Annotated in this window: 57 protein-coding genes (2 of these 57 only partly in view); 23 read left to right on the top strand and 34 right to left on the bottom strand. The window is 47.2% G+C overall.

Annotated features, from left to right (window positions below):
- The 6 genes from ACM64D_RS08935 to greB all read right to left on the bottom strand — a co-directional run.
- Positions 1-1,218: the 5' portion of a LysM peptidoglycan-binding domain-containing protein gene (locus tag ACM64D_RS08935; protein WP_415062860.1), read on the bottom strand. 354 nt of this gene lie to the left of the window's left edge; 1,218 of the gene's 1,572 nt are visible here — the first part of the coding sequence; its start codon is at positions 1,216-1,218; its stop codon lies beyond the left edge, outside the window.
- Between the two features lie 67 nt (positions 1,219-1,285).
- Positions 1,286-3,514, bottom strand: a complete 2,229-nt coding sequence (locus ACM64D_RS08930; protein WP_415062859.1) for a transglycosylase SLT domain-containing protein — start codon at positions 3,512-3,514, stop codon at positions 1,286-1,288.
- Between the two features lie 5 nt (positions 3,515-3,519).
- A complete protein-coding gene (locus tag ACM64D_RS08925; RefSeq protein WP_415062858.1) occupies positions 3,520-5,031 on the bottom strand; it encodes a flippase activity-associated protein Agl23 in 1,512 nt (503 codons plus the stop codon).
- 33 nt (positions 5,032-5,064) lie between these two features.
- Entirely contained in the window at positions 5,065-6,048 is a 984-nt protein-coding gene (locus tag ACM64D_RS08920; protein ID WP_415062857.1) for a YheT family hydrolase, read from the bottom strand.
- The gene (locus tag ACM64D_RS08915; RefSeq protein WP_415062856.1) at positions 6,030-6,521 is read right to left on the bottom strand and encodes a DUF3465 domain-containing protein; all 492 of its coding nucleotides are present in this window, start codon (positions 6,519-6,521) and stop codon (positions 6,030-6,032) included. Before ACM64D_RS08915 ends, ACM64D_RS08920 begins: the two co-directional genes overlap by 19 nt.
- A 128-nt stretch (positions 6,522-6,649) precedes the next feature.
- Complete coding sequence (greB, locus tag ACM64D_RS08910) at positions 6,650-7,126, bottom strand: transcription elongation factor GreB (RefSeq protein WP_415062855.1); 477 nt, start codon at positions 7,124-7,126, stop codon at positions 6,650-6,652.
- Between the two features lie 147 nt (positions 7,127-7,273).
- Here greB and ACM64D_RS08905 point away from each other — a divergent pair, with 147 nt between their 5' ends.
- Genes ACM64D_RS08905 through ACM64D_RS08895 form a run of 3 tightly spaced genes read left to right on the top strand, consistent with a single transcriptional unit; the run spans position 7,274 to position 12,539 of the window.
- On the top strand, positions 7,274-9,091 hold the full coding sequence (locus tag ACM64D_RS08905) for a hypothetical protein (RefSeq protein ID WP_415062854.1): 1,818 nt from the start codon (positions 7,274-7,276) through the stop codon (positions 9,089-9,091).
- Entirely contained in the window at positions 9,091-10,698 is a 1,608-nt protein-coding gene (locus tag ACM64D_RS08900; protein WP_415062853.1) for a hypothetical protein, read from the top strand. The genes ACM64D_RS08905 and ACM64D_RS08900 overlap by 1 nt, the downstream gene beginning before the upstream one ends.
- Before the next feature lie 14 nt (positions 10,699-10,712).
- Positions 10,713-12,539, top strand: a complete 1,827-nt coding sequence (locus ACM64D_RS08895; RefSeq protein WP_415062852.1) for an adenylate/guanylate cyclase domain-containing protein — start codon at positions 10,713-10,715, stop codon at positions 12,537-12,539.
- 31 nt (positions 12,540-12,570) lie between these two features.
- Here the strand turns inward: ACM64D_RS08895 and ACM64D_RS08890 are convergent, their stop codons facing one another.
- From ACM64D_RS08890 to ACM64D_RS08870, 5 genes are all read right to left on the bottom strand, one after another.
- Complete coding sequence (locus ACM64D_RS08890; protein WP_415062851.1) at positions 12,571-13,059, bottom strand: VOC family protein; 489 nt, start codon at positions 13,057-13,059, stop codon at positions 12,571-12,573.
- Positions 13,060-13,140: 81 nt separating this feature from the next.
- Entirely contained in the window at positions 13,141-14,406 is a 1,266-nt protein-coding gene (locus ACM64D_RS08885) for an ABC transporter permease (protein ID WP_415062850.1), read from the bottom strand.
- Complete coding sequence (locus ACM64D_RS08880) at positions 14,406-15,098, bottom strand: ABC transporter ATP-binding protein (RefSeq protein ID WP_415062849.1); 693 nt, start codon at positions 15,096-15,098, stop codon at positions 14,406-14,408. Before ACM64D_RS08880 ends, ACM64D_RS08885 begins: the two co-directional genes overlap by 1 nt.
- Complete coding sequence (locus ACM64D_RS08875) at positions 15,085-15,567, bottom strand: ZrgA family zinc uptake protein (RefSeq protein WP_415062848.1); 483 nt, start codon at positions 15,565-15,567, stop codon at positions 15,085-15,087. The genes ACM64D_RS08880 and ACM64D_RS08875 overlap by 14 nt, the downstream gene beginning before the upstream one ends.
- A gap of 18 nt (positions 15,568-15,585) precedes the next feature.
- Entirely contained in the window at positions 15,586-16,038 is a 453-nt protein-coding gene (locus tag ACM64D_RS08870) for a DUF3299 domain-containing protein (protein ID WP_415062847.1), read from the bottom strand.
- Positions 16,039-16,176: 138 nt separating this feature from the next.
- On the opposite strand from ACM64D_RS08870, the gene hisS reads away from it, so the two are divergent.
- Positions 16,177-17,427: a histidine--tRNA ligase gene (hisS, locus tag ACM64D_RS08865; protein ID WP_415062846.1), complete on the top strand. Its 1,251-nt coding sequence runs from the start codon at positions 16,177-16,179 to the stop codon at positions 17,425-17,427.
- 47 nt (positions 17,428-17,474) lie between these two features.
- On the opposite strand, the gene ACM64D_RS08860 is transcribed toward hisS, so the two are convergent.
- From ACM64D_RS08860 to lgt, 3 genes are all read right to left on the bottom strand, one after another.
- Positions 17,475-17,912: a hypothetical protein gene (locus ACM64D_RS08860; protein WP_415062845.1), complete on the bottom strand. Its 438-nt coding sequence runs from the start codon at positions 17,910-17,912 to the stop codon at positions 17,475-17,477.
- A 95-nt stretch (positions 17,913-18,007) separates the two neighbouring features.
- Positions 18,008-18,709: a hypothetical protein gene (locus ACM64D_RS08855; protein WP_415062844.1), complete on the bottom strand. Its 702-nt coding sequence runs from the start codon at positions 18,707-18,709 to the stop codon at positions 18,008-18,010.
- A 162-nt stretch (positions 18,710-18,871) separates the two neighbouring features.
- Positions 18,872-19,930: a prolipoprotein diacylglyceryl transferase gene (gene lgt, locus ACM64D_RS08850; RefSeq protein WP_415062843.1), complete on the bottom strand. Its 1,059-nt coding sequence runs from the start codon at positions 19,928-19,930 to the stop codon at positions 18,872-18,874.
- A gap of 83 nt (positions 19,931-20,013) precedes the next feature.
- Here lgt and ACM64D_RS08845 point away from each other — a divergent pair, with 83 nt between their 5' ends.
- Positions 20,014-20,772, top strand: a complete 759-nt coding sequence (locus ACM64D_RS08845) for a hypothetical protein (RefSeq protein WP_415062842.1) — start codon at positions 20,014-20,016, stop codon at positions 20,770-20,772.
- A gap of 16 nt (positions 20,773-20,788) precedes the next feature.
- Here ACM64D_RS08845 and ACM64D_RS08840 read toward each other — a convergent pair whose 3' ends face one another.
- From ACM64D_RS08840 to ACM64D_RS08825, 4 genes are all read right to left on the bottom strand, one after another.
- Positions 20,789-21,520, bottom strand: a complete 732-nt coding sequence (locus ACM64D_RS08840) for a hypothetical protein (protein ID WP_415062841.1) — start codon at positions 21,518-21,520, stop codon at positions 20,789-20,791.
- Positions 21,521-21,621: 101 nt separating this feature from the next.
- Entirely contained in the window at positions 21,622-22,167 is a 546-nt protein-coding gene (locus ACM64D_RS08835; RefSeq protein WP_415062840.1) for a hypothetical protein, read from the bottom strand.
- 57 nt (positions 22,168-22,224) lie between these two features.
- A complete protein-coding gene (locus ACM64D_RS08830) occupies positions 22,225-23,412 on the bottom strand; it encodes an RsmB/NOP family class I SAM-dependent RNA methyltransferase (protein ID WP_415062839.1) in 1,188 nt (395 codons plus the stop codon).
- Positions 23,409-24,032 carry a hypothetical protein gene (locus ACM64D_RS08825; protein WP_415062838.1) on the bottom strand — a complete coding sequence of 208 codons (624 nt, stop codon included), beginning with the start codon at positions 24,030-24,032 and terminating at the stop codon, positions 23,409-23,411. The genes ACM64D_RS08830 and ACM64D_RS08825 overlap by 4 nt, the downstream gene beginning before the upstream one ends.
- A 149-nt stretch (positions 24,033-24,181) precedes the next feature.
- Between ACM64D_RS08825 and nrdR the strand changes: the two genes are divergently transcribed.
- The 5 genes from nrdR to ACM64D_RS08800 are packed head-to-tail and all read left to right on the top strand — an operon-like array spanning position 24,182 to position 27,014.
- Positions 24,182-24,766 carry a transcriptional regulator NrdR gene (gene nrdR, locus ACM64D_RS08820; RefSeq protein ID WP_415062837.1) on the top strand — a complete coding sequence of 195 codons (585 nt, stop codon included), beginning with the start codon at positions 24,182-24,184 and terminating at the stop codon, positions 24,764-24,766.
- Positions 24,705-25,112, top strand: coding sequence for a transcription antitermination factor NusB (gene nusB, locus ACM64D_RS08815; protein ID WP_415062836.1), 408 nt, complete (start codon positions 24,705-24,707; stop codon positions 25,110-25,112). The genes nrdR and nusB overlap by 62 nt, the downstream gene beginning before the upstream one ends.
- Complete coding sequence (locus tag ACM64D_RS08810; RefSeq protein ID WP_415062835.1) at positions 25,112-25,564, top strand: hypothetical protein; 453 nt, start codon at positions 25,112-25,114, stop codon at positions 25,562-25,564. Before nusB ends, ACM64D_RS08810 begins: the two co-directional genes overlap by 1 nt.
- 44 nt (positions 25,565-25,608) lie before the next feature.
- The gene (locus ACM64D_RS08805; RefSeq protein WP_415062834.1) at positions 25,609-26,166 is read left to right on the top strand and encodes a GTP cyclohydrolase; all 558 of its coding nucleotides are present in this window, start codon (positions 25,609-25,611) and stop codon (positions 26,164-26,166) included.
- Positions 26,166-27,014 carry a pyruvate, water dikinase regulatory protein gene (locus ACM64D_RS08800; RefSeq protein WP_415062833.1) on the top strand — a complete coding sequence of 283 codons (849 nt, stop codon included), beginning with the start codon at positions 26,166-26,168 and terminating at the stop codon, positions 27,012-27,014. Before ACM64D_RS08805 ends, ACM64D_RS08800 begins: the two co-directional genes overlap by 1 nt.
- On the opposite strand, the gene ACM64D_RS08795 is transcribed toward ACM64D_RS08800, so the two are convergent.
- Both ACM64D_RS08795 and ACM64D_RS08790 read right to left on the bottom strand, forming a co-directional pair.
- On the bottom strand, positions 27,011-28,912 hold the full coding sequence (locus tag ACM64D_RS08795; RefSeq protein WP_415062832.1) for a methyl-accepting chemotaxis protein: 1,902 nt from the start codon (positions 28,910-28,912) through the stop codon (positions 27,011-27,013). The two genes, ACM64D_RS08800 and ACM64D_RS08795, sit on opposite strands and share 4 nt — an antisense overlap.
- 81 nt (positions 28,913-28,993) lie before the next feature.
- A complete protein-coding gene (locus ACM64D_RS08790; RefSeq protein WP_415062831.1) occupies positions 28,994-29,899 on the bottom strand; it encodes a LysR family transcriptional regulator in 906 nt (301 codons plus the stop codon).
- 107 nt (positions 29,900-30,006) lie between these two features.
- On the opposite strand from ACM64D_RS08790, the gene ACM64D_RS08785 reads away from it, so the two are divergent.
- Positions 30,007-30,729, top strand: a complete 723-nt coding sequence (locus ACM64D_RS08785) for a hypothetical protein (RefSeq protein WP_415062830.1) — start codon at positions 30,007-30,009, stop codon at positions 30,727-30,729.
- Between the two features lie 76 nt (positions 30,730-30,805).
- Here the strand turns inward: ACM64D_RS08785 and ACM64D_RS08780 are convergent, their stop codons facing one another.
- The 3 genes from ACM64D_RS08780 to fliL form a co-directional block, all read right to left on the bottom strand.
- On the bottom strand, positions 30,806-32,224 hold the full coding sequence (locus tag ACM64D_RS08780; RefSeq protein WP_415062829.1) for a M16 family metallopeptidase: 1,419 nt from the start codon (positions 32,222-32,224) through the stop codon (positions 30,806-30,808).
- 3 nt (positions 32,225-32,227) lie between these two features.
- Complete coding sequence (locus tag ACM64D_RS08775) at positions 32,228-33,625, bottom strand: M16 family metallopeptidase (RefSeq protein WP_415062828.1); 1,398 nt, start codon at positions 33,623-33,625, stop codon at positions 32,228-32,230.
- Positions 33,626-33,726: 101 nt separating this feature from the next.
- Positions 33,727-34,236, bottom strand: coding sequence for a flagellar basal body-associated protein FliL (fliL, locus tag ACM64D_RS08770; RefSeq protein ID WP_415062827.1), 510 nt, complete (start codon positions 34,234-34,236; stop codon positions 33,727-33,729).
- Positions 34,237-34,397: 161 nt separating this feature from the next.
- On the opposite strand from fliL, the gene ACM64D_RS08765 reads away from it, so the two are divergent.
- Positions 34,398-35,402 (top strand): L,D-transpeptidase family protein, encoded by a 1,005-nt coding sequence (locus tag ACM64D_RS08765; protein ID WP_415062826.1) that lies wholly within the window; start codon positions 34,398-34,400, stop codon positions 35,400-35,402.
- A gap of 113 nt (positions 35,403-35,515) precedes the next feature.
- Complete coding sequence (locus ACM64D_RS08760) at positions 35,516-37,999, top strand: hypothetical protein (protein ID WP_415062825.1); 2,484 nt, start codon at positions 35,516-35,518, stop codon at positions 37,997-37,999.
- 118 nt (positions 38,000-38,117) lie between these two features.
- Here the strand turns inward: ACM64D_RS08760 and ACM64D_RS08755 are convergent, their stop codons facing one another.
- The 5 genes from ACM64D_RS08755 to ACM64D_RS08735 all read right to left on the bottom strand — a co-directional run bounded on the left by ACM64D_RS08755 (position 38,118) and on the right by ACM64D_RS08735 (position 42,695).
- Positions 38,118-38,306 carry a hypothetical protein gene (locus ACM64D_RS08755; RefSeq protein WP_415062824.1) on the bottom strand — a complete coding sequence of 63 codons (189 nt, stop codon included), beginning with the start codon at positions 38,304-38,306 and terminating at the stop codon, positions 38,118-38,120.
- A 123-nt stretch (positions 38,307-38,429) separates the two neighbouring features.
- Entirely contained in the window at positions 38,430-39,179 is a 750-nt protein-coding gene (locus tag ACM64D_RS08750; RefSeq protein ID WP_415062823.1) for a rhomboid family intramembrane serine protease, read from the bottom strand.
- Positions 39,176-39,748 (bottom strand): HIT family protein, encoded by a 573-nt coding sequence (locus ACM64D_RS08745; protein WP_415062822.1) that lies wholly within the window; start codon positions 39,746-39,748, stop codon positions 39,176-39,178. The genes ACM64D_RS08750 and ACM64D_RS08745 overlap by 4 nt, the downstream gene beginning before the upstream one ends.
- A gap of 2 nt (positions 39,749-39,750) precedes the next feature.
- The gene (sppA, locus tag ACM64D_RS08740) at positions 39,751-40,719 is read right to left on the bottom strand and encodes a signal peptide peptidase SppA (RefSeq protein ID WP_415062821.1); all 969 of its coding nucleotides are present in this window, start codon (positions 40,717-40,719) and stop codon (positions 39,751-39,753) included.
- Between the two features lie 179 nt (positions 40,720-40,898).
- Positions 40,899-42,695, bottom strand: coding sequence for a 30S ribosomal protein S1 (locus tag ACM64D_RS08735; RefSeq protein ID WP_415062820.1), 1,797 nt, complete (start codon positions 42,693-42,695; stop codon positions 40,899-40,901).
- Positions 42,696-42,920: 225 nt separating this feature from the next.
- Between ACM64D_RS08735 and ACM64D_RS08730 the strand changes: the two genes are divergently transcribed.
- The 3 genes from ACM64D_RS08730 (at position 42,921) to ACM64D_RS08720 (ending at position 45,236) form a co-directional block, all read left to right on the top strand.
- Positions 42,921-44,246, top strand: a complete 1,326-nt coding sequence (locus ACM64D_RS08730; RefSeq protein ID WP_415062819.1) for a prenyltransferase/squalene oxidase repeat-containing protein — start codon at positions 42,921-42,923, stop codon at positions 44,244-44,246.
- 91 nt (positions 44,247-44,337) lie between these two features.
- The gene (locus ACM64D_RS08725) at positions 44,338-44,604 is read left to right on the top strand and encodes a hypothetical protein (protein WP_415062818.1); all 267 of its coding nucleotides are present in this window, start codon (positions 44,338-44,340) and stop codon (positions 44,602-44,604) included.
- Positions 44,605-44,717: 113 nt separating this feature from the next.
- Positions 44,718-45,236 (top strand): hypothetical protein, encoded by a 519-nt coding sequence (locus tag ACM64D_RS08720; RefSeq protein WP_415062817.1) that lies wholly within the window; start codon positions 44,718-44,720, stop codon positions 45,234-45,236.
- Positions 45,237-45,290: 54 nt separating this feature from the next.
- Here the strand turns inward: ACM64D_RS08720 and ACM64D_RS08715 are convergent, their stop codons facing one another.
- The 3 genes from ACM64D_RS08715 to hisC are packed head-to-tail and all read right to left on the bottom strand — an operon-like array spanning position 45,291 to position 47,651.
- A complete protein-coding gene (locus ACM64D_RS08715) occupies positions 45,291-45,806 on the bottom strand; it encodes a hypothetical protein (protein WP_415062816.1) in 516 nt (171 codons plus the stop codon).
- A gap of 45 nt (positions 45,807-45,851) precedes the next feature.
- Positions 45,852-46,505, bottom strand: a complete 654-nt coding sequence (gene cmk / locus ACM64D_RS08710) for a (d)CMP kinase (protein ID WP_415062815.1) — start codon at positions 46,503-46,505, stop codon at positions 45,852-45,854.
- A gap of 24 nt (positions 46,506-46,529) precedes the next feature.
- Positions 46,530-47,651 carry a histidinol-phosphate transaminase gene (hisC, locus tag ACM64D_RS08705; RefSeq protein WP_415062814.1) on the bottom strand — a complete coding sequence of 374 codons (1,122 nt, stop codon included), beginning with the start codon at positions 47,649-47,651 and terminating at the stop codon, positions 46,530-46,532.
- Between the two features lie 96 nt (positions 47,652-47,747).
- Here hisC and ACM64D_RS08700 point away from each other — a divergent pair, with 96 nt between their 5' ends.
- From ACM64D_RS08700 to ACM64D_RS08685, 4 genes are all read left to right on the top strand, one after another.
- Complete coding sequence (locus tag ACM64D_RS08700; RefSeq protein WP_415062813.1) at positions 47,748-49,112, top strand: hydantoinase/oxoprolinase N-terminal domain-containing protein; 1,365 nt, start codon at positions 47,748-47,750, stop codon at positions 49,110-49,112.
- Positions 49,109-50,506, top strand: a complete 1,398-nt coding sequence (locus ACM64D_RS08695; protein WP_415062812.1) for a hydantoinase B/oxoprolinase family protein — start codon at positions 49,109-49,111, stop codon at positions 50,504-50,506. Before ACM64D_RS08700 ends, ACM64D_RS08695 begins: the two co-directional genes overlap by 4 nt.
- A gap of 69 nt (positions 50,507-50,575) precedes the next feature.
- Entirely contained in the window at positions 50,576-51,163 is a 588-nt protein-coding gene (msrA, locus tag ACM64D_RS08690; protein ID WP_415062811.1) for a peptide-methionine (S)-S-oxide reductase MsrA, read from the top strand.
- Between the two features lie 94 nt (positions 51,164-51,257).
- Positions 51,258-52,133, top strand: coding sequence for a substrate-binding periplasmic protein (locus ACM64D_RS08685; protein ID WP_415062810.1), 876 nt, complete (start codon positions 51,258-51,260; stop codon positions 52,131-52,133).
- Here the strand turns inward: ACM64D_RS08685 and ilvA are convergent.
- Both ilvA and ACM64D_RS08675 read right to left on the bottom strand, forming a co-directional pair.
- The gene (gene ilvA / locus ACM64D_RS08680; protein WP_415062809.1) at positions 52,044-53,267 is read right to left on the bottom strand and encodes a threonine ammonia-lyase; all 1,224 of its coding nucleotides are present in this window, start codon (positions 53,265-53,267) and stop codon (positions 52,044-52,046) included. The two genes, ACM64D_RS08685 and ilvA, sit on opposite strands and share 90 nt — an antisense overlap.
- A 6-nt stretch (positions 53,268-53,273) precedes the next feature.
- Entirely contained in the window at positions 53,274-53,528 is a 255-nt protein-coding gene (locus ACM64D_RS08675; RefSeq protein WP_415062808.1) for a hypothetical protein, read from the bottom strand.
- A gap of 352 nt (positions 53,529-53,880) precedes the next feature.
- Between ACM64D_RS08675 and asnS the strand changes: the two genes are divergently transcribed.
- The 3 genes from asnS (at position 53,881) to ACM64D_RS08660 (ending at position 56,888) form a co-directional block, all read left to right on the top strand.
- On the top strand, positions 53,881-55,272 hold the full coding sequence (gene asnS / locus ACM64D_RS08670) for an asparagine--tRNA ligase (RefSeq protein WP_415062807.1): 1,392 nt from the start codon (positions 53,881-53,883) through the stop codon (positions 55,270-55,272).
- Positions 55,273-55,350: 78 nt separating this feature from the next.
- Complete coding sequence (locus tag ACM64D_RS08665; RefSeq protein WP_415062806.1) at positions 55,351-56,475, top strand: hypothetical protein; 1,125 nt, start codon at positions 55,351-55,353, stop codon at positions 56,473-56,475.
- Positions 56,472-56,888 (top strand): hypothetical protein, encoded by a 417-nt coding sequence (locus ACM64D_RS08660; protein WP_415062805.1) that lies wholly within the window; start codon positions 56,472-56,474, stop codon positions 56,886-56,888. The genes ACM64D_RS08665 and ACM64D_RS08660 overlap by 4 nt, the downstream gene beginning before the upstream one ends.
- On the opposite strand, the gene tpiA is transcribed toward ACM64D_RS08660, so the two are convergent.
- On the bottom strand, positions 56,885-57,004 hold the end of the coding sequence (gene tpiA / locus ACM64D_RS08655; RefSeq protein ID WP_415062804.1) for a triose-phosphate isomerase. 606 nt of this gene lie beyond the right edge of the window; the window shows 120 of its 726 coding nt (coding positions 607-726); its start codon lies beyond the right edge, outside the window; the stop codon is at positions 56,885-56,887. The two genes, ACM64D_RS08660 and tpiA, sit on opposite strands and share 4 nt — an antisense overlap.

Below are 57,004 nucleotides of genomic sequence, written 5' to 3'. Positions count from 1 at the left end.
GATTGAGGTCTTCTCGGCGTTCGTATTTACAGATTTCTTCGCCACCAGAGAACGCGAAGTGCCGGAACGATCTTTCAAAGGTGTACGATCTGGAACATAGATCTTCATTCCCACACGCACGGCCTTCCGGCGAGGCAAGTCGTTGATATCGCGCAAGTACGCCACCGTCGTACGATAACGACGAGCCACGGTGCTCAAAGTATCACCCTGACGGATGCGGTAGACCTGAGTATCCCCAGAGTCCGCGATAAACTGAACGCTCTCAACAACACTTTCGTTAGCGGCGATCTGAGCCGCCTCTGATGTTCCCGGCGGAACACGCAAAATAAGTTCCGATCCTCTTAGCGTTGCCACTTCCCCTTTGAACTTAGGGTTCAAGGCTTTGAAATCTTCGTAGTTCAAATTCAACTTGTCGGACATTTGACGAAGGTTGATCGGTTTATTCACAGTGATGTGATCAAACTCAATCGGTGGTAAATAGTCGATATCATCAAATCCATATTTCGCAGGATTCTTACCGATCATCTTAGCCGCGATAAACTTAGGCACGTAATTGATGGTTTCTTTGGGAAGACGTTTTTTACGAGCCAGCTCCCAGAAATCACGCGTATAGTGATTCATCACTTCACGCTTTACGCGGTTTTCACCCACATTGTAAGAGGCCATCGCCAAATACCATGAGCCGAATACACTATAAAGACCTTTGAAATATTCCGCAGCGGCTTGAGTTGCAAATACGGGGTCTCTTCTTTCATCCACGAAGGGGCTGATTTCAAGACCATAACGTTTCCCTGTTCCACGAATAAACTGCCAGTAACCCACGGCCGCCGCATGAGATGTTGCGCGTGAACTAAAACCAGATTCAATCAAAGCAATGTAGAAAAGGTCTTCAGGAAGACCATTATCACGCAAAACTTTTTTCATCAGTTTTTCGTAGCGAGTAGATCGCGCCAAATATCTTTCCATATGAGGACGTCCGCGTCCCTGGAAATAGGCAATCCATTTTTCAACAAGAGGGTTCACTTCCGTGGGAATGGATTCCAACTCTTGATCGACCACCTTGGGTCCTTCAGGGTCTGAAAGGCGGAACGAACTGATATCCTTCATCTCCGCTTCAGAATTGGCACCTTCTGAGCCTCCGGCAGATGTGCTGTTATTTTTATGGGCACATCCCGCCAAAAAGGCCAGGACCAAACTCAATGTTAAAAGTCTCCGCATGAGTCTCTCCTTCGACACAGTTTTCAGGCTACAGAACTCAGGGGACTTTTTCAATAAAACATCGTCCTTATTTTGCCTTTTTATACAGCAAATCCTGCCATAAGACGGGTTTTAGAACATAGTTAGACTCTGCAACCAGACGATAGAGAAGAACATTGCGAAGAATGGCTTTCACATAAAAACTTGTTTCGGTCCACGGAACTTCGTCAAACCACAGCTCATCTCGAGCAGAGCCGCTGGCCTGAGACACCAGCTCTCCCACTTCTGGACGTCCCTCGATCCAGTTCCTCATGCGATAGGGACCTGCGTTATATGCCGCGAGGGCGAAGGGCACATTGCCATTAAACTGGTCCAACATCTGGGCCACGTAGAAGGAGCCCATCGGAATATTGATCTCAGGACGAAACATATCGTCGGGCAACTCCACCTTCAGGCCTAATTTTTTAGACACCTCTAGTGCCGTCGGAGGAATCATTTGCATCAAACCCAAAGCATTCGAGGTCGACACCGCTCGCAGATTAAAGGCACTTTCCTGACGAGTCAGACTTCTTAACAAGATGGCCTGCACACCATATCTCTCCGCTTCGGCCTGATACAAAGAGGTAAATACTTCGGGGTACCCAATCTTCACAAATTGTTCGCGGCGCAAGCGAGGATCTGCCTCCATGGCCTCATTCAACAAACGGATGGCCGTGACATACTGTTGACGCTCCCTCATTTTTTCGGCCAGTGCCACCTTCAGCGTGGGATCTTTGACAAATGGAATGTTGACGACTTCAGCCTGGGCCTCAGCCACCCAACCCGCCTCCGACAATTTCACAAAACGCCGCCAAGATTTCTTCTGAGCCCCGACAAGATAAAATTCGTTTTTCAACTTGGGGGAATTATCCTTTGCTGAAGGCCAAGACAGCTTTCCATCTTGAGACTCTGCCTGCAAACGCAGGCCATAGTATGAAAAAGGATATTTCTCTATGAGCTCTGCGGCCACCTGTTTGGCGCGATCAGGGTTGGTCTCCTGAAGGGAACGCACCAGCCAATAGCGTGCACTCAAATCATAACGATCCCGGCCCAGCAACAACAGACGCTCTAGTAAGGCAGAGGCATTTGAGAAATCTTTTTTTCGATAATGAATCAGACTGGCTCTAAAAAAAGCTTCTGCTGCTTCGTCAGAGCCCCCGTGATAAGTGATAAGACTGTTGAACAACTCCAGAGCACGATCGTACTGCCCAAGAAAATGCGCACAACGACCGGCGATCCACAAGGCACTGGTCGACTGCACCGCTCCCGGATTTTTCTCATTGGCTTTTTGTGCCAACGACAAAGCCCCGGCATAGTCTCCCCGACGATGCAGATTCTGCGCCCAGTCCAACAAACGGGTTCCATCCGCTTCTTCCATTTCATTCAAAGCTTTGATCTTGGCTAACTTTTCGGTCAAGGAGTTGTAGATATCCAGAGGTTTATCTTTAAGGCGTTTCGCCGCTCGACTGCCGGGATACTGATTTAAAATCTGAATAACATCTTTCAAGGCTGCGATCGCCTCATTCTGTTTGAGTGACTGACGAAGGCGCTCCTCGAGCTTAATCTCTTCACCGACCTCCGTGGGCGCTGCCGTCGCCGATTTTGGTGTCGACGTTTCCCCTTTGGCTTTTATCAAAAACTCTATTTTGTCTTGCAGATACCTTGAATCTTTTTGATCTTGAGCCTCTTCATAGAGAAACTGCGCTTCAGAATAATTCACCTGTGAAAGAGCCAAATCACCAAGCAACTGATAGACCGTGGACTTTTGTTCCTTGTTCAGTTTGTCGGCATCCATAAGCAATGAGTCTAAAGAGGCGACCGCCTTTTGATTTTTCTTTTGCACCTGATCTTGCAAACGCTGCAACTGAAAGTTCAACCAGATTTGACTTAAATCCGCCGACCACGGTCCCTCAGCAAGTAAGTCTTTATGAGATTCCAATGTCGCCAGCGCCTTTTCGATCGCGGCGGTATTGGGCTTCTTTTTCTGTTCTTGTTCTAAGCAGTGCATCCACGTTTGTGCAACCCATCCTCGCAGCTCTTTCTGGGCCGCAAAAACCTTGGGGGCCAGATTCACACACTCCGACCACTTCAAATGAAGCTCATAGTCTTTTAACTGCGATAAAGGAGAAAGCTTCAAATTTTTCTTCGAGGACGCCGCCTGGTACAAATCAACAACTCCGACTGACGAAAGATCCTTTTTAAGATCCACTTTTTCAACCTGAGCCTGAACAGGCGATGTCAAAACCAGCGTCAATAGCAAGGTCAGATTTTTCTTCATAACCATCACTCCTCTTTGCTTCCCACTATTTCTACTTGCTTGGTAAAAGGGATTTGGGGAAAGGCCGCTTTTTTCAAATACACATAGGACATTTCTCGAGACTGTCGGAAGCTCAACGGAATCTTCCAGTAAGGCTCCACCAACGACAACTCCACCTCTGAAGTTCCCGAGAAATCACAAAGATATATCAAAGCATTTTCAATAACACGCTTCCCGCAAAGATCATATCGCAAATCCTTAAAGGTCCGCAAAACCCAAGGCCACGGCCACTGTTCTTTCATTCCAATCTGTACAGTCTGTCCCAGTAATTCGGGGTGCAAACGAGTCTCAACACGAAGAAAATCGTAAAGGCTTTTCATCTCGTAAGTGGAATTCACATAGATGTAGGGATGTTCCATTTGCAGGGGATGGCGATACACTGAATTGTAGGCACTTTGGACCCCGAAGCCCATCAGCACCATGGCCACTCCGCCAAAGAGGTACTTCCATCGCCCCTTTTCGGCCAGAACCTCGACAAAGAAAACCGCCAACACAAAGTAGAAACCCCAGATTAAGGAAAGAATACACCAAACTGTCTTGTAAGGGATGAGTGAGTAAATCAAAAGTTGTGAAAGCGAAAACACACTCATCACACGAAGACTTTTATGACGTGAGAAAATACCTATGAAGGCAATCCCGACTCCCAACAAAACCAGGGGCTCGGCCTCCCCCAAAACCTGCAACCAATATCCAAATGGTTTTTCATGCCCCTTCCCTTCCACTCCTGTTTTGAGCCAGGGCAAGAAGGCTTTGACGAAGTCCAACAGACCCGATCCGTTTTTAAAAAAGCCCGTGAAAAGCTGCACAAAGAAAAGTCCCAGAAGACTCAAAAGTACCGTCAGACGAGGGCTCCAGGCTTCTTTCAAATTCTTCCAAGAAAACAGTCGTCGCACTTCAGACAAACCTAAGGTAGCTAACGCCAAAGCCCAACAGAACAGCGTGATAGTGAAAGTTTCTTTAAGCGTCACCATTCCCCAAAGTCCCACAAGCCCTAAGGCCCAGGCCTTCGCGTCTGACTTTTCCAGCCAACGCAGCACTCCCAAGGCAAAAACAATCTGAAAAAACACGAAAGGCATCTCATGAATTCCCGAGCGTCCAAAAAACAAAAAGGCCGGACTTAACAAAAGCAACAACATCATCCATCGCTGAACAGACTTCGAAGATAAAAATCCAAAAGAAAAGATCATGACGCTCAAGACGCTGAAAACGGCGGGAAGGGCGCGCAAGGTTTCAACACTTTGCCCCCACAACAACTCAAAGAACTGAAGCATATAAAAATACAAAGGGCCATGATAGTTGTTCGGATCGTACTTATAAAATCCCACAGTCTGCATCTGCAGGACGAACCAGCCATTAATACTTTCATCGAAATGAAGGGGCTTATTGGTTAAATCATAGAATCGCGTGAAGATTGCTCCACAAAGCAGAACCATCCACGCCACCGTCAAAGAGTAATGTGTGCCCTTAACTGATTTCATTGTTTACTATCGTTAAAGATGCAATCGGCGGTGTCAACCCTGCAAAAGGGTCATTTCTAAAGCCTTCAGCGCCTCAGACAGATAATAATCCAGCCAACGATGAGAGCCCAACGGAGTGACCCTCCGAGTGAGATACCCCAAGTGTCCCCCACGCGACTCAATATGCATCTGCGCCCACTTTGAAAAGGGCGCCGTGATGTAGTCCTGAACAGACACAAAAGGGTCATCCTGAGCGGTCAAAACGTAAGTCGGAATATCAATGTTAGAGAGATAGTGGATCGCCGAACAGCTATTGTAATAGTCTTCTCGATCTTTAAATCCCGAAGCCGGAGCCGTGTAGATCTGATCCATATCCCAAATTGTGGACCACAGAGGGATCTCGTATTTTTCCTGAATCAAACCTTGCTGATACTTCTCGGCTATCGTCTTGCGCAGGCGATGCACGAATCGCATATCATACAGGCGGTTGAATCCTGTCTTTAAAAGCCGCGACCCATTTAAAAGATTGATTGGCGCATTGACGGTGACGGCCCCATCAGGCTTAAACTGCCCGCGGTAGCCTCCCAGCAAACACAGCAAAATATTGCCACTCATGGAGTAACCAATAGAGATCTGTTTCTTATTAGGAAACATCTGACGAAGCTTCTCTAAAACCCGTGAAACATCCTCGGCCCGCCCGGAATGGTAAGGATGCTTGGCAAAAGGGGCCCCCTGTCCCGCCCCGCGATGATTCACTAGAACAACGGTGTGTCCCAACTTCTGACAAAGCAAAGCCGTCCTTTGCATATAGTCCGCATGAACATCCCCCGAAAGCCCGTGGAACAAACTCACCACAAAAGGCGAAGTCCCTTGCAGATAAAAACAAAAAAGTCGATCTCCATCCGGAAGATCGACTTCAAAATTTTGTCCTAAGTTTTGTAACTCTGGTGACTTAAGAAAGTGCGCCCACAAAGTTTGGCCATGACCACTGTCGGCCCAAAAAGGAGCATCACATGAGATTAATTCGAGCCTTTGCAATAGAATTTCCCATTTAAATAAACATATCCATCGGGACGATTTCCGCGAGGATCATGGTGCAACCAATGAAGAAGGGCCCCACGATTTGTCCAAATGAACTCTCCACCCATCGCAATCACGTCGCCTTCTTTGACGGGAACGCGAGGGCACATGTCCGAATTATACACAGCCTGCATGGTCTTACCATTAGAAAGGCGAACCATCCACTTTTGATGCTCACGTCCATCATTGTCGTCAGGCAGGACTCTTGTCACAACAAGGCTTCCCCCTTCAACAAAGTTCAAACGACGCTGACTATTCACAGCTTTTACGAGCTCTTGATCATTCGCCGTGTCTGTGACAGCTGAAGATTGCCCCTGTTGATACTGTCCTTGATTATCGGCATTACCTCGTCTTGCTTCCGCAACCTGATAAGAAGTCAAAATCGTCGTAATTGAAAAAACACCCAATGCTATTTTTGTGATAACTTTCATGATTCCCCCCCCAATGCCGAAGCAGTTTGCTAATTTCTGAGAACAAATTCAATCGTTAAAATAAAAATACACAGTGCCTTAAAAAGTTAATCTAAATGGGAAGGAAAATCTGACAGAACCTGAAATTTTTACTTAAATTCGATATTCTCAATGGTCACGAATTCTTCTCCGGCCGGTTTGACAATACGCACCTCATCCCCCAGTTTCTTGCCCAAAAGGGCCCGGGCCACCGGAGACTTCCAGGAAATCTTACCCTTTTTGGGATCGAACTCGTCTTCGCCGACGATTTGATAACTGAGTTCGTCCCCTTCCTCATTAATCAACGTCACCGTCGCACTAAACAAAACCGTATTCCCTTTCATCTGCTTAGGGTCCACGACTTCGGCGTCCTCAATTCTTTTAGTTAAAAAATGAACGCGCTTGTCAATTTCACGCAGTCGGCGCTTGCCATATTGATAGTCGGCGTTCTCAGAGCGATCCCCGTTACTCGCCGCCCATGCGACAACCTCGACAAGTTTGGGTCGCTCCACATGCATGAGTTCATGATACTCTGCCTTGAGTTTTGCTAGACCTTCGAGGGTGATGTAGTTCTTTTTAGTGTCCATAGTGCAAGACTCTAGACCATCTACCAGAAAGGTTCCAGTCCGTTTTCTTATTTGCCCCCAACTATTTCTTAGAAGAACGTCGGACCTAGACTTAAGCGCTATTAAATATCCAGAGAAAATCTCCGAAAAACAATTGAGGAGGAAATGATGAAAAAACAGTGGAAACGGTTGCTTATCGCCGCGCTCACATCATCGTCTGTTTTTGCTGTAACCTGGTATTGGTATCAGTCTACAGATCATCGAATTTCCGCTCATGGAAATGAAAAGCCTTTGGCTTACGTGGGCAAAGTTGTCGAAGACATTCAACGTCGTCCGTCTTCTCGCCTCTTGTGGCAGCTTGTAAATACGGGAGAGCCCCTTTACAACGGAGAAGCGATTCGTACCAGTGAACGTGGAGAAGTTCGAATTCAATTTGTCGATTCGGATCGCTATTTAGATCTGGAACCTGAGTCTTTGATCGTCATTAAAAAGTCCGAAGGCGAAATCGCCTTGGATCTGATGGAAGGTAGTCTATTTGTTAACGCGAAGGCCGGAAATGAAACCAACGCCCCGGGACTGGTTCTAAATTCCGCTAAAGGAAAAGTCGATCTCTCGCGTGCGTCGGCGTCTCTTTCTAAAGGACGTGGCGATTCCGTCGACGTTCAAGTTCTTGAAGGAAAAGCTTCGATCAAAGGAAGTGATGGACAAAGTCAAGACCTCACCTCACGAACTGAGATCAAGATCTTAAGTCCACTGCCGCAAAAACCTCTTGCCATGGATGCGGAGTCTTTGCAGCCCGTGCCTTTCCAATGGCAAGGGTTCCCTGCAAACACTCAAGTTTCTGTTTGGGTGGGATCTAGCCGAAAACAACTGAAAGAGTTGGTCAAGGCTCCTTTAAATCAATCACAAGTTATGGCATCACTGCCCTTTGGACGTCACTACTGGAAACTTGTAGGAACAAATCCTGACGGGCATGTGGTTGCTGAAAGCCCCATCTATAAAACGGAAGTTTTGGCGCGATATGCTCCGACGGTGGTTTTCCCGACGGCGGATGCCGAAATTCCCGCCTCCAGTACACCCTTTGATTTAACCTTTAAATGGCAAAAGGGCGACGACACAAGACAAATGACTTTGGAAGTTTGGAAAGATCCAAACCTCAAGGAAAAACTCACCGCCAAATCCTTCACGAATGAAGATAGCTTTACTGTGCCTTCCTTAAAGGCCGGCACTTACTATTGGCGTATGAGTTCTTATTATGTTGATTCTGACAAGCCGGTTTTAGGTAAGGTTCAAAAATTTGTCGTTAAACCTTCCAATGAGGTGAATGTCCAAGCAAAAGCGCCGACACCTCCTCCGATTGTTCCTGTGGAAGTCAATTTCACAATGCCGGAAGCGCAAACGACTCAGTACTACGTGGAAAGTCCTCGCTTAGGCCTGTCATGGAAAGCGGATAAGACAGAACAAGTCACATCATGGAGAGTTAAACTTCTTCAAGAAAATGCGGATCCCTCTTCAGCGGCTACCATGGAAGTCAAAGACACCACTCTTTCAACTCCTGTCAGCAAGCCCGGTCGCTACATTGCTTCGATTGAAGCTCTGAACAAAGACGGTCAAGTTCTTGGCACCACTTTGTCACAAACTTTGACGGTGGCACCTCTGCCTCTTTTGCAATCACCGCAATTTCTTCCCGCAGAAGGCACACTCCAGGCAACTCTCGATGGCAAAACTCAACTTGAGTGGACCGCCTTGGATGGAGTCAAAGAGTACTGGCTGACCATTCGTAAAGATGGCAAAGAACTTAAACGTACAAAATATTTGAAAAACTCAACGGCGTTGAAAAACCTGTTGCCTGGCGAATATGAAGTTGAAGTGGCCGCTTATGATTCTTATGGACGGAAGAGTGAACAAGGACCTTCGCGAAAGCTGATCGTACCAGATAGATCCGGCGTTCGCGCTCCGACACTCAAAAAGATTAAGGTCAACTGATGCTAAAGCGTAGCGCGTTTTTTATTCTTATCTTCACACTCTGGGCCGCGACGGTCTGGGCGGCCCCCTATCGCCGACTTGTGAATTTCGAGTGGGAAGCGATTGAGGGCGCGAAAAGCTATGAAATTGAACTGACTCAAGTGAAAGAAAAAGATCCTAAAACTTTCACTTTTAAGGTTCAAGAAGCGGCCTGGAACGGACGATTGACTCCGGGAAAATATCTTATGAAGTTGCGCTCTCGCGACTATCGCGGTGTTCCTGGAGAATGGAGCCCGGAGAGTGACTTTAATGTGGGATTGGACACGGCCGCTCTCAAATTCCCCGCCTCCCGATCTCGTATTACGACCAAAGAGACCGACAAGACCAAACTGGAATTCCAGTGGGCTCCCGTACCTGGCGCAGATCAGTATCACTTCAGTTTGACTTCGGAAGATGGAAAAACACAAATTTCAGAGGTGCTCAGCGAGCCCTCCTTTAAAACATCCGTCCCTGTTGCGATGAATTACACCTGGAAAGTTTCCGCCTCCAACAAAGAAGGCATTCAAAGTGAAGCCACCGCCGTCAGTCAGTTCTCGGTTCTTGGCAAGGTTTTGGAGAACCCAAAGATTGATAAACCTGAAAGTGAGTTCGTGCGCGAGATCAAGTGGACCCGTCCCGACTACGCCACTAAATACGATGTCTATATCTTCAAGGGCAACCCCACGACTAAAAAGTGGGAAAAATTTAAAGTGATCGAAAATACGGAGGAAGACTCTCTGGCCTTCGATCAGTCTTGGCCGGGGGGAAAATATCAAATAGCGGTTCGCGCCAAGTCGGACATGCGACCCCACTCGACTCTCATTAAACAAACTTTTTCAGTGCGCAATGGCGACCGTTCCCCTGCGGCTGAATACACCGCGCTTGTAAGAAAATCCATTGATCGCGTCACTGGATGGTATGCTATCGCAAGTTATCTTATTACCGAAATGCAGTTCCGCGGAATTAATCCCGAAAAGAACTCTTCGGTTGCCTATAGTGCTATGGGAGGAACCGGCAGAATGGGCGTGGGCTGGTTCAGTCCGGATACTCCGTGGGGATTTTTGGGCATCATTGATCTCAGCGGATTTACATTCAATGGAAAAACTCAAACTTTTGCTTCCACAGAGCTGAACGCTGTCTATCGCAAGTCCGTAGGCGACCGTGGTGAAGCGCGCTTTCAGATGGGACCTTACTACAAAGAACTTCCTGAGACCGTGGGCGATCCCTTCTCGGGTCAATCCGAAGATCTTAAGATTTCTTCTGCAGGTCCGCATTTAGGAGCTGAGTACTGGTATTCCCTGACGCCCAAACTGGGTTTGCAAATTAATGCACACATGTATATGTCCTTGATGAAGATCAGCACACCCAATGGAGAACCTCTCACTCCGTCTTTGTCCACTCAATTTGGATTCTTGGGCAGCTATCGCTTCACGCCGACCTTTACGGGTCTGGTGGGTTACGCCCGTCGTGAAGATAAAATGTCTTATAATGCGGTTCCTAGCTCCAGCAACTTTGCGGTTGATGGAGATGTGAATGAGTCCACTATCGTCGGAAACTATCTAAACTTTTTTGCGGAGTGGGCTTTCTAGCTCGTGGAGATTGTATGAGAATACCTATTTCAACCAAACTCATTACAGTGACAATTCTGATTCTGGTGGCCGCAACTGGAACCATCACCTGGATCTCTTCAGCATACTTTGAAAAGAAAGCCTCAGAGCAAGTGGATATCGCCAACCTGGAATCGGCGGCCGCCAAAGCAAAAGAAGTTGATAACATTGTCAGCTCGTTAGTTGATAAGACCCGCGTGACAGCCTCTCTTTTAATGAAAGGCACCTCAGAAAAAAATGGCACGGGCGATGACTTTGACTTCAACTTTACAAAAGACAAAAACTTTGTGGCCTTAGAAATTTTGAAGCTCAACGGAAGCTCCGTTGAAACTGTCGCACGCCGAGTAAAGGAAGAATCACTTCGTCCCTATGGTCTTACCGCTACTTACCTGATTCATTTGCGCTCTTGGCAAAAGTTCCCGATTCGTTCGGTCGCTCAAGGAAGTATCGAGTTAAAAAATGCCTCTTATCCGAAAGCCCCTGCGATGGTGACTATCGGAATCCCCTTGATCCGGGATGTTCAGGGAAAAATCACTCATATCGCTTTGGCGGACGTGACCTTGGCTCCGTTGGAAAAACCTTTCACCGATCCCTCTGAAAGAACTCAATACTTAGTCGATCGTTATGGCGAGCTGTTAGCTCATAAAGATGAACAAAAGGCCATGGCGCGCCTGAATATGAATAAAAACCCGTTCGTACAAAAGGCCTTGGTTCAAAAGTCTCCACAATATCAAACAAAGTTCATTGATCCAGATTCCGAGAAAAACTATTTTGGCGCCTCTGTGAAAACGTCTTTTGGAGCGACCGTCGTTTCTCAAACCTCGGAAGAAACGATTCTCGAAGTGTCGCATGAGGTAAAACGTCGAGCCATCTTTGTAGCGGGATCCGCCATCTCCATGGCGATCTTCTTTATCTTTTTATTCTCAATGACCCTGACCTCCCCGATTGAAAAATTGGCCGAGATGATCAACTTGGTTTCCAAAGGAAACTTCGACGTCAAAGCCCGTGCCCAAGTGAAATCCCATGATGAGGTGGGTGACTTGGCCGAAGCATTCGATCACATGACGGATGGTCTGAAAGAACGCGACAAAGTGAAAAGTCTTTTCTCGAAATTCCACGGCTCTTCTGTGGCCGAGGACTTGATCAGTAAAGATATCGGTGTTGGCGGTAAATCCAGAGACGTGGTGGTTTTCTTCTCGGATATTCGTGGATTCACGGCTTTCTCTGAAAAACGATCTCCCGAAGAAGTCGTTGAGATGCTCAATGAATATTTTGGAGTGATGGTAAAAATCATCAACGCCCATGGCGGTGTCGTCGACAAGTTTATCGGAGATGCGATCATGGCGGTTTGGGGAGCCCCTCGAGGTTCGGATCGTGACCCACACAATGCCGTGCGCGCTTGTTTGGAAATGCGGAAGGCCCTTGAAAGCCTCAACGAATTGCGCCTCAGTCGCGGGCAACCTGCCATCAATATTGGTATGGGATTACATGCCGGAGCGGCAATTTCAGGAACCATCGGTTCTGACGAGCGTATGGAGTACACGGTGATCGGAAACACAGTCAACACGGCTTCTCGTATCGAAGCTTCCACCAAAGCCTTCGGCGCCGATCTTCTTGTTTCTGACACTGTGGTTGAGAAAATTGGCGAAGACTTCAAGATTGAGTTGGCCGGAGCCGCCGAAGTAAAAGGTCGCTCGGAAGCCTTGAAAATGTTCAAAGTGCGCGGCTATCGCGCTAGCGACGGCAGCATGGTCGAAGTTTCAACGCCCTACTCTGACTATGAAGCCGAGTCCGCCGACAAAGTAAAAGTCAAAGCGGCCTAACCTTCCAAGGTCGGCCCTTTGTACTAAAATCTTATTGTCGATACGCTTTCTCCAAGGTCGAGATATCGAGCTTCTTCATCGGTAACAAAGCCTCCATGACCTTGTTCGATCTCACCGGGTCCGAGTCGCTGATCATTTCCTCTAAGGCCTCCGGGACAATTTGCCACGAAAGACCATACCGGTCTTTGAGCCACCCACACTGTTGGGCATTTTTGTCTCCCCCTTCAGAAAGTTTTGCCCAATAATAGTCTAATTCCTCTTGCGTCTTGCAATTCACCACTAAAGAAACTGCTTCGTTGAATCTAAAAACGGGGCCTCCATTCAACGCCATAAACTGCTGACCATTCAGCTCAAAAATCACCGTCAACACACTTCCTGAGGGCCTATGATGGATTTCAAATCCCGCCTCCCCATAATGGGTGACTTTTAAAATCTTCGAGTTCTTAAAGATGGAGGTATAGAATTTAGCGGCCTCTTCAGCTTCCGAATCAAACCACAAACACGTAGAAATAGATTGCATCGTTGGCTCCTTGAAAAGATCCCCACATCCTAACGGATGACTTAAGCTCTTCTCAAGGAGTGCTTTGACATGAAAGTGCGTCTATAGTTTGACACTCAACCCGTCTTTAAGAGCTAAACTTTGTGCTCTCAAGGCCGGGATCAAACCAATCACTGTGCCGCCAATCAATGTAATGACTAGATAAATCAGCTCACGCGACGTAAACCAGGGGCCGACCAAATAAAGGCCAAACTCAGATTCGATCCAAGGTTTTAAACCGGCCACAAGTCCCCATGATAAAAAGACCCCTAAGGCAATTCCCAGAACCGTCAACAGCGCCGACTCAAACACTAAAAGACCCACAATTTGATGGGACTTCGCTCCCACGGCCCGCAAAATTGCCATCTCACGACGACGCTCGTTCAACGCTGTGGTGAGGGCAATTAACATCGCCATAAATCCAACCAGCACGACCATCCAGGAAATAATACGTAAGACACCTTCCACAAACGACAGTCCCTGCCACAGTTCACTCAGTGTGACTCCAGGAATGATCGCTAACAACGGTTCGTCTTTGTAGGTGTTGATCTCTCGCTGCAATTTCAAGGTCTCAATGCGCGATTTCGCACCAACAAAAAAGGCAGTGATGGTATGAACCTTCAATTTTTCTTTTGTGAGTTGTTCACGGGGAATGATTTTTTCAGCCGTGGGCGCGGCCCCTTCTTGCCAATCCACATGCAAGGCTTCCATCCCCTCCAAGGACATGTACACCGCACGGTCCAAAGGAGTTCCTGTCGGCTCCAAAATCCCCGCGACGACAAAAGGTTTGTCATCGTGCTCTTGAATACCTTCCCCTTTGGTCACACCATGAGCGACCACCACACGGGACCCGAGTTTGTATCCCAATTTACGAGCGACATCCGCGCCAAGAACAACATCCCACAAATCGCGAAATTCTCCTCCTTGGGAAAACTCCACTTTGTGGTCTCCACGATAGTGGTAATGCTTAAAGAAATCCTGGTTGGTCCCGACAACTCGGAAGCCGCGATGTCCGTCCCCCAACGAATAGGGAATGGTCCATTCGATCGCCGGGATTTTTTTGATCTCCTCATAGGTCTCATAAGAAATATTATGAGTGGCACTTCCCATGTTAAAAACCGTGTATAAGATCAACTGCAAGGGACCACTGCGAGCTCCCACGATAAGATCTGTCTTACTGATGGTTTGCGTGAACCCTTCTTCGGCCGCGCGCTTTGCTCTTTCAACAGAGAGCAATAAAGACACGCTGAGGGCGATAGAAATCACCGTCAACGTCGTTGCAAAAATGCGATTCTTCAAGGACTTGATTGCCAATTTTAAGAAGACCATCACCCAACCTTATTAATGGAGTCCAACGAGATGGAGCGGCTAAAAAGTTTTTCCATGCTGCGATCATGAGATACGAAAACCACGGTTGTTCCGTAAAGATCAGACAACTCAAACATCAGTTTCAAAAACTTCTCGCGATGATCCGTGTCCAAAGCTGAGGTTGGTTCATCGGCCAACAACAGATCTGGTTTTCCCAAGAGAGCTCTAGCTACGGCGACTCGCTGCTGTTGACCGACACTCAATTCAGCGACTTTTTTACCCAGCAACTCTCCAATACCTAGATTTCCGCACAAAGCGCGAATCACCATTTCCGTATCGACACTGCCTAACCGAGCCCGGCGGGCCGCACTTAGATGCAAAGGCAATTCAATGTTCTCTTGCACCGTCAGATAAGGAATCAAATTAAAGTTCTGAAAGATATATCCCATATGCTCGGCGCGAAAAGAGTCCCGCTCCGAATCACTCATCTTAGCAAAGTCACAACCCAATATCTTCAAACTTCCCTGAGACGGCTTCAACACTCCGGAAAGCATTTCCAGCAAGGTGGTCTTTCCGGTCCCACTGGGACCATAAAGAAAGAGCTGCTCACCACGCACAATGGAAAATTCAGGGATCTTCAAAGTCGGCGTGGCCTGCCCTGGATAGACATACTGTAAATCACGAATCTCAATTAAGATGTTACTTGAGGCCAAGACTGTCTCCGTTATTGGTTACCTGGAGGGATTTTTGGACACCATCCGCAACGACGTCCACTTGAACTTTCCTTAAACGAGGAAAGATTTTTTGCATATGAAAAGAAATCTCGCTGCCCGCAACGGGAGCCTCACAAGATACACCAAACTCGGCTTCAACCTCGGCGTGATTTTTCTGCTGATTCACTTCGAAGATCTCTTTTTTGATCTCACACTTTAAGGAAGGATCCATAACGATCATCTCTGAAATCTTTTCCTCTAACTTCAGCAGAGCCTGTTCTTTTTTTTGTCTGTCTTTTTTTGATTTAGCTTCGTGCTCAAAGCCATAAAGAGACTCGGCGGGAACGTGAAACTCGATTTTACCTCTTTTGCCATCAAAGGCCATACTGACTTTGCCTGCGCCATGCATATGCGCTCCGTGCTCTCGTGCGGCAAAAACCATTGTCGAAAGTAAAAGGACCTTAAACATAAAACCCCCTTTGAGAGATTATTTGTACGGTTCTATCGCCTCGCCCACGAGTTCGAACGAAGCATCGCCGTACATGGATTTCTTTGTCACTAAATTCAACGTCCCATAAACCCAGATCGGGCCCACTGCCACATCTGTCCCACGCTTCATCTTCACATAAACCATCTGATTGGGAGGAGGAGGTGGAACATGAATACAAGCCTGCGGGCTTGGCACCAACAAAAACTCGACGACATCCCGTTGGTTGTCTTCGAGAGGCACCATAAATCCAGGGATCTTAACGCTTTTACCATTCAAAGCTTGCAGCTCTGACGAAGACTTTCCGGTGATATAGTCCATCTCCCCAAGAAGTCGCCAGTCCACCTCGACCCCGTTCAGCGCTCCACCCCGCGAGCCCAGCATTTGATAAATCACGGCCCCCGTGACCGCCGCTAATATGAATACTCCCGCCAGAACCCATTTTTTCATCATTCGTCCCAATTCCCAAAAGCCCCCCTCATAGGGGCTCCTTTCTATTAAAGACAAGGCTCACCTTAAATGCAATAGCTTTGCGCACTGCCCTTAGCTCTGCTATAAAGGAACTTTCCACTGAAGAGTGAGGCCGAAAATATGAGCAGCAAAATTCAAAGAGTTCGCGGCACCCGTGATCTCCTTCCCGAGGACAGTCTTCTTTTCCGTTTTGTCGAACAATCAGCCTATGAGAAGGCCCTTTTGTACGGTTACGGAGAAATTGAAACTCCGATTTTTGAATTTTCTGACGTTTTTCATCGCACCCTCGGCGAAACTTCCGACGTTGTGAATAAAGAGACTTATGATTTTACAGATCGTGGAGGCGAAAGTCTCACATTAAGACCTGAGGGGACGGCGGGCGTCGCACGCGCTTTTATCTCTGAAGGACTGAGTCAAAACCTTCCGTTAAAATTTTATTACTCCGGCCCGATGTTTCGATATGAGCGACCACAAAAAGGACGATATCGTCAATTTTACCAATTGGGCGCAGAGTGTTTAGGTTATGACTCCCCCCTGGCCGACGTCGAGTGCATCGCTTTGGCGTGGGACGTCCTGCAAAAAATCGGCATTTCCGCCGACTGCACCCTGGAGATCAACACCCTCGGAGACTCAGAAAGTCGCGCCGCTTATCGTGAGGCTTTAGTCAGCTACTTCACGGCTCATCAAGAGCAACTGTCGGCAGACAGCAAAATGCGTTTGGAAAAAAACCCTCTGCGCATTTTGGACTCTAAAGATGAAGGCGACAAAACAATCAACGCCCTAGCGCCAAAATTTGAACAGTACCTCAATGAAACTTCGAAAACGTTCTTTAAAAAAGTTTTGGACGGCATCGAGAAATTGGGGATCCCGTATAAGATCAATTCTCACCTAGTGCGTGGCCTCGATTACTATTCTCACACTGTTTTTGAATTCACGACGGCCAAGCTGGGCGCACAAGGCACCGTGCTTGCCGGCGGACGCTATGATGGTTTGATTGAAACCATGGGGGGCCCAAAAACTCCGGGTGTCGGTTGGGCCGCAGGGATCGACCGTTTGGCCGACCTCACTCCGAAAGAGTTAGCGATTCAATCCGAAGTCCTTATCGCTGTCATTGGCGCCGATGACCTCGGTGAAGAAGAAAGCATCAAAGTCGCCCACGAAATCCGCAGCCGAGGCCTCAAGGCGGAAAACTTCCTCTCTGGAAAAATGGGCAAAAAAATGCAAAAAGCCAACAAGCTGAACGCCCACTACGCCCTCATCCTCGGCAGCAATGAAGTGACCAATAAAACCGTCACAGTTAAGAACTTCGCCACCGGAGAACAAAAAGAAATCTCCCGCACCGAACTTCAAACTTTTGATTTTAAAATCTAAAAAAAGAAAAAGGCTCTATGAATTTCCCTCATAGAGCCCTCAAAAAACTAATGACTTGTAGGCTTTCTCTTTTCAGGAGCAAGACTCGGCGCTATCTCCCAAGATAAAGAGCTGACAACTTTAGAACGCTTATAGACAGCGATTTCAACTCCGCCATCTTTACTGGAATAAAATAACATTTTAGGACCTCGAACATCACCATTCTCATAAGGATGCTCAAGATCGAATTTAAGATGAGAATATCGTTTCGCTAAGCTCTCCAAGTTTGCCTCAGAGTCTGTGGCCCTAAAAAACCAGTTGGCGGAAAGGAGGGTTCCCGTGTGAGCGTTAAAAATTAAAGACAAACGCGTCGTTTTTGGCTCTCCACCAAGATACACCCATGCATCTTCCCGTCTTTCAGAATCCGCATATTCTCGAATATCAGGTTTCCCAAAAATTCTTTCGGCTGTTGATGTGTTGACGTCGGCCCAATGAACTCTGTCCACCCTTGATAAACTTAATGAGTCCGCCTGAGAGGATCGAGACGCACAAGATATGCTCCAGGCAAATAAAGGAAGCAGTAACAAAAATCTCATATGTCTCATCGCCCACTCCTCAATTTAAATTTATCACCAAATCGCCTTCTAATCCAATTATAGGCATTCGGCGTCACCTTCTTAAGTTTTTCAGGCTCATTTAGATAGAACTCTATATTATTTGCATAGTCTTCTTCGGGGGATTCTCGACCATCGTCCTGAACGAAGCCATCCTTTCGAGAAATATAACGCTTCTGCTTATCTCTTAAGGGAATCCAGTTCGTGGAATACTGATAATCTGTAATGTCAATCTCAGAAAGATCCAAATACATCTGATGTGCAAGCTCGTGGGCGATTACTCTTTGCAAGTTGTACCTTTTTTCGAAGGCAGAATCGTAAATCACAATGATGCCCTCTGCTGACGTTGCTGGATTTGGAAAGTCCTTCGATCTTACGGCTCGATAGATCCCCTCAATACTATTACTCAACAATTCTTCAGGAAGGGTCTCAAGGACTTCTATAACTCTTTCCTTATCAGCAATCGTCCAAGCCTTAAAGACCTCCTTGGCATAAGGCCAACTTGTATATTTTGAATTCTGAAATCTCCCTTCCCATGACTTATATATGGCAGAGTGACTCTTACAGTGCCCCCTAACTTCTGTCGCAGAAAAAAACTTCCCATCAAATCTAACATAGGCGTTACGATAGTGAGATTTGACCCAAAACTGTCCTTCGGGACAGCTTTTAGTCTCTGCTCGAATTCCCACTGGAAAAAAAATAGCTACAATCAGAGCAAGAAAAATCAGCCCTTCCAATCAAAAGACAAAAAAACAAAACCCACAATGCCAGCAAGCCCCTCCAGGCGCGAGGACTGTCTGAGCGTTTTTCGCCCAGGGGAACTCTCCCCATCCTCGCCCACCGAGCGCCGACTACTTCCGTCCAAGTTTGATCGAGTGCCCTTTACCCCAACCAGGAACATTCAAGGAACTTGCGCGAGTCCAGACAAACATGAGTATCAAACCCACTGCAAACATCGCGACACTAAGCCACTGACCTCGAGTCAACCCCAACCATTGGAAACCAATATGGGCATCAGGCATACGGAAGTGTTCATCAATCACGCGCACGATCGCATAAAGAAGAACAAAGGTCGCCGCGACAAATCCTGGCTTACGAGGTTTTCTCCATAACAAAAACAAAAAGACAAAAAGAAAAAGCCCCTCACCCACCGCTGCGAAAAGTTGTGATGGATAACGAGGTGTCAAAATAGGTGCGATCGCCTCTTTGGCCGCCGTATTTCCTTCTTGAATGGATTCAACGACTTTATTCATGATGGAATAAAGCTGATCACGAGAACCCACGTCAAAACGAAACTTTTCTACAAGCTCTAACCATTGCTCACGCCCCACACCGATTTTTTCAACCACGGGAGCAAGATCCGGCAATCGTGTGACTTCTTGTGAAGGCCACATGAAAATATCTTGCGGAAATTTCACCGCCAAAGGGAAAGACGGATCACAAGGACGTCCCACCAACTCGCCATTGATAAAGTTCGCAATGCGACCAAAAAACACACCAATGGGTCCCGTCACGGCGACAAGATCCAAAAGATACAAAGAGTTCACGGAATACTTACGAGCATACAACAAACACGCCAGAACAATCCCGATAATCCCGCCATGGCTGGCCATTCCACCTTCATTGACGGCTAAGACTCCCCAAAAAGGAAATGTGGATTTAAACTTCAAGAACAAATCAGGGCCATAGAAAAGCACATACCCCAAACGTCCACCCACCAAAGTTCCAATCGCGGCGTAGGTCACAAAGTCACCCACCATCTGAGCTGTCAGTCCTGATCTTTGCCTTTGCGCCAACCAACGAATAAGCAGATAAGCACAAATGAACCCCATCATGTATGAGAGTCCGTACCAGCGAATACCAAAATCGCCAGAAATTCTTAGCGCAAAGGGATCAAAATCATGAACCACAACGTATCCTTTTTTGAGACGTTAACAATGTATCAACGAGGGATTTCTTAGACCTTCCCCCATAAAAGCGAGAAAATGGGGTTATGTCTAGGTTTTCATCTTTGCTTCTACTGTGCATTATCGCGTTTTCAGGATCGACTCAGGCTCAAAGCGCCAGCCGCTGGGGAAGTGGTATCGACTTCACTCAACGAGCCGCCAACCGAGAAAAAGGCCGATGGTCTTTGACAGAGTGGTTGGACATGAAAAACCGCAACCGCATGATGGATATGTGGCTCTCCGTCAACTCGCCCTCCCCTTTTGAATTTATGCTTGGGGGCTCTTACAATGCGATGAAAACCGAAGTGCAAAACTCAGGAACAAGCACCACAGACACCTCGTATGCGGGGGAGCTTGCCGCCTACGCGCAATTCGTAGGGGTTTCTGCTGAATATGAAAACAACACCGAGAAGGGCTACAACGATCTGAGTGGCATGCTGAATATCCGCCTTTTGGGAAACTCGATCCAAAACACCGCCTTCACACTCCACTATGGTCAACGGACTCGAGAACAAAGCACCGGAGGACGCCTTTCCCAACAATTTGGGCAGGCTTCATTGCAAGTTTATCTCACGAAATATTTTGGTCTTGATGGGAAATATCGGTATTTCCTTCCCACTTCCACAAGTGAATTAGGAGATGTGGAGGGAAGTATCACCGAAGCCGGGCTTTTTATAGACTTTAAAGCCTTGAGAATCTTCGGTACCTGGTACAAGGAGAGCCAGAAAACAAAAATCCCTGCTGCGACGGATGACACAGTCACCGATCGCGCAGGGATTAGGTCAGGAATTAAGATTTTCTTCTAAATTCCCAAAGCCCCAACTACTGAAGTTGGATCAACTTGTTCTCACCACTTACGAAGTAGCTTTCAGTTGATTGCTCATGAGCCATTGGAGAAGTCACTTTCCATTCCATGTTCATTTGCATTCCCGCAACAGGGTCACGCTTTGAACCTGTGTTGAATACAGAAGGGATCACAGCCGTCGCGTCGAATTGGAAACCCCAACCAACAGAAACATTCGCAGGTTGGAATGTCGCGTTTGTGATGTATTTACCGATACCATCAGCAGAACCACCTGCTGTGTAAGTAACACGGTAAGAGAAATCCACAACTGTCATACCGAAACCGTTTTCGTACTGAACGTTGTAAACTTTAGATTGAGGAATGTTCCAGCCAGAAAGATCAGACCAGCAAGTCAAACCTTTAGGAAGAGCATTCGCAGTGTCGATTTTGATGTTTACGACAGGGCGACCCGCATTGATTACGTTGAAGATCTTTTTACCGATATTGATGATTTGATCTACAACCAACTCGATCGCGTTCAAAGGATTTACATCACCTTGTTTGTCGCCAGTGAATTTAGGCGCCAAAGGCATTTGAGAGTTGCAGTCTTCAAGAAGACCTACTTTTTTTGCAAATAACGCTGATTGAGCGTATTGCTCTGTAACGTCAGTTACTTTTACTTTTTTGATTTCGAAATAAGCTTTGTCGATAGCAAACGCTGAAGATGCCATTCCCAAAGTCAACGCCATAGCGATTAGTGAACGAATCATGAGGACCCCCTATTAATTGCCAGGGGTCATATCAAGGGGAATACGAGCTTTCAAATGAAAAGAATGGATGCCATTTTATTTTGCATGCACGATGCACCGTGCTACCAGCGCTTGGTCAACGTCAGCATCGGGAATATCCAAGTTTTGGAGTTGGACGCAGAGGATTCCACGCTACTGACTGTTTTCTTTGTATAATTTGCAAGATAGTAATTCAAAGAAGCGCCCACATTGAGCCCCTCTCGCACCTCAGGAGACACTCCAAACTGCAACCAAATGCTGGTCCCCTCCCAGTTCTCAGAGGTGGATCCAGAGCTATAGGCCGCCCGACTGAGGAGGTTGTAAGCCCCACTGAGACTGAAGATCTCATTCTTTCCAAACTGCCACTTCAAATACGGCCCGGTATCTTGAGAAGAAAAAGTGGTCGTCACCGCGTCTGAGTCTGTGTGAGAAATGCCGCCAAAGTTCCAGCCTCCCCACACCGTCTTGTTAAAGCTAAAAAGGACTCCCAAATTGTAGAAATATTTAGAAGATGTTTTGGAGGAAGACGTCGCCAAACTGTCAGACAAATAGGTTCCCCCCAACTCAACCAGAACCCCGGCGTGAGCTGGCAATGAAAACAGCAAGAAGAAGGAAAACAAGTACTTCATCACGAAATCTTATCGGCGCCCCCCCGATTTCTCCGAGGGGACCCCATGGAATTTAGACTAACGTCTTTCCAGCAAGGCGGCGTAGAATCCGTCAAATCCCTCTTTGTCTGGACGAAGGTGGATTTGTTTTAGCAAAGTCCAGTGCTGCCCGTACTCTGCCATAAATTTTTCAATCTGTTTTTCATTTTCACTGGGAAGCAGACTGCAGGTCGCATAGACCAGGCGTCCACCTTTTTTGGTCAAAGGAGCATAGCTGGTCAGGATTTCGTATTGAAGATCCTGCAGACGATCAATTTCTTCATCAGACAGCTTCCATTTGGAATCAGGATTGCGACGTAAAACGCCCATTCCCGAACACGGTACGTCCAGCAAAACACGATCAGCCGAATCGTACATGCGCTTGATCACTTTGTTGGAATCAATCACCCGGGTCTCAATCACATCGACCCCGTCACGACGAGCTCGCACTTTAAGTTCTTTCAGCTTCCACTCGTGAATATCCAAAGAGATGATCTTGCCTTTGTTCTTCATCAGCGACGCCATATGAAGACTCTTGCCTCCAGCCCCCGCACAGGCATCAACCACACGATGCCCTGGCTGCACGTCCAAAAGAGGCACAACCATTTGCGAAGCCGCATCCTGAACTTCAAAAAGACCTTTTTTAAAGGGCTCGGTAATGAAGACATTCTTTCGTTCAGTGAGTTTCAATGCATGAGGCAACTCAGGAGACACTTTGACAGCTTGAATGCCTGCGTCCGCTAAAGTCTTGAGCAGCTCATCGGGTGTGGTTTTTAAAATATTGGTGCGCAAAAAAACTTCTGCTGGCTGATTCAACGCCCGCACCACCTCTTTGTATTCCGCTCCCAGTTCTTTTTCTAAACGCTTTTCCATCCAATCCGGAATGGACTGCGCCACCGCGAAAGACGGAATGTCTTTTTGACGTGCCATCACCCCTTTGACGGAAAGGCCTTCCAGCTCTTCCCAGTCAGGAAGTTCATTCCCCTGACGAATCCAGTAGGCACCCCAGATTTTCCAGAAATCGTTGTCATTCGCAAGGTATCCCAACAGGCGTTCCCAGCGCACGATTTCGTAAACACTTTCGGCAAAAAAGCGGCGATCCCGAGCCCCCCATTGCTTTTGTGCTTTCAGATTTCTCTGAATGACTTTGTCCGCGTACTGCCCTTGTTCGAAAACTTCATCAAGAGCCCCAATAATTGTTTCGACGAGATGTTTATGAATCTTCAAAATGTAAATACCAATCCACCTGATAAGAAGGTGCCGTTAAGTTGACCAGACGAGAGAATAAGAAGGTGGTTTTTTAAACCAGCTTCGATGAAGAAGCCAGTATTTTCGAAGATATCAAAGAAGCGAGCCCCTGCCACCAACTGATAATCCAAAGACAAGGAGGATTTACCCGAGGCTTGTTTGAAAAAAACTCCCAAACCTAGGCCCGCCCCAAAATAGAGAGGAAAACGTGAGCTCGCATCTGGGAACGTAATCAGCGGAAGAAAAGACAATTTCGTCGGTTTTTCCCCTCCAACCTCAAACTCGCTGTAGTCCAACCGTAAATTCAAATCCATGGAGTTTTGCCATTCCCCCACTCGGTAGGTGACTCCAAAGTTGTTTTTGCCAACATCGTCTTCCTGTCCGTTTTTACCCCACTCGTAAGACTGAGAAGCCATGTAACGACCAAAATGCAATGCCAGGTAGTGATCCGAGGCCGCCCCCCCTTGATAAGTTTGAGCCGGGTCTCTTTTTTGGAAATACCGCGCGGCCGCGCCTCTTCCAACGCGGGGTTGGGAGTCTTGTCCAAATGCCATCGAACTTATCAACAAGGGCAAAATCAACGAGAGAAAAGTCTTCACACGCACCTCAATTCTACCCCTCTATTCTAGCCAGGTTTTATCCTACGAGTTAAGTCTATGACGCATAAAGACATCCAACACTAGACACATTGACTCCTTTGGGCCTGATACCTAATCTCCAGGCAGCTTTTAGGACGGGACCAAAGACTATGAAATGCCCCTTTTGCGGACATGCAGACGATAGAGTTCTAGACACGAGAGTGCAAAAAGATGGCAGCATCCGCCGCCGTCGTGAATGCCTTGAGTGCAAAGCGCGTTTTTCGACTGTCGAAACAATCATGCTAGCCTTCCCGTTCATTATTAAAAAAGATGGACGCCGCGAACCTTTCAGCAAAGAGAAAATCCTTAAAGGTCTTCAAGCTGCCTGCCAAAAACGACCTGTAAGCTTGGCGCAGATTGATGCGGTTGTAGAAAGAATCTCAGCCTGGGTTATCAACCGGGGCGAAAGTGAGATCTCATCTCGTCTTATCGGCAAAAAAGTCATGGCCGAACTTAAACAACTCGATGACGTGGCCTACATCCGCTTCGCGAGTGTGTACCGTACGTTCAAGGACGTTCAAGAGTTTGTAGAGACTTTGGAAGACGCTGAACTTCTTGATTTTGTCGATGCAAATAACCCACAATTAAGCCTTACAGCGATGAACTTTGTTGAAAGCGAGAAGAAGCCTAACCATGAAACTGACAGCAAGACGACAAGCCCGCGAACTCGCACTGCAACTCCTTTTTCAAACTGAGTTTGCTCCTCAGATCAGCTACCAAACTTTCTTGGATGTGTTTGAACAAAGCGTAGACCCTGAGGTCACGACTTACGCGGACCTTTTGGTCACGGGTGTTCAATCCCATAAAGAAGCGATTGATGCAAAAATTCAAGCCTCCAGCGCTCACTGGAAAGTCGAACGCATGGCCACAATCGATCGCAATATCTTGCGTATCGCCGTTTATGAAATGAAATTCGCGAAAGATGCGATCAAAGAGAACATCGCCATCAACGAAGCGGTGGAAATCGCCAAGAAGTATGGCACGACCGAGTCGGCCAGCTTCGTGAACGGTCTTCTCGATCAAGTGAGCAAGGTTCACTGATGTCTTTAAGTGTGCTTTCCCAAGCCAGCGCTTTAAATCCCGGCTCAGACCTGTGGATCGTGCCTGACTTAGAAAGATCACATTGGACGACCCGCCTTGACTGGTATCTGAATTTTCAACTGTGCAAGTCTTCTCGCCATATCACTCCGAACCTGCCGTCCTTTGTGAAGGAGGTTTTGGAGGAAACGGAACTTGAAAAAAGGGCCTTCCCCATTTCCAGCAATGCGCCCTTGATGATTGCCTCCGATGAACTTCTTCCTAATAAATGGGTCGTCGTTCTTCCCTGGAACGGAGATCTAACGAAATGGACCTCCTCCATCTTTGATATCTGGCAAAACCTCAAAGAGCCTAGCTTGCGCGTTTTCCTGCCACCTGGACAAAGTACCGGGAATCTGCAAGCGGCTTGGCACGCTCATCACACCTTCGAAGATTTCACCGTCGTACTTGATTAAAGGGCCAATCCTCCTCACAATAAATAGGTCAGAGGAGAGACGACATGGAAAAATTGTCCCAAACACTTGTTTCAAAAATCACAAAACTGCAAAAACGTTTTGAGTCTTTCTTGGACAATGATTTCGAAAACAAAGTGGAAGAGGCGGAACATATTCAGGCCTCTTTTGAACCCTCACGCGACACGGCCCTGATTCGTGGCCTTTCCCAAGGACTGCCGGATGATCACATTGATCGTGCGATCATCGTTTTTTCTCGTCTGGCCATGTTTTTTGATGCGGGCATTTTACTTGAAAACAATGATGGCCAATGGAAAGCCCAGGCGTCCTTCCATAAAGGCGTGACCCAGCTTCTCAAAAACAATTCCAAGTCGATTGTGAAAATTCCCAATATGACTTTGCTGTCCGTTTTGAAAACAGATTCCAAAGCCATGTTGCAAAAGCTGCAGCTTCAGAACTTGGATCCCGAAAATAAAACAACTTGTTTGCTGATCAAAGCCAGCCCCGATTTTGCCTTTATTCTGTTTTCCAGCATGGCGGATCTGTGGTTGAAGGAACATATTGAAAATGTTCGCCGCGCTTTGATCAACGGGTTTGCCGACTGATGACAGACTCTAAAAACGAATCCTATACGATCTATATTCTTTCAGACAGTACCGGGGAAACGGCGGCGACCATGATTCGCGCGGCCCTAGTTCAGTACTCTTCGAAAGAGATCAACATCATCCGGTGTAAAAATGTTCGCACGGAAACTCAAGCTGAGGCCGTGATCGAAGAGTGCTTCGAGCGTCGAGGCATGTTGGCTTACACCGTAGCCAGCCAGCAACTTCGCAACAAGATTCGCGAACAAGCCTCCGCAAAGGGCATTCCCTACTTCGATCTTTTGGGGCCTTTATTAAGTACTCTCGATACCTTCTTTGGCGAACACTCCGAATCCCACGTGGGAGCCTTGCGCGCGGTCGATGAAAGATATTTTAAACGCATCGAAGCCATCGAATACACCGTCAAACACGACGACGGAAAAACCTTCGCGGAATTAGACAAAGCCGACATTGTTCTTGTGGGAATTTCTCGCACCAGTAAGACGCCACTTTCGATCTTCCTAAGCCACAAGGGTTGGAAGGTGGCGAATGTGCCCATGGTATTAGACACTCCCTTGCCTGAAGAGCTTTTCAAAATTGATCAACGTCGCATTGTCGGTTTGATTATTGATATGGAATCACTGCAAAGGATTCGCAAAAGTCGTCTGGAAAAATTCGGTCAAGACCCCGGAGGCGAATATGCCTCCATGGCCCACATCGCAAAAGAAATTGAATATGCGGAAAAAATATTTAAACAAAACCGACGCTGGCCCGTCTTCAATGTGACAGAACGAGCCCTTGAGGAAAACGCCAGTGAGATCGTACGCATCATCGCCGCTCGCTTGGGTCTTCCCGACAGCGTGATTTTCTAAGCGGCCTTTTTCACGGAATCATCGGAGTCCGCCTTACCGCGGAACTCCGTCACTCGTGCTCCATGAACATTTTCCCCCTCCTCGCCATAAACAACAAGGTTGAGTTCATCGACCACGGACTTCATAATTTGCGCCTGAGTATTAATTTCATCCGCCGTGCCCGCAATCTCTTCTGAAGAGGCCGCATTGGATTGCACGGACTGATCCAATTGATTCATGGCTTTGCTGATCTGTCCAATTCCAGTGGACTGTTCTTCGCTGGCCATTGAGATTTCATTGTTCAGCTCGGAAACTTTTTTCACTGATTGAACAATGTTCTTAAGCATTTCTCCGGATTTTTCAGATTTGAAGGTGCCGCGTTCGATCTTTTCCACGGATTCTTTAATCAGGCTCGTGATGTCCTTGGCCGCCGAAGCAGATCTTTGCGCCAATGAACGAACGGCCTCCGCAACCACTGCAAAACCTTTACCGTGTTCTCCCGCTCTTGCCGCCTCGACGGAGGCATTCAAGGCCAAAAGATTTGTTTGGAAAGCAATATCGTCAATAACGTTGATGATTTCTTCAATCTTTTTAGAGGAACCAGAGATCTCTCTCATGGAAGCCAACAAATCCAACATCTCACGCTCCCCTTGCACCGCCACTTCTGATGAGGTCGATGACAAGGCCGCCGCTTGTTTGGCATTGTCCGAGTTCAACTTCACCATGGAAGTCAGTTCTTCCAAGGAAGCCACGGTTTCCTCCAAAGAGGCTGCCGATGCACTGGAAGATTGAGATAAGGATTGTCCTGCAATCGAAAGCTGATGAATGGCCGACGATACTTGTTCGCCAGAAGATTGAAGTTTTTCAGATAAGGAACTTACGGACTTGGCAATATAACGTGCGATCAAGACAACCGCCGCGAGAAGGAACAAAATGCCCGTGAAGGCAATGATCACTTGTGTCCAAACCATGGCTGTCGCTTCAGCTAAAACTGTTTTGGTTGGAGTTCTTACAATCAATGCCCAAGGCTCTTCTGTATTTCCCACGGAAATTGGACTAACAACGTACAAGTATTCGCTCTTGTCGCGACTATCAACGCCTGTCGTTGCGAACTCTTGTCCCTTTTGAATGGCCTCTTTGAATTTCTCAACTTCAAACGGATACTCGGCAGTTTTTGTAATCATCTTTTCATCAGGATGAGAAACATAGTTTCCCCTCGCCGTCACAAGATAGGCCTCTGAAGTTTCATACGGCTTGATCGACGCCACTTTCTTTTGAATCTCTTTCAAGGGCAAATCAACCCCGGCGACCCCCACAAACTTACCATCAAGAACAATCGGAACAACCGCAGAAGTCATCAGCGTTTGAACACCATCGATAGGATACAAATAGGGCTCGACCATGGTTTCTTTCAGACGGTTTTTGGGAACTAAATAGAAGTCTCCTTCGCCGGGGTTGTTATAACCCACCAGCGGAGTCAAAGAGGCCTTGCCTCCCTCCCAGTTCAAATAAGGTACAAAACGACCCGATTGATCATGTCCTTGAACACCGGCAAACTCAGAATCTTTTCCATCCCAAGCATTCGGCTCCCAGCCCGTCCAAGTTCCAATCAGAAATTTATTTTTTACTAAAACCTCGCGAAGCGCTTCTGCGACGGAGCTACGGCCGGTATGGCCGTTCTTTTTATAAGATTCAAGAATATGGGCAAAGTTTCTTGCGATATCCAATCCGTGTTCGACTTCAAGACGCATTTCTGTGGCGTAAGCTCTCGCCGTCGCGACAGTTTTTTCTTGAGCTGCTTTTTCCGCAGCTTCATGACCACTTCGCGCCATCATAAAAGTCATCGTCCCTAAAACCAGCAGCGCAATCAAAATAATAGGCACCGCAAGTTTCACCTGAATTGAATAGTGTTTCTTCATGGTCAGTCCTTACTACGGATAAAAGATCTGACGACTTCTCGGAAGAAATATCAATTATGTTTAGCCCTAGGGGGTAGACACTCAGCCTTTCTCTTGCTGGGCTAAAGTTTGGTAGAAGACCTCGACCAGAGCTTTGCTCTCGGAATTCTTTTTGTAATAGAACATAAGATCAATCTCGTAATGAAGATCCTTCACATACACTCGATTGACTCTTCCTGAACGCACTTGTTTTTTTATCGAGTGGGCTGGCAAAAATCCCCATCCCAATCCCGCTTCAATAACTCTTTTTAACGTTCCCACATTCGCGGATTCGAAGATGGACGAAATATGTAAACCTAAGGCCTGCATCTTTCCATTCACCAGATTATTAAAACCTGGGAACTCGTCAGTAAAGTTCACCAAAGAAAAGGAGCCAATATCTTTGAAGCTGATCTGCTGGGGCATTTTTTCATCTTTACTTGAACCCACCAACCACATTTCCTCTTTCGCTAAAAACTTTTGTTCACAGTTTTCTAGCTCCGCGGAAAATTCGGTCTTCACGTCTGGCAAGATCAAAATATCGTACTGCCCTTTCTTGAATCCCTTGATCAGCTCGTCCCCTTTATCGTAGTCAATCTTCAACATCAAATCAGGATTATGACGCATCAAACGCCCTACGATCGGACTCATCAAATGAAGTCCCAGTGAGTTCAAAGTACCTATGCGCAGTTGACCCTTCATCTGATTGCCAATGGATTTAATGGCGATCTCCGCTTGCTGGGTCAGATTGATAATCTTCTTGGCGTATTCATAGAGAACTTCCCCCTGAGGCGTCGCTTTGATCTGACGAACTCCACGCACCAATAACTCAACCCCTAGATCTTCCTCCAGGTTGCGAATCTGCTGGGAAACCGCAGGTTGAGTCAGATACAACTTGTCCGCCGCAGCCGTCATGCTTCCCTCGCTAATAACTGTTACAAAGGTTGTCAGCTGATAAAGGTTCTTCACTGGATTTTTCTCCTTTGCTCTTTGATCCGAAGGAATTTTGTTATTATACTTAACGCAGACTTACTCCGAAGAAGTCGGAGTGCAAGTAAAACCAACTCGAGGTCTGCATGAAGTATCGTTTGTTCGCATCACTCGCCGTTATTCTACTCAGTTTTAGCGCCCATGCAAAAGTCTTTCGTAATGCCTATATTGCATTCGAAATGCCGGAATCATGGAAATGCAACCTGGAGCAAACCGAATGGGTCTGCCGCAGCGAACAGACTAAAGAATCTAAAGAGGCCATTATCATTTTGACCGCCAAAGAAGTCGGCCCGACCGATACGTTCGCTCTTTACGAATCCCACTTAAACACCCCGATCACCGTGAATATGCGCGGCGGCGGCTCTAGTGAGTCTAAAATCGTTTATAAATCGAAAAGCGTGCAGATCAACGATCAGGCGTGGGTCGATTCTTTGCACTTAGGATCTGAAGTTCCCAACTACTTCACTCGTTATCTTGCGACGATCAAAGACAAAATCGCGATCCTCGTGACCTTCAGTGCGCACAAGCAGTACTACACCAAATACAGCCAAGACTTCTTCAAAGCGGTGATGAGTCTGCGAGTGATCGCCTCGAAAAATCTTTTAGCGAAGCCCGACCTTGGTCCAATTCGCCCTGGTTCTGAAACTTTAGGGGCCCCTATCAGTTCGGCCATGCCCGCAGATATGCTGCAAGGTGATGGAAACGAAGGCAGCGGTGGAAAAAATAAAACCATGCTCTTAGCCGGAGCCCTGATCTTGGCCGCCCTTGGTGCTTACATCTATCTTCGCGCCCGCAAGAAAAAGAAATAGTCCTTTCCAAAAAAAATCTGCCGCTCATTCCAGCGGCAGATTCTCTCACAAAGTCTTTTGAATACAGTGTCCCCGACTACTTCACTCGCTCAATTTCGGGTTTGTATTTCTCGAACTGAGAAATAATCTTTTCATCGCCATAAACTAAAACTTTTAATTTGCTGGGATCAATCGCCTTTTGGAAGGCCTTGTTGGCTTCTGCCGCCTTGATCGCACCCACATTCTTATTAAAGTCTGTCAGATAGTCGACAGGAATTCCATAAAAGTCCAAGGCCAAAAGATTGTAGGCCAAACGATCTGCCGTTTCGATAGCGCGAGGAAATTGACCGATCAATTGACTGCGGGCTCCCGCCACTTCCGACTCCTGAGCGCCTTGTTCTGCATAGTCGCGAATCACCTTCAAAGTTTCCTCAAGGGTTTTCCCCGCCGTTTCGTTCTTTGTGAAAGTTGAAACGTCAAAACTGCCACGTTCTTTGCGCACATCAAAGTAGGAATAGATCGAATAGGTCAGTCCCAGATCGTCGCGGACCTTCTGATTCAAGCGGCTGGCGAAACCTCCGCCCAACGCTTCATTAGCCAACCGCAACCGCAGATAGTCTTCATTCGAGCGGGCGATCCCCAAACCGGAGATACGAATCTGAGTTTGTTGCAATCCTTTTTTAACAATCAACTTAACTTTCAGGTCGTCAATCGCCGGTGGCGCCTCCGTATTTACGACGGGGATTGTTCTTTTGGTCCATTTTCCAAAAATCTCTTCGACTCTTTTTTCAAACTCATCCCCAAAGCTGCCCACCACGGCCAAAGAAGCGTTGTTAGGTCGATAGAATGTCAGGTAATGCTTAATAATGTCCTGCTTGGAAATTCCACGCAGTGCCTCTGGAGTGCCATTCACATCACGGGCGTAGGGGTGAGCTCCGTAAAGATATTGATCCATGCGATCATCGGCATAGGCCGAGGGATTATCAATCTTCTTCTGAAGTCCCGCCAACATCTGAGCTCGCAGACGAGAAATCTCGGCATCCTTAAAGGCCGGATTCATCGCAACATCAACAAAGAGATCCAACAAAAAATCAGAACCCGTTGATAAAGAGTCCGCATACACCGTCGTGACATCAGCGCCTGGGGAAACATCCAAAGAGGATCCCAACTGGCCAAAGTCATCGGCGACCTTCATGGCGTTACGACTTTGTGTGCCCTGCTCCAAAAGATAAGCCGTTAAAGCATTCAGGCCGGCTTTCGCATCGGTCTCTTGCACACTTCCCGTCTTAAACATCAAGGTTAAGCTCAAACGCGGCAACGTCATATCGCGAATGAAAATAATCTTGAGGCCATTTTCCAATGTCACTTCTTTAAAAGGTTGAAGCGTGAAGGAACCATTCCCCTTGGTGACGTAGCCCTTTCCTGGCTTTGAGCCGGCTTGCTTGGGGGATGAGGAACAAGAAATCAAAGATGAACAAATCAAAGGAAGTACTAAGGCGTAGGAAACTCTTTTCATGTTCTATTCCTTCTTCATTTTCGGTTCTAGGGTGATAATCGAACGCTGTATCTGCTGGGTGTATTTATTCGCCACCTTCTTGATGTCCTCTGAAGTCACCGCTTGGTACTTCTCAAGATCCGTAAAAAGACTTTGATAGGAACCCGTGACAATTTCATTCACCGCTAAGGCGCGCGCTTTTCCGTCCATGGTCTTAAGACTGTCCACAAGATCTTTCATGACTTGAGTTTTGGCCTTTTCTAACTCAGGATCCGTGACATTTTGATTACGCAGTTTCCAAATTTCGTTGTAAACAATGTCCAAAGCTTCTTGGGTGTTCAAGCCGGGCTTCATATTCACACCAACACCTAAGATTCCGGCATCTTTCATCGCGAAGTTGTAGGCATAAGCCGACGTCGCAATTTCTTTTTGATAAACCAGGCGTTTATGCAAACGGCTGGAAGTGCCATAACCCAAAATATTCGCCGCCAAATCCAAAGCGTACATATCAGGCTCCCCTTGACGAGGACTTTGGAAAGCCACGACGAATGAACTATTTTGCACGTCTTTCTTCAGAACGGCATTTTGTTGAACCTTCTGCGCAGGCTCCATCGCATATTTTCTTTCAGGCAAGGGGCGCGATGGCAACTTTCCATAATAATCTTCGATAAGACTTTTCACTTTTGAAGTTTTGAAGTCGCCCACAATAACCAAAACTGCATTGTTGGGAACGTAAAAGGTATTATAGAAGAAGCGCAGCTTTTCCACATCGTAGTTTTCGATGTCTTTCATGTGTCCAATCACGGGCCACTTATAGGGATGAACCTTAAAGATCGTGCTCATCATCAGCTCTCGCAACAATCCCATCGGGTTGTTATCGATACGCCAACGTCGCTCTTCTTTGACCACCTCTTTTTCACTTTTTAAATCGTCGGGATTCAAAGCCAAAGAACTCATACGATCCACTTCCATGTCCATGACGAGCTCAAGTTTGGAGCTGGGAAGGTTTTCGTAGAAACCCGTATAATCATTGGATGTAAAGGCGTTATTGGTAATGCCATTTTCATGAAAAATACGATCAAAGGCCTTGCCATCGTATTTTTTGGCACCTTTAAACATCATGTGCTCTAGCATGTGAGCCGCCCCTGTCACTCCAGGATATTCATCTCGAGAACCCACTCGATACCAGGTGTGATAGCTGACCATCGGGACTGCATGATCCTCTAACAAAAGAACGGTGAGTCCGTTATCCAAGGTGAATTTCGTGACCGGCAAACTGATCTTTAAATCATTTTGTGAAGTCCATCCTTTGATGGCTCCCAAAGACTCTTTGATATCGGGTTTGTTGGGTACGGGCTCGACGGCTTGTGCAGAGACAGAAAAACAAAGTCCCCACACCACAGCAGAAATCCATTTCTTCATAGAGATGTCCTTCGTTGAATATTCAATGATTTCTAGTGTGAAACTCTAAACCTTTGAATTCAACGACTTGAGGACTTTTGCGACTTTTGGCAGACCTTGGTCTATTGCACGACGAAATCAGAGAAGAAAACGTCCTTCACAATACCGCGACGAAGAATACCATTCACTTCGCCCGCAATTTTGTCTTTGAGGAACAGTTTCCCTTGAATACTGTCCAGATCCGCAAAGGCTTTGTCATTCAATAGACGGACAATACGGTCGCGGGCTTTGGCCCGATTCTCTGGCTCCATGACTTCCTCAAAGCCTTCTTTACCTAACATTTGTAGGTTGACCTCAAGGCGGATTGTCCGTTTGGGTTCTCCCCCCAAATTCACTGTGAATTTATCCATGGTGTAAACCAAAGGTGCTGTATCGGCCTCATCTGACACCGACGCCAATTCTCTTTCCGCCATCTCCTCAGTAATAACAGGGTTTTGCCAACCCATGGTCGAGGCGTAAACCATATAACCACCGGCTCCCATAACTGCCAGGTTTAGAACAGCAAATGCCACTTGGAGCAACTTGCCCAGGTCTCTTTTTTTCGCGGGAGCTTTGTCTTGTTTTTCAGCCATAAAAACCTCTTGTCATTGAAAGATATCGGAGAAACAGGCTAAGGTCTTAAGATCTAAGGCCACATTTATTGACAGAAAATGTTGAGAAAAACGTCCAAGCTTTGGACATCTGAGGACAGGCACTTGACAAGAACAAGACCCCTCGGAGCATAATTAAGAATATGAGATTTTTCCTCACGGGCTGCGCTTTATGTTTTATCTCTCTGCCAACTTTGGCGGAGTCGCCTATTGCAGCCCCGTCTCAAAGTGACACGAAGGAAGTTCTTCCCGCCCCTCTTCTGCAGATTTCAGAAACCGAAGCCTTTTCCCGCTATGTTCTGTTGGTAGATAAAGAACAGCGCAAGTTGACGGTGTTTGAACGCAACGGAGAAAAAATCAAAAAAGTGGAAGAATACCCCGCTGATATTGGAAAAAATGGCGGCAATAAAACCAAGCGGGACGACCACAGAACCCCTGAAGGTATTTACTTCCTCGAACAACGTCTGACTCAACCGAAGATTCCCTTCAGCTTGTATGGCGCCTTGGCTTTCACGACCAACTACCCCAATCTTTTTGATCAACGCGAAAAGAAAACCGGCTCTGGCATCTGGCTTCACGCCATTCCCGACTCTGTCCCTTTAACTCGAGGATCCCGAGGCTGTGTGGTCGTGCGCAACGAGGTGATAAAAAAGCTCGCGGACTACATCAAACTGCGCGAGACTCCCATTTTGATTTTCGATCAGGTCAATTACCTTTCCAAAGAAGAGCACGAAAAGCGTCGTCTGGAGCTGAACAGCTTCATCGAAGGCTGGCGCCAGTCTTGGGAAAACAATGATCTTGAAAAGTACATGAGCTATTACGATAAAGACTTTAAAGCCCCCGGCTTCAACTTCAACTCTTGGAAGAACCATAAAGCTGGCTTGAAAACGAAATATGAATACATCAAAGTTCATCTTTCCCAGCCTTATATCGTTCAACACAATGATCAGTTGCTAGTGAAAACCCTGCAGCGCTATGAATCGGATCAACACGTCGATTACGGCGTCAAGACGATCTACGCACTCAAGTCCGGTGACTCTTACAAAATCATTCGCGAAGAGTGGACTCCGTTCAACCAACAGGAAGTCGCTGCGGCCATTGCCCGTGACAATTCCCTCACCGCTCAAGCGAACAAGTCACAACAGTAGTTCGCCTCATAAACCAGTCCCCATAAAAGTGATAAGCTTTCATATGAGGGTTCATTACGACGCAATTTGAGAACTTGTTAAAGCCCCGTCAAAAAGGCGTCGATAAGTCTTCTATGAAATTCAAATGTCACTTCCTGAACGTACTGGTAATCGTAGTGACCCCTCTTTATTCTTTGGGGGCTCCCAATTCATTAACCTATCAAGGACGCATCTTATCTTCGGAGGGACGACCCCTTGAATACAATAACGTCAGCTTTCTTTTTGAGATCACCAGTAACAATGGGACTTGCATCATTTATCGAGAACAAAAGAACGCGATCGACATGACAAACAGTCAGGGCGTCTTTGATGTGCCCATTGGAACAGGTAATAAACTTTTCCCTAGCTCCCCTACGAAATCCTTATTGAGTGTCTTTGACAATACCAAGACCCATGACTGCGCCGATCCCAATAACAATGTCGCGGGCACCTACACTCCAGCGTCCGGGCATACACGTCTCTTGCGGGTCCAATTTCACGATGGAACTGGCTGGAGAGTCATCAGCCCTGATAACGAAATTCGCACGGTCCCTTTTTCTGCCTTCGCGTATTCGGCAGAAAAGTTGGGAGAAAGTTTGCCCTCTGATTTCGTTTTAAAAACAGGAGTTCCCACTTGCGGAGGCAGTGAATTCTTAAGCTGGAATGGCAATGCTTTTACCTGCGCGCCTGTCACCGGTGCCAGCGGCGGCACTGTGACTGCGGTGTCTTCAACAAACTCTTACTTGAGCATCGCCAACGCGAACTCATCACCTCAAATTACACTGAATGTCGGAACCAGCTCTGGCACTGTCGCTGCAGGAGATGATGCTCGCTTTAGCAACGCCCATACAATCAGTGAGTTTAACTCGGCCGTCGGCAGCGCCAACTGCGCATCCGATGAAACTCCTTATTGGAGTTCCGTTGCGGGGAAGCTCTTATGTCAGCCCATCAATATTGCTACGACCAAAATTACTGGAACTCTTCCTATTAGCAATGGTGGAACTGGGCAAACGACAGCTCTCGCGGCGTTCAACGCTCTTTCTCCCCTGACAAACAAAGGGGATCTTCTCACCCGTGATGGAACAAATACGATTCGTTTGCCCGTGGGGATTGATGGCCAAGTTCTGTCCGCCAACTCTTCACAGACTTCGGGTCTGCAATGGATCACGCCGACCAATGGCACAGTGACTTCAGTCACGGGAACAACTCCTATTGTGGTCGGTTCAGGAACAACAACACCGCTCATCTCAATTAACGATGCGACGACCTCTTCCAAAGGCGCCGTCCAAATCGGTGCCGGAATTGCTGTAACCTCTGGAACCATCAGTGCCGACCCTGCCAATTTCCCCGCGTCTGTGCCGATTTCAAAAGGCGGAACGGGAGCAACCTCGTTTACCGCCAATCGCCTCATCGCCTCAAGCGGCGCGGGAGCATTGACGGCTTTTACCTGCGCCAACGGACAGATGGTCAGCTTTGATGGGACCGGAATGATGACGTGCACATCCTTTACGAACAGCGTGCTCTTTTTGAATGGCGGAAATTCATTCACTGCGGCCGCGACCTTGGGAACCAACGATGCTTATGATTTAAATTTTGAGACGTCCAATGCCACTCGCATGACTATCGGAAGTACTGGCAATATTGCCATCAACACGACGATAGATCCCAATGCAAGGCTGGCGATTAAAGCAGGTTCTACTTCGCAAGCTCCTCTGATTTTGGATAGTCCGGCGTCGGGAATTCCCTCTATTGATTTTCTCAGAAACGGCAACTGGAAGGGAACTCTCGGTTATGCCTCGGGGTCCACGAACGAACTTTTTATCAGTAACGGTGTTGCAGGTCCGATCATCTTTGACACCAGCAATGTGGAAAAAATGAGAGTCGACACAAACGGATCGATAGGAATTGGCACATCCAGTCCTCTGGCAAAACTGCATGTCGCCTCAGACTCTGACATTGCTCTTGATGGCATCACTCCCTTCTTAGTGACTCGAAGCGTGTCTTATCCCACAGCAGGAACAGAGACGGCGGGAATTGCGTATCTCTCAGAGTCCAGCGCGGGTTCTGCCACACTCTGGCCCCCTCAAGCGAATGTCAGCTTTTCTCCGACCGAAAATCATTCGGCGACAACCAAGGGCACGGCTATAGGATTTTCCACGACCCCGAACGGCGCGACTGCTCGACAACAACGCATGGTCATAAACCATGATGGGAATGTCGGTATTGGCGTCATAAACCCAGGGCAAAAACTGACTGTCAGTGGCACGATCGAAAGCACTTCCGGTGGGATTAAATTTCCCGACGGCACGACTCAAACCACTGCGGCGACGGGGATGAGTATCCAAAAAGGGCAGATTGGAAACTGCACAAACAACTCAACGGGAACCACGGGAAGTGTGACCTTCCCGACCGCATTTCCGGGAGCTCCCATTGTGCAACTAACGGTTGTGGAGCTTGATAACTCGGGCTGCACCTCGGCCCGCCTTCTTGCCATCAGTGCCACGGGTTTTTCATGGACTTCCTATGTGGGCGGAACTTTAACGTCATGTGATTGTATTTACTGGACGGCCTTCTACTAAGTCGAAACCCACTAAGATCGCGATCCATAAAAAACAAAAAGCCCCTTCTTTTCAGAAGAGGCTTTTAATTTTGCGGACCGCTTTTGCTCTGCACTACAAAAAGGTACGGCGTACCTTTTTAGTGAGATTCTTCTGTTGAAGAAGAATTTTTTCCGTCGATGGTGAACTTCTCAACGTTGTGAGAAAGATCTGGAAGAGATTCAAGGTGCTTTTGCAATTCTTCTTTAGTCATCTCACCGACTGTCACATTTCTTTCAGTCATTCTTTTATCGAATTTCAAATTTTTATTAGCTTGAGCCAAAGACATAAAAACCCCTTTTCAAACGAAGCCTAAGATATAGCGCAAATCCTACACCGCGTCTAGCCCCCAACTCGATCAAAACAGTCCTTTAAAAGAGGACCGGCAATGGGGCTAGAAATAATATTTAGTTTAGTTCCAATACTTGGGTGGCTTGTCGCTCTTCTCATTATCGACAACCAAGCGTAGATTTCGTCCCTTGGATTTATTCGACTTTTTCTTCCAAGAGTTGCGATCAAACCAAGCCTTGACCTGAAGGCAGATAAAACCCGAAACCAACCCACCCAAATGGGCCAAATAAGCCACTTCCCCTCCCGTGACGCTTGAGGTCATCATGGAGGCTAATTGGACCAGTCCCATCAAGGCCACAAAATAACGGGTCTTCATCGGGAACAACATAAAGAAATAGACAATGCGATCACCAAAGATCAGCCCCTGAGCCAACAACAAACCGAACACGGCCCCGGAGGCTCCAATAACTGGCACAATCAATCCCGTTTGAGATCCTGTCACCAAAGCGTAACCCCAAACACCTAAACAATAGAGGATCGCCGCACCAATGCCGGAAACAAAATAATAAATCAAAAAGAAGCGGGTGCCCCAACGCTGCTCAAGTTCGGCTCCAAAAAACCACAACATCAGCATGTTGAAAAGAATATGAGTCACCTGCAACGAGTGCAGGAACATGTAGGTTCCGACCTGCCAGATCTGGAAATCAAAAAGGACTTTTCCCGGGTAAAGGCCAAAGATCGAAGTAAAAGGAACGCGCAAAAAGCCTTCCAAGATCACTTGAAAGACAAACCACACCGCTACATTGATGATCAGCAACCACTTCACTGCAGGAGTCAGTGGAGCTGTTTGAAAGGTCACGCCTCTGTTCATTTTTTTAAAATACTCCAAAGCTTCTCGTAGGTCTGCTCTAGACTTTCAACCAAGACCTTGGTCTCAGCAATCAATGGGAAGAAATTCAAATCCCCCGCCCAACGCGGAATCATATGATAGTGAAGATGCTCAGGAATTCCCGCGCCGGCAACGGCCCCATGGTTCAACCCGACATTCATCCCGCCCGGCTCATAGGCCTCGTTCAAAGCCTTCATCGTCAAACGGATGGTGTCCTGCAAATCGCGAAACTCCTCTTCGGATAATTTCAAAAGATCCCCGCAATGACGAAGCGGCAGAACCAATACATGGCCGCTGTTATAAGGAAATTTATTGAGAACCACCATCGAGTGTTTTGATTTATAAACACAAAGAGTCTCGAAAGAGACTTCGGCCTTGGCCGCTTTGCAAAAAACACATCCCTCTGGCTTAATCAATTTTCTCACATACTTCATGCGATCGGGACGAAACAGAACATCACGCTCTAGAGGCCACACCTCTTTCCCAATCTGAATCTGTGTTTTGACTGACGCCTTTTTAGGAAGGGTCTTCTTTGCTTTCTTCTTCGCCACTCTTACTCCCAAGATCCCGGTAACATATAAAGAGGCTGATTCAAATATTTTGTACGAAGAACAAATTTCATCGCCGCCTCAATGTCCGGTCCGAAGGCTTTCCCTTTCAACACATCCGCATACTCCGCCAGACTGTTGACGTCGTCTTCCCGTTCCGTATCACCAAGATCGAAAATGCTGACGCGCTTTTTGGGAATTTCAAAAACTTCGTAGTTGTCTCCCAACTTTGCAGTTTCAGCAGCCAGCTTCACCGCATCTTCATAAAAACCTTCCTGATCGGCAAAGCCCAACTTCACCGCCGTTGCTCCGGTGAAAACGCGACCGTCGGCATACTCTGTCACCACGTCTTCTTTAAGTTTACGTTCTTGCATGACCGTGGTTTTGAACTGTCCATAAACTTCGTCGATCATATTTTGGAAAAGGGCTCTTTCATCTTCACGCATTGCCCGGTACTCCGCCCCTGAGTCTTTAAACTTTCCAGAGGTGATGGAGTAACGAGAAATCTTCGCCCAATCATAAAGCTTCTCAATATTCGCAAACTCCATGATAACGCCGATGGAACCCACCAACGCTCCCGGTGCGACAACGATCTTGTCGCAGGCCACAGCCGAGTAGTAAGCACCACTGGCCATCACACCTGTACTTACGCAGATCACAGGCTTTTTGATTTCATCGCGCACACGCTTAATTTCAGAATAGATTTCTTGAGAAGGCCCCACGGCCCCGCCCGGAGAGTTGATACTGATCAAGATCGCTTTCACCTTATGGTCGTCACGATACTTTTTGAGATTCTTAAGGAACTTCTTCCCATTCAAGATCACACCATTCATCTCAAGATGAAGAATGGTATTTTTGGCAGTCACGCGCTTTTCCGAATCGCCGAAAAAGTCGCCGCTTAATTTAAGTAAGGCGCCAATGCCCACAAAAACAAGAAAGATAATAACAAGCTTTTTAAAAAAACTGCCCTTCATAGCACACCTTTCTGAAGGCACCAGCTTCCCTTTGTATTGTTTGGGGCGCGTCGCTTGGTACCTGTCGTCCCAAATAAAAGAGGGACCCTAGTAGGGTCCCTCTTTATGACTTCTCAGTCAATGCGTCGATATTGCTCCGCTTCGTCGCCTTGCGGCGACTTAGCTTCATCACACCGAGATTACTGTTTGTCAGTTTTTACGTTTTTCAACTGATCAGCAAACAAGTCACCGAAAGTAGACTTGGAAGTTGCAGTCGCTTTTTTAACGTAATCGTCAACATCCGCTTTTGATTCACGAAGTTTAACAAGTTTAGAAGACAAACCGATCTTACGAGCGTCTTTGTCGATAGAGATAACTTCAGCTTTTACAGTTTGTCCTGCTTTAATGAAGTCTTCAACAGTGTTGATTTTGTCTGTTGTAAGTTCAGAAATGTGGATCAAACCTTCGATATCAGATTCAAGCTCAACGAAAGCACCAAAATCAGCTGTCTTAGTTACTTTAACGTCATGTTGAGTTCCGATAGCGTACTTAGACTCAATGTTTGCCCAAGGATCAGACTCAAGTTGTTTAATGCCCAAAGAGAATCTTTCGTTCTCGATGTCTACACCCAATACAACCGCGCGAACCTTAGCACCTTTTGTGAACATTTCACTTGGGTGATTTACACGCTTCGTCCAAGAGAAGTCAGAGATGTGAACCAAACCATCGATGCCTTCTTCGATGCCGATGAAGATACCGAAGTCAGTGACAGACTTCACTTCGCCTTCGATGATTGTTCCAGGAGCATAAGACTCTTTCAATTCAACCCATGGGTTGGCTTGAAGTTGCTTCATGCCCAAGCTGATGCGGCGGTTCTCAGTGTCAACCTCAAGAACAACAACTTCAACTTCTTGGTCTACAGCTACGATTTGAGAAGGATGTTTTACACGTTTTGTCCAAGACATTTCAGAAACGTGGATCAAACCTTCGATGCCTTCGCCAAGTTCAACGAATGCGCCGTATTCAGCCAAAGATACAACTTTTCCTTTAAGCTTAGTGCCTGGAGGATAAGAAGCTTTAACAGATTCCCAAGGATCAGAAGTCAATTGCTTCATGCCCAAAGAAACACGTTCTTTTTCTTTGTCATACTTAAGAACTTTAACTTGGATTTCGTCGCCCACATTCAACATTTCTGAAGGATGTTTTACGCGGCCCCAAGACATATCTGTGATATGCAACAATCCGTCCATGCCACCAAGATCGATGAATGCTCCGTAGTCAGTGATGTTTTTAACAACACCCGTAACGATAGAACCTTCCGCCATAGTGTCCAAAGTTTGTGAACGGAGACTGTCACGTTCTTCTTCAAGAAGAGCGCGGCGAGAAAGAACGATGTTGCCACGTTTCTTATTGAACTTAATAACTTTGAATTTAAATTTCTTACCAAGGTAAACGTCCATGTTGCGAACAGGGCGTAGATCGATTTGAGATCCAGGCAAGAATGCTTTAACGCCGATATCAACGCTCAAGCCACCTTTAACTTTAGCAACAACAGTACCTTCGATAACTTCTTCGTTCTCAGCTGCTTTAGAGATATCAGTCCATGCACGAAGCATGTCAGCTTTGTCTTTAGAAAGAACGATCATGCCGTTTTCGTTTTCGATACGGTCAATCAAAACCTCTACAGTGTCTCCAGCTTTTACTTCGCGAACACCGTCAACAATACGGAATTCATTGATCGCGATCAAACCTTCAGACTTGTAGTTAATATCAACAAGAACGTAGTCAGATTGAACTTCAACTACTTTTCCTGTGACAACGTCGCCGACTTTGAAGTCTTGCTCTTTCATGGAAGCTTCGAAAAGGTTTTCGAAATCACCTTTTTCAGATTTAGCATTCAAAATGCCAGGATTTGCTGGAACTTTAGAGTCTTCAGCATCCAAGAAAGCTAGAACTTTCTGTTTCTCAAGCTCGGCTTTGTTTAATTGTTTTGTCATATAGTTTTTTTAAAACCTCCCACGTAGTAAGACCTCTTGGATCCTACCCGTTACCTTTCTTCACCTCTTTGGGCGAAACACTGGTTTAGCGACCTAAGGGGGCGAAAGTCAAAGGTTTTACGCGCTTTGGCGGGCTTTTCCTTTGTATCCTTACAAGAGTGGAATCTTGAACCTGACAGGCGCATCCCATCTCGAACATATTTGATCTGAGACCAAGGAGGGCCCATGGACTGGGGACCTAGACTTATGCGTATCTTTCTTGGAGGGCTTCTCGGAATTCCCTCCTGGGGGTGGGCCGCAGCCAACTACGATCGCGAAATCCGCTCTGGGCTTAACTTTATTGAGCACTATCAAACCCACGGCGACGAAGGTTACGAACCCGGGCAGTGGCGTGCGCGTGTGACCTCCTATGTTCCTAGCGCCATCGGAGTTGGCAAGATGGGAGTTCCCTTCGAGGACCCCTCCGCCTTCGTCACCTCCTCGGTCGCCAACGTGCTGGCTGAAATTTATTCTATCAACTCTCGTTATCAGGAAGTCCTCCCTCTACTCGAGAAAGCTCGAGGAGGATTAAAACCTTATCGCTGGGGCTCGCTCTTTCACTTTTATCCCCCCAAAACTTTTAAAGGCGTCAAAGTGCGCGGTCCTCGCTTTATGTATCTCGCTCGAGCGTGGCAGGGATTTGCAAATATTCCCCCTGACGCCGACACCACGTCGGTGACCTACACACTTCTTCACTATCTTCAAAGTTTTGATCAGGGCCTGTCTCCCCAAGAACAAAGAAGCACTTTGCCCCCTCAAGTTCTTGAAGCCTTTTCGACAGCACGTGATCTGGCCAGGGTTCCACATGCTTATAATGCGGTTCAAGGACATATCAAAACCGGAGCCTTCTTAACTTGGCTCTGGGATGAAAAAGACCCGAACATGCCCCGCAATATCTTTGCCCTTCCCCATCGAGGCACGCGCATTCCTTTTAACTTTAATGACGTCGACTGTGTCGTGAATGGAAATGTTCTGAAGCTCTTAACTTATGCAGGAAAAACCACCGGCCCCGGTTACCGTGCCAGCTGCAATCACCTCAATCGTGTGGTGCAAAACAAGCAGTTCTATTTTTGCGGAATGTATTACCCCAGCTACTATGCCCTCCCCTACGTGATGGCGGAAAACCTTCATGCCGGGACACGATGTTTAGAACCGTCTCGAGAGAGACTTGTGAATTTTGTCATCTCTCGACAAAATAAGGACGGCTCGTGGCGCAACAGCTTTTTAGCTCGGCCGGACTATGTGCAATCCACCGTGTGGGCCCTCAACGCGCTGATGATCCTGGGAGACCCACACAACGACCTTCACCGAAACCGAGTCCGACGAGGGTTGCACTTTCTTCTTTCTCAAGCGCAGCACGACCCGGAGGGACGTTTGTTCTGGTCAGGGCAGGTCTTTTTCGCAGCCACCTTTGTTGCCCGATATCCCGTCGTGTGGCGCTCAACCTCCTACACCACGGCTCTGGCTCTCAAAGCCTTGGCCCTTGCCGATCAGAAATGGAGAGTCCCTTAACGTTTGATTCTTGGCAGAGAAGCCCCTCTGCCGGTTGCCTCCCGCAAATTCCATGAACAAGGTGAGTGCAAACAACAAAAGGAGACGTTCCATGAAAACTCTATTACTGATCGCCGCCCTTCTGGGGTCCTCATTCAGCTATGCCGCAAAAACCTATCAAGTCACGGGACCCGTGCTTGAAGTGACCGACTCCAAAATCGTCATCGAAAAAGGTCGCGACAAATGGGAAATCGATAGAACGGCAGATACCAAAGTCATGGGAGAACTTAAGGTGGGAGAAAAAGTCACCATCGAATACACCATGGCCGCCAAAAGCGTGGAGCCCAAAGAAAGCAAAGGCATGAAAAAGAAGAAATAGTTCCCTATGATCAGCATCACCTCTCGGTGGGCAACCAAACGAGCAGAAATTTATTTCTTGAAAAATGGGAGCCCACGAATAACCATAGTACTACAAACTAAGGGGGGATTTTCATGAAGAGCGTTTTTACAATCGTTTTTCTATTCACGTCATTTGCTTTTGCATCTGATAATTTCGAGTCTTTCAAACAGAATTTTTCAGCGGCGGCAGAGCCTAAATTGGAAAATCTAGCCGGCTGGCACTCCGGTCGTTGCTACACTTCACGCGAGCCTGAAATCGAAAAGGCCGGTCTGATGGTAGTCAAAGCTTCCGTGGATCCTGCGACAAATCAAGAGGGCGTTAAAATCATCATGCCCGCAGGCTCCGTCAGAGAAGAAGTGAATTTCTGGGATCAACTGGATGATGAAAAAATCGAAGTCGCAAGTTCAATGATGTGGCCGGAAAACATGCCATTTGCGCAGATGGAAAACGGCAGCTTAGCCAACATCTTGTTCTACGACATGCCGAATTATCCTTCTGGAAAAATCAGCGTTCGACAAAATGAACAAGGATATCAGCTTCGTTTTGGTGACATCTATGACGATGCCGAATGGATTTATTGCCGTCTTGATAAGAAAGTTCTTGGCGAATAAGTCGATTAAAGTGTCCCTCTTGCCGTCTTAAAACGAAAGAGGGACCGAGTTCTTTTAGATTGAATTGCCTTTAAAGATCATCACCTGGCAAGACGTCCCCGTCCCGTTCGTAGAATCCTTCATGCAATTGATAGAAAAATTCACAGCCTCATCGGTCAATACACGCATCTCATATCCACCGTGAACAATCGGCTTTACCAATAGCGCCTTAAAAAGTGCTTCCGCATCCTGGGCATCATATAAGGCGGCACGACTTTCTGAATTTTCGTGAGAAACTTCCGTCATATCCGTACTTTCAATTTTGCGGATAGAAAGTAAACAGCGCGCATTGCTGTTGATAAGATCACAATAGATGCTCACAGCCCCCGCTTTGTCTTCAAAGCTTTTGTATTGATGGGGTTTGCCGGTCACCTTATCGCCCCAATTAAGAGGCAGCCCCAAATACTGGTACACCTGACGGGCTTCCTTTGGATCATTGATTTCAAAAGTCACTTCTTTCGCGGACTCGGTTAAGCGCGCCTGCGCCAATGATGAAACAACCAGAATCAAAAAACAAACGACAAGCTTCATATATCCCCCTCCGAAGCTAAGTTGCTGTAGACCTGCTATGAACCTTTAGATTTTCCCTTTAACAAACTCAACGACTTTATCGACAACCTGCTCAAGGTTCATCGTCGTCGTGTCCACCACCAAGGCATCCTCGGGAACCGCCATCGGCGCCACTTTCCGAGTTGAATCCTGATGATCTCGTTGTTGTTGTGCCTTGACCATATCCCCCTGATCAAGACCGAGCTCAGCCGCACGACGGGCGGCGCGGTGTTCGCTAGAAGCTGTCAAATAGACCTTGGCTTGCGCCTGTGGAAATACAACCGTTCCACAATCACGCCCCTCAGCCACCAACCCCTGTGGGCCTTGACTGCAATTTCTTTGCGCCTCTAACAAAGCTTTACGCACATCTGGGTAATGACTGACTTTACTGGCAAAATTTCCGACGTCCTCATGGGCAATAAGATCCGTCACATCCTGATCTTTAAAAAAGACACGCGTGCGCGCGTCATCCATACGCACACTCCATACAGGATTGTGCGTGAGCTCCGCCAATGATTTGACGTCATCAAGATCAATCTGCAATTGAAGAGCAGCAAAGGCAAGGCCACGATAGAACGCACCCGTAGAAACCCATTGCCAGCCCAAACGACGAGCCAACTCTCGACTTACAGAGGATTTCCCAGAGGCCGCGGGGCCATCAATCGTAATTACCATTCCCATTCACTCTCCAATAACAAAACTTTTTTAGGTCAGTACGGGGACCTCTTTGAGCACTTCCGCGAGCGCTTTGATAGCGGCTTCGTTTTCGTGATCAAGGCCGACACTCAAACGCAATTGCGTCTTGAACCCGTAGTTCAAGAGAGGTCTCATGATAATCCCACGACGTAACAAGGCTTCATTCACCTTGGTGGCGTCGCGAAGGGTGTCAAACATGACAAAATTCCCCTGAGATGGAATGTACGGCAGGCCTAATTCTTCTAACTTCTTATAGAAGTAATCAAGCCCTTTCCAGCAAGTCTGCTGCGAACGCTCAATAAATTCTTTATCTTGCAGAGCCGCATTTGCCGCCACCTGCGCTAAATCATTGACATTAAAAGGTTTGCGCACGCGGTTAAACACCTCCACCACCTCTGCGGGGGCAATCATCGCACCCAAGCGGAAGCCGGCCAGACCGTAGATCTTGGAAAAAGTACGAAGAACAATCAGATTTTTATACTTGTTGATGTATTCTTGTGCAGAAACATAATCTGAAGCCCGCACAAATTCATTGTAAGCTTCATCGAAAATCACAATGACATCGTCACGGTTGCCGACCTTCTCCAAAAAGGTCTCCACCTCTTGTTTTGTGGCATAGGTGCCCGTCGGATTGTTGGGATTTGATACGAAAATCAGGCGAATTTTATGCTCAGGATGCGCAAAAAAATAATCCGCGATCGCAGGTAAATCGAAGCGAAATCCTTCCGCCATCGGAACTTTGTGGATCACCGCGCGATTGGCGGGAGCGCTCACTTCATAAGCATTAAACGCCGCCACAGATGTCAAAACGCCGTCTTTAGGTTCACAGAAAATCCGCGTCAATAAATCAATCAACTCATCACTGCCATTTCCAATGGCAAGTTGTTTTGTCGGGAAGCCCCATTCTTGAGACAAAGTCTGCAAAAGATCATAGTGGGATGGATCTGGGTAAAGGTTCTGATGATCCAAAGCCTTCTTCACCGCCTCCATTGCTTTCGGGCTAGGACCTAAAGGATTTTCATTACTTGCAAGTTTATACACCGTGCTCAATCCATACTCACGTTGAGTTTCGGAAATGGGCTTGCCAGGTTTGTAGGGAACCAGATTCAGAATTTCGGGAGAAATCTTCACTTTAGAATCCTTTTCTTAGAGAGATTATTTTGCTATACCTGTGCGTCTAGCTTTAGCAACATTCTAGAGCAATTTCAATATAGAGAGCGTTTAAAAATGCAAAGCAGCTTCTTGTTAGGTGTGAGTGTCGGAGAATCCTTCGCAGAATACTCACTCATGTCGGATTCCAAGCCCGTGGCTCAGAAGAGAGTGTATCTCTCTCGCGAAAACCTCAAACAATCACTCAGTCAATTCATGACTGAACACGCCGACAAAAAGCCCCAGCATGCTTTTATCAGCCTGCGCCTGCCTAAAAAGCTTTTGGATTACAACCTTAGCGGTGCCGTGGCCCATATCACGACGGAGGGTTTTGAGCATTGGCTTGACGTCTGCGGAGACGCCAATCACAAACTCACCAGCAAAGATCTGCTTTTTTCGGTGCGTGAAAGAATTTTGGCTGATGGCAAAGTCGACGTGGCACTCCAAGAAGAAGAACTGGACGCCATTGCCGCAAAACTGCAACTGATCGAATGCAAAAAAGTCTGCCTGCACTTCCTTCACTCTTCTCTGAATCCGGTCCATCAAGAGAAAGCCCGCTTGTTCTTGCAAAAAAAAGGATTGGACGTTTTCACTCCCGAAAAGACCGACACCCCGGATGAGGTGGCGCGCTGGAACAAAAATGCTTTAAATGCGACCATCGCCGGCGTTTACGCCGATCGCAAAGAAGAAATCCTCAAAGCGCTCGAAGGTTTTTTGGATGCGGGACACATTTATTTTCTCGACTCTGTGGGAAAAATTCATTCAGGTGAAAGCTCGGGGCAGGTCGACAGTCTTTTCTCTGCCGCCACCGCGTTGGGTTTGAGTGTGGGAGTCCCCGCCAAAGCCAGCGTTTTGTATTTAGGGCTAGAAAATTTTCTTTTGATCTCAAGTGGCACGTGGAACTCCTCGTGGAGCAGCCCCTGGGGACCTTTGGCGGTGAATCACTTGCAGACAAAAATGTTAGGTATTCAACCAACTTTGGGCATCCATCTTAATGAGTTCGGTCGCTTTGATTTCACGACTCACCAAGAAGGCTGGGAACCCGGCCCCATGTTTTTAGGACGAGGACAAAAACTCAGTCTGTTGGATCTGTGGTCTGAAAACGCCAAGCTGACAAAACTTCAAGGGTTGGAAGATCGTTTTTCAGCCCAAGGAATTCAGCGCGCCAAGAACTCGCTTTTTGCGATTTCCAAGATCAGTCGCACACGTGATAACGATCTCAATCACATCACGAAGGAAATGCAAAGCCTCAGCATGCAACGCTTGGCTATGGAAGCCTTCATGCTTCGCGAGACCGAAAAGATGATCGTCACAGGCCCCTTGGCCTCGGTCTTCGCCAATGCCTTTAAAAAAGATCCCCATACCGTGATCGAAACTCAAGAGTTCAGCGAATCACAAGCGATTGCCTTGCGCGGATATCAAGTTTTGCAGGAGACCTTATGAGTTATCACATCGAACTTTTCCACTCCCTGCTAAACGAATTTCTGCAAGGGGAAGCCGCTCTCATGACTTTGGACGGAGACGCCTTGGCCGTGCGCGGAAATCACGCCGTGACCTACGGGACTTTAGCAACAGCAGCCTTAACAGCTTGCAAATATCTCAAACTTCAAGAGGGCGATATTGCCCTGCTTAATGACCCTTATAGTGGCGGAAGTCTTCTCAGTGAAATGACCTTTGTCATGGCAATTTCAGAAGACCTTTTATGGGTGACTCGTCGTTCTTTGGATAAAGCCGTTAAAATCGCCAAATCGATTGAAGAAGAAGGCTTGCGCATTCCACCGACACCTCTGCGCCAAAAAAATCAACTCAATGAAATGATCTTAAGTGCCATGCAGGCTCACCCGTCATGCCCGCCTCATTTTGTTGAATGGCTTAAAGAACAGTGCGCTGAGATGACGGTGAAGGCGAAAAAACTTTTTGATGTGCTTGAATACACCGGCTTCACCATCACCGCAGAGCTAATCGAAGAATACCTTGAGCTTTCCAAACAATCAGCGTCTCAAAAAGTCAGTGAACGAGCTTCCGGCGAAGCGCGAGTGGATGTGGTCCTGGATAGCGGAGAACTTCTGCGTCTGAACATGGAAATCCACGACGGTCGCATCAGCATTGACTTCGGCGGCACCAGTGGCGCAAAGACGGTTTCCTTGACCGAGTCCGCAACCTACGGCGCTTGTTTCCGTGCTTTAAGCTGTTTTTATGGCTTCGAGAATATTGCGAACTCAGGATCCTTTTCGATTCTGCAAATTTCCAAACCTGCGGGATGTTGGCTGGTAGGCAAATACCCAGCACCAACATACAAGGGAATGACTTGCGGAGTTGCGGCCATTGAAACCGCCGTCGAGTTGGCTTTAGCACAGATCCATCAAAAACAAGAAAAATCCTTAACCAACCATTGTGCTCTTCGGTTTGATCTCCTTCATAAAGAAAGACACACCCTTCTGACCATGCCCGGGGGCCAAGGGGCACAGGCGGGAAAAGATGGACAATGTGCCCATCTTCATTCGTTTTCCCTAGAACAGGTCGAACGCGACTTTCCGGTGAAATTTCTGCGTGTCGACCAACGAGTTTCCACTGGGGGTAAAGGTAAGTTTAATGGCGGCCGGGGGCTGATTGTTAAACTGGAGATTCGCGAAGACATGCAGGCTTCCTGGATGACAGATCTCACCTTGCATCGTCCCCGTCTTCCCAAAAATTGTTCACATGGTGATCCCAGCGAAATGTCCATGGAACGTGAAGGGGATCACAAAAGCCTTCCCGTTTTAGGACAACAATCCTTTAAAGCTGGGGATATTATCACACTTTGTTCAGGTTCCGGGGGCGGTTACGGGAAGGAATAGTCTTCAGACTATGTGTCACTTCACAAAGCCGCCTAGGAAGAGTTTGTCTTCAGTGATATCATGATCACCATGAAATATCTTATTACTCTTATCGCAGTTTTCATCGTCGGTCTTGGATCTCTTGCTCAGGCTAAGACCGCAAAGAAAGGATCCTCTGTGGACGCAACAGAAGTGGCCTATTTAGCTGGTGGATGTTTTTGGGGAATGGAAGATCTTTTACGAAAATTTCCCGGAGTGATCGAAACTCAAGTGGGCTACATGGGCGGAGAGACCAAAGAGGCCACTTACAATATTGTTAAAACTGGTACCACCAATCACGCTGAAACCGTGAAGGTGATTTTCGATCCACGCAAACTGAAATACGAGGACCTGCTTCTGTTCTTCTTTAAAATTCATGACCCGACAACGACCAATCGCCAAGGCAATGACGTCGGAACCCAATATCGCAGCGCTATTTTTTACACCTCGAAAAATCAACGGGACGATGCGGAACGAGTAAAGATTCGTGTCGAAAAATCAGGAGCCTGGAAGGCCCCAGTGGTTACGCAGATAATGAAAGCCGGCGAATTCTGGAAAGCCGAGGAATATCATCAAGATTACCTACAAAAGAATCCCGGCGGATACACCTGCCATTTCGAACGGAAGATTCAGTTTTAGTAATCTAGGTTACATATCTGAAAGGTCCCTTTTTCCCCGTGCAACTTGCTTTTAGACAAAGTATTGCAATGGAGTAAGTAAGGAAAGGGACCTTATGAAAGCATTGTTGAGACATCTTTGCTTCGTCGTCATCTGCGGAACCTCCATCGGCACACCTCCGGTTCAAGCTGCGACCTTGTCATTTCGTTCTGATTATTGGTGCCCCTATGTCTGCGAGCCCAACTCATCACGCCCTGGATACATGGTGGAAGTACTTCAAAAGATTTTTCAAAAACACGGCCACACCGTTGATGTGAAGCTGACCAACTGGGTTCGGGCAATCAAAGAAACGCGAACCGGCAAGGCTCAGGGTCTCCTTGGAGCCCGTCGGGCCGACGCTCCCGATTTTATCTTTTCCGAAAAGTCTCTCGGCATCACCAAGAATGTTTATTTCACCCACAAAGATTCTTCATGGACCTACCAGGGGCGCCAATCACTCCAAGCCGCCCGTATTGGCGTGATTAATGGATATTCTTATGGCGACAGTATTGATCACTTGATTCAGACTCGCCATAAATCTTTCATTCCCTTTTCCGGTGAACGCCCTTTAGAACAAGTCATCAAAATGCTTGAAAGTGGGCGCTTGGATGCTTTTATTGAAAACCCATTGGCCTTACACTATGCTTTGAAAAATCAGAACCTCCCGACCGAGACACTGAAAGTGGCCGGCTGGGTGAGCGCCCAAGATCCTTTTCTTTTTATAGGTTTTACTCCGAACAACCCCGAGTCGAAGACCTATGCCACGATAGTGACAAAAGGAATTCAAGAGCTCCGTCGCAATGGAAACCTGAAACGCATTCTTGATAAATACAATTTAGAAGACTGGGAAAACTCACAGCCCCTAGCGCTCGGTGCTCTTCACGACTTTAGCCCCCGTCTCCTCAAGAGCCCGCTTGATCTTCTCCACATGTTCAATACTGGAAGTCTCTAAAACAAAGTCGATACGGGTTTCACGAAGAGACAAACCCTTGGAAACGCGGTCATGGCGAACTTCTAAAATGTTCGCCTTCTGCGTGGCAATGGCTTGAGTGAGTCGACTGAGATTCCCTGGCAGGTCATCCACGATCACCGAAAGCTCACAGAGACGACCGCGCAGAATCTGGCCTCGATCAATAATCTTAGACACAATATTTAAATCAATGTTGCCACCGCTAATGATCACGCAACACTTCTTACCCAGATTCAAAGAGCGCGACATCACGGCGGCCATCGCGGCGGCCCCAGAACCTTCAGCCACGGTCTTGGCTCTTTCCATCAAGAAAACAATCGCTTCAGCGATCTCATCATCGCTGACGGTCACGACCTCATCGACATATTTAGAAATAAAGTTTTCATACATGACTTGAGATGGATTTTTAATCGCAATCCCGTCTGCAATCGTCGCTGCTCGCTTTGTCGAATTGGGAGCCAACGGCTCTTTCTTAAAGAGGTGAGCCATTCCCGGAGACCGATCGCTCTGCACCCCAATCACTCGCACCTTGGGATTGATCGACTTAACGGCCAAGGCGATCCCACTGATCAAACCTCCGCCGCCAATGGGAACAATCACGGTGTCAAGATCAGGAACCTTTTCAAGAATCTCAATCCCAATCGTGCCTTGCCCGGCAATAACAAAAGGATCTTGGTAAGGATGAACAAAAGTATAACCGCACTCTTTTTCAAGCTTCTGGGCGTATTCAAAGGCCTCATCATAAATTTCACCTTTGAGAACCACCTCGGCGCCATAGGCTCGAGTGGCTGACGCCTTGCTGATAGAAGCATTTTCCGGCATCACGATCGTCGCCTTGACCCCCGCCAACGTCGCCGACAAGGCCACCCCTTGGGCGTGATTGCCCGCTGAACTTGCCACGACTCCGCGGGCTTTTTCATCCGGAGTTAAATTCGCAATTTTGTTATAAGCTCCACGAAACTTAAAACTTCCTGTGCGCTGAGTGTTTTCAAATTTAAAGTAGATGTCTGTATGGATGAGTTTGCTGGCACTGATGGAGTGGCTCATCTCGGTCGAAGAAATAACATTTTTAAGAAGCTCACGAGCTTTTTGGATATCTGCGAAAGTGACTTTCATTTTAAACTACGACTCCCAGTACGCCGTTAACCCCCAAACCGGGGGATACTCTTTGTGAGGTAACAAGGACTCGTGGGCCTCGGAGTGCCGCTCACTGGAGTAAAAATTCGAGTTATCTAGACCCATGGCCTTACTCTCGTCGAAAAAATAGAAGGGCGCAAGGTGCTTTCCACAACAATCACAGGCCGTGACAAGATCGTCTTCCGCACAATTAGCCGTACCGCAACGATGGCAAAGTCGATAGTGAATCTTCGAACTCATAGAGGCTCCTGATTTGAGTGGCTTTTCTATCTTAGGTCTTGCCAACAGAGACAGCAAGAGGGGGTCTCAATTTAAGCTATTGATTTCAGGACACAATCTGACCAATGACTTTTCGCGTTATATGCGTTTTGAGTCACTCTGACTCACGCCCGAAACTCTTTCGTGTTTTCATCTATTTTTGATTCACCTCACGACCTCCTGCAGAGAAGCACCGAAGCTAGTCCCTCGGCTGTTCGAAGACTTTTCCTCCGAGGGGCCTAGCCTTGGCGCTTCCATATGGTTCGAGCAGGAAGCAAATCTTAGACAACTCTGCCAAGACAAGATATTTTGGGAAGATCGTGAAAGGGTATTCATGGAAACGACTCTCGTTAAATCGCTTTTTAGAGAAACAGACAAATTTATCGGCCAAGAAGTGCAACTTTCGGGTTGGGTACGCAAGATCCGCGACCAAAAGAACTTCGGCTTTATTGAATTGAATGATGGCACCTTCTTTAAAGGTGTTCAGGTCGTTTTCGATACAAATCTTTCTAACTTTGAAGAGGTGGCGAAGCTTTCTATCGCCAGCTCCATATACGTGACAGGTAAGGTGGTCCAATCCCAAGGGGCTGGACAAACCTTTGAAGTGGTCGCCTCCAAAATCGACATCTACCAAAAGGCGGATTTGGAATATCCGTTGCAAAACAAACGACACAGCTTTGAGTTCTTGCGCGAGATTGCTCACCTACGTCCTCGCACCAATACATTTTCTGCCGTCTTCCGGGTGCGCTCTGTTTTGTCTTACGCTATTCACAAGTTTTTTCAAGATCAAGGTTTCGTGAACGTCCACACGCCTATCATCACAGGTTCTGATGCGGAAGGCGCCGGGGAAATGTTCCGCGTGACCACTCTGAAGCTGGATAAACCTCCCCGCAAAGAAGATGGCAGCATTGATAGCAGCCAGGACTTCTTCGGAAAAGAAACGAACTTGACGGTCAGTGGACAGCTTAACGGCGAAACCTACTGCGCGGCTTTCCGCAATATCTACACTTTCGGTCCTACCTTCCGTGCGGAAAACTCGAACACGTCTCGCCATGCCGCCGAGTTTTGGATGATCGAGCCTGAGATCGCTTTTGCGGACTTATCTGCAAATATGGAATTGGGTGAAGCGATGATTAAATACATCATCCGCTACGTCATGGAGCAATGCCCGGAAGAAATGGAATTCTTCAATCAGTTCGTGGAAAAAGGGCTCTTTGATAAATTGAACAACGTCCTTAACAACGAGTTTGGTCGTGTGACTTACACCGAAGCCATTGAGATTTTGCAAAAGTCAGGGAAGAAGTTTGAGTACCCTGTGCAATGGGGTATCGACATGCAATCAGAGCACGAAAGATATCTGGCGGAAGAACACTTCAAAAAGCCCGTGTTCGTGACGGATTATCCAAAAGACATTAAGGCTTTCTATATGAAGCTCAATCCGGATCAAAAAACGGTGCGCGCCATGGATCTTCTGGCTCCCGGCATCGGCGAAATCATTGGCGGCTCTCAACGTGAAGACAATTTGGAACTATTAGAAAAGCGCATGAAGGAAGTCGGGCTTCATCCTGAAGACTACTCTTTCTATTTGGATTTACGTCGTTATGGAAGCTTCCCTCATGCCGGTTTCGGTTTGGGTTTTGAGCGCATGATGATGTACTTAACAGGCATGACGAATATTCGCGATGTCATCCCATTCCCACGTACGCCGAAGAACGCTCTCTTTTAGTCGACCTACGTCTAGTTTCCCGACTCCTAGCCTCCTTCTTCGGAATAAATGTCCGAAGAGGGGTTTAGGAGTATCAATTTGAATTTGTTGAATCGTTTTTTACGCACATCTTTGGCTCTTATTCTGACGGCAAGCTCGGCCTTGGCAGCTCCTGAAGAATTGCAGGAACTCGTCGTCACGGGAGACCTCAACGGTCGTTCGTCCTTGGACTTCCGCTCCGGCTCAAAAAACGTCCAATTTCTAGTTCCTGAGGGTTCTGAAGGAACGGTCATTGAAACTCGCAAACTCAGTCGCACAGGTTCTTACGGCATCAAAGTTCGCATCTCGAAGGTCGGCGCGACCAAAGCGAAAAATACGCCCAAAGTGGGCGACGAAACATGGGTGTACTTTTCTCAGAAGGACCCTTGGTTAACTCTTAAAGATAAAGAGGGGTCCGAAGTTCAAGATCCCGAAGTCGCTCTCACCTCGCGTGCTAAACGCGCAGGTGAGGGTATTCCAGCCTCCGAAGGCGTGAATCCCCGACCTCATCTTCCAACAAAAAGCGAAGTTTTGCGCGAGCAGAAGCCCGAAAAATCAGAAGATCCCAATTTAGCTCGCTCGACGGATCCGAAAAAAACCGAGGCTGGCTTCTGTATCGACTGCCCTACCGGACAACCTGGGACAACAGAAAAAAATCGCAAAGATCTTGAAGCCCTCGGCACAGAGTTAAGAGAAAGGCCACAAACGCCTTCCACAACTCCCGCAGTCCCTGACGAAAAGTGGAGCAACTATCCCGAAGTGGCTAAGTACGCCAGCAGCCCTGAAGTGGATAAATCCATTCGCTATGGAATGCGCAATAAGGAACGTCGTTCAAAACGCCTTTGCTATCGCTACGTGAAACGCTCTTTGCTCGGAGGAGACTTAGTCGATGATTATCTTCCCGGAGGAAAAGCGGTTCATGCTGTCGGCGATTTAAAACGACGTGGTTTCATCAACATGATGGACGACCCTCGATATAAAAATCTGATTAAAAATCCTTCGGATGCACCTAAAGGGGCGGTGCTTATTTACCGCCATGGAACACAACGCAATCATGCGGGTCACATCGAAATTAAAACGGACTGGGGCAAAAACGGAGGTTATGTCAGCGACTTCTATCGCGACGATGACTCCCCTCTTTATAATCGAGTCCTTGTCGGAGTCATGATTAAGGAGAACCCATGAGAAACACCCTCCTCATCACATTGATGCTGAGCCTCTCATTGGTGGCTGGTGCCGCTAAGGCGGCAACATTGAAGGATTCTTTAAAGACGCTTCAGACTTACGCGGAAAAAGAAGAACACACCTCCTCGGTCAAAACCCAAGAGGTCCTCAAAGTCATTGATCAAAGTGTTACTGCTATCATTGAAGGTAAAGAAAAAGCCTCACCTGAATTTATGAAAGCCTTGGCTCGCGCGGCGGTTCTGACGTTTGATTCAGACCCCTCCGAAGCCGCTGGTGAACTCCTTTTACCTCTGCAAAAAAAGAACAAGAAAGCCCTTGAAGAGGCCATCAAATCTTTACCTAAAAAAGACGCTGACAGCCTCAGAGAATCCTTAAAAAATGCCGCTCGCGAAGAGACTCAAGGGAACGGCTAAACCGACGCAATATCAATGAAGGACTTCACTTCCAGTGAAGCTCCCCCGACTAAAAAACCATTTACGTGAGGTTGTTGAATAAGACCGGCAGCATTGTCAGGTTTCACGCTGCCCCC

The organism is Bdellovibrio sp. (assembly GCF_047637665.1).
Lineage (GTDB): Bacteria > Bdellovibrionota > Bdellovibrionia > Bdellovibrionales > Bdellovibrionaceae > Bdellovibrio.
The sequence above is the reverse complement of the archived record's forward strand: the minus strand, read 5'-3'. Positions and strand labels throughout refer to the sequence as shown.

Excerpts from the sequence above, each read along its gene's own strand:
- ACM64D_RS08930 (WP_415062859.1), bottom strand. The coding sequence starts at position 3,514 with ATGAAGAAAAATCTGACCTTGCTATTGACGCTGGTTTTGACATCGCCT.
- ACM64D_RS08925 (WP_415062858.1), bottom strand. The coding sequence starts at position 5,031 with ATGAAATCAGTTAAGGGCACACATTACTCTTTGACGGTGGCGTGGATG.
- ACM64D_RS08915 (WP_415062856.1), bottom strand. The coding sequence starts at position 6,521 with ATGAAAGTTATCACAAAAATAGCATTGGGTGTTTTTTCAATTACGACG.
- greB (WP_415062855.1), bottom strand. The coding sequence starts at position 7,126 with ATGGACACTAAAAAGAACTACATCACCCTCGAAGGTCTAGCAAAACTC.
- ACM64D_RS08905 (WP_415062854.1), top strand. The coding sequence starts at position 7,274 with ATGAAAAAACAGTGGAAACGGTTGCTTATCGCCGCGCTCACATCATCG.
- ACM64D_RS08900 (WP_415062853.1), top strand. The coding sequence starts at position 9,091 with ATGCTAAAGCGTAGCGCGTTTTTTATTCTTATCTTCACACTCTGGGCC.
- ACM64D_RS08895 (WP_415062852.1), top strand. The coding sequence starts at position 10,713 with ATGAGAATACCTATTTCAACCAAACTCATTACAGTGACAATTCTGATT.
- ACM64D_RS08890 (WP_415062851.1), bottom strand. The coding sequence starts at position 13,059 with ATGCAATCTATTTCTACGTGTTTGTGGTTTGATTCGGAAGCTGAAGAG.
- ACM64D_RS08885 (WP_415062850.1), bottom strand. The coding sequence starts at position 14,406 with ATGGTCTTCTTAAAATTGGCAATCAAGTCCTTGAAGAATCGCATTTTT.
- ACM64D_RS08875 (WP_415062848.1), bottom strand. The coding sequence starts at position 15,567 with ATGTTTAAGGTCCTTTTACTTTCGACAATGGTTTTTGCCGCACGAGAG.
- ACM64D_RS08870 (WP_415062847.1), bottom strand. The coding sequence starts at position 16,038 with ATGATGAAAAAATGGGTTCTGGCGGGAGTATTCATATTAGCGGCGGTC.
- hisS (WP_415062846.1), top strand. The coding sequence starts at position 16,177 with ATGAGCAGCAAAATTCAAAGAGTTCGCGGCACCCGTGATCTCCTTCCC.
- ACM64D_RS08845 (WP_415062842.1), top strand. The coding sequence starts at position 20,014 with ATGTCTAGGTTTTCATCTTTGCTTCTACTGTGCATTATCGCGTTTTCA.
- ACM64D_RS08840 (WP_415062841.1), bottom strand. The coding sequence starts at position 21,520 with ATGATTCGTTCACTAATCGCTATGGCGTTGACTTTGGGAATGGCATCT.
- ACM64D_RS08835 (WP_415062840.1), bottom strand. The coding sequence starts at position 22,167 with ATGAAGTACTTGTTTTCCTTCTTCTTGCTGTTTTCATTGCCAGCTCAC.
- nrdR (WP_415062837.1), top strand. The coding sequence starts at position 24,182 with ATGAAATGCCCCTTTTGCGGACATGCAGACGATAGAGTTCTAGACACG.
- nusB (WP_415062836.1), top strand. The coding sequence starts at position 24,705 with ATGAAACTGACAGCAAGACGACAAGCCCGCGAACTCGCACTGCAACTC.
- ACM64D_RS08810 (WP_415062835.1), top strand. The coding sequence starts at position 25,112 with ATGTCTTTAAGTGTGCTTTCCCAAGCCAGCGCTTTAAATCCCGGCTCA.
- ACM64D_RS08805 (WP_415062834.1), top strand. The coding sequence starts at position 25,609 with ATGGAAAAATTGTCCCAAACACTTGTTTCAAAAATCACAAAACTGCAA.
- ACM64D_RS08800 (WP_415062833.1), top strand. The coding sequence starts at position 26,166 with ATGACAGACTCTAAAAACGAATCCTATACGATCTATATTCTTTCAGAC.
- ACM64D_RS08795 (WP_415062832.1), bottom strand. The coding sequence starts at position 28,912 with ATGAAGAAACACTATTCAATTCAGGTGAAACTTGCGGTGCCTATTATT.
- ACM64D_RS08785 (WP_415062830.1), top strand. The coding sequence starts at position 30,007 with ATGAAGTATCGTTTGTTCGCATCACTCGCCGTTATTCTACTCAGTTTT.
- ACM64D_RS08780 (WP_415062829.1), bottom strand. The coding sequence starts at position 32,224 with ATGAAAAGAGTTTCCTACGCCTTAGTACTTCCTTTGATTTGTTCATCT.
- ACM64D_RS08775 (WP_415062828.1), bottom strand. The coding sequence starts at position 33,625 with ATGAAGAAATGGATTTCTGCTGTGGTGTGGGGACTTTGTTTTTCTGTC.
- fliL (WP_415062827.1), bottom strand. The coding sequence starts at position 34,236 with ATGGCTGAAAAACAAGACAAAGCTCCCGCGAAAAAAAGAGACCTGGGC.
- ACM64D_RS08765 (WP_415062826.1), top strand. The coding sequence starts at position 34,398 with ATGAGATTTTTCCTCACGGGCTGCGCTTTATGTTTTATCTCTCTGCCA.
- ACM64D_RS08760 (WP_415062825.1), top strand. The coding sequence starts at position 35,516 with ATGAAATTCAAATGTCACTTCCTGAACGTACTGGTAATCGTAGTGACC.
- ACM64D_RS08755 (WP_415062824.1), bottom strand. The coding sequence starts at position 38,306 with ATGTCTTTGGCTCAAGCTAATAAAAATTTGAAATTCGATAAAAGAATG.
- ACM64D_RS08750 (WP_415062823.1), bottom strand. The coding sequence starts at position 39,179 with ATGAACAGAGGCGTGACCTTTCAAACAGCTCCACTGACTCCTGCAGTG.
- sppA (WP_415062821.1), bottom strand. The coding sequence starts at position 40,719 with ATGAAGGGCAGTTTTTTTAAAAAGCTTGTTATTATCTTTCTTGTTTTT.
- ACM64D_RS08735 (WP_415062820.1), bottom strand. The coding sequence starts at position 42,695 with ATGACAAAACAATTAAACAAAGCCGAGCTTGAGAAACAGAAAGTTCTA.
- ACM64D_RS08730 (WP_415062819.1), top strand. The coding sequence starts at position 42,921 with ATGGACTGGGGACCTAGACTTATGCGTATCTTTCTTGGAGGGCTTCTC.
- ACM64D_RS08725 (WP_415062818.1), top strand. The coding sequence starts at position 44,338 with ATGAAAACTCTATTACTGATCGCCGCCCTTCTGGGGTCCTCATTCAGC.
- ACM64D_RS08720 (WP_415062817.1), top strand. The coding sequence starts at position 44,718 with ATGAAGAGCGTTTTTACAATCGTTTTTCTATTCACGTCATTTGCTTTT.
- ACM64D_RS08715 (WP_415062816.1), bottom strand. The coding sequence starts at position 45,806 with ATGAAGCTTGTCGTTTGTTTTTTGATTCTGGTTGTTTCATCATTGGCG.
- cmk (WP_415062815.1), bottom strand. The coding sequence starts at position 46,505 with ATGGGAATGGTAATTACGATTGATGGCCCCGCGGCCTCTGGGAAATCC.
- ACM64D_RS08700 (WP_415062813.1), top strand. The coding sequence starts at position 47,748 with ATGCAAAGCAGCTTCTTGTTAGGTGTGAGTGTCGGAGAATCCTTCGCA.
- ACM64D_RS08695 (WP_415062812.1), top strand. The coding sequence starts at position 49,109 with ATGAGTTATCACATCGAACTTTTCCACTCCCTGCTAAACGAATTTCTG.
- msrA (WP_415062811.1), top strand. The coding sequence starts at position 50,576 with ATGAAATATCTTATTACTCTTATCGCAGTTTTCATCGTCGGTCTTGGA.
- ACM64D_RS08685 (WP_415062810.1), top strand. The coding sequence starts at position 51,258 with ATGAAAGCATTGTTGAGACATCTTTGCTTCGTCGTCATCTGCGGAACC.
- ilvA (WP_415062809.1), bottom strand. The coding sequence starts at position 53,267 with ATGAAAGTCACTTTCGCAGATATCCAAAAAGCTCGTGAGCTTCTTAAA.
- ACM64D_RS08675 (WP_415062808.1), bottom strand. The coding sequence starts at position 53,528 with ATGAGTTCGAAGATTCACTATCGACTTTGCCATCGTTGCGGTACGGCT.
- asnS (WP_415062807.1), top strand. The coding sequence starts at position 53,881 with ATGGAAACGACTCTCGTTAAATCGCTTTTTAGAGAAACAGACAAATTT.
- ACM64D_RS08660 (WP_415062805.1), top strand. The coding sequence starts at position 56,472 with ATGAGAAACACCCTCCTCATCACATTGATGCTGAGCCTCTCATTGGTG.